57 protein-coding genes and 1 pseudogene (1 of these 58 cut by a window edge) are annotated in these 54,694 nt (G+C 59.3%); 30 read left to right on the top strand and 28 right to left on the bottom strand.

Annotated features, from left to right (window positions below; genetic code table 11):
- A protein-coding gene (locus tag AC1RKH_RS10550) for a glutathione S-transferase family protein (RefSeq protein ID WP_493062632.1) crosses the window boundary here: on the bottom strand, positions 1-221 show its 5' portion. 439 nt of this gene lie to the left of the window's left edge; 221 of the gene's 660 nt are visible here — the first part of the coding sequence; it begins with the start codon at positions 219-221; the stop codon falls past the left edge of the window.
- 125 nt (positions 222-346) lie between these two features.
- On the opposite strand from AC1RKH_RS10550, the gene AC1RKH_RS10555 reads away from it, so the two are divergent.
- The 3 genes from AC1RKH_RS10555 to AC1RKH_RS10565 all read left to right on the top strand — a co-directional run bounded on the left by AC1RKH_RS10555 (position 347) and on the right by AC1RKH_RS10565 (position 4,130).
- On the top strand, positions 347-631 hold the full coding sequence (locus tag AC1RKH_RS10555; protein ID WP_123426210.1) for a hypothetical protein: 285 nt from the start codon (positions 347-349) through the stop codon (positions 629-631).
- A 216-nt stretch (positions 632-847) separates the two neighbouring features.
- Entirely contained in the window at positions 848-1,093 is a 246-nt protein-coding gene (locus AC1RKH_RS10560) for a TIGR02647 family protein (RefSeq protein WP_030129110.1), read from the top strand.
- 187 nt (positions 1,094-1,280) lie between these two features.
- On the top strand, positions 1,281-4,130 hold the full coding sequence (locus tag AC1RKH_RS10565) for a class I adenylate cyclase (RefSeq protein WP_493062633.1): 2,850 nt from the start codon (positions 1,281-1,283) through the stop codon (positions 4,128-4,130).
- Positions 4,131-4,137: 7 nt separating this feature from the next.
- Here the strand turns inward: AC1RKH_RS10565 and rnk are convergent, their stop codons facing one another.
- The 3 genes from rnk to cyaY form a co-directional block, all read right to left on the bottom strand.
- Entirely contained in the window at positions 4,138-4,548 is a 411-nt protein-coding gene (gene rnk / locus AC1RKH_RS10570; RefSeq protein ID WP_123426208.1) for a nucleoside diphosphate kinase regulator, read from the bottom strand.
- Between the two features lie 251 nt (positions 4,549-4,799).
- Positions 4,800-5,024 carry a DUF1289 domain-containing protein gene (locus AC1RKH_RS10575; protein WP_493062634.1) on the bottom strand — a complete coding sequence of 75 codons (225 nt, stop codon included), beginning with the start codon at positions 5,022-5,024 and terminating at the stop codon, positions 4,800-4,802.
- A gap of 4 nt (positions 5,025-5,028) precedes the next feature.
- Entirely contained in the window at positions 5,029-5,361 is a 333-nt protein-coding gene (cyaY, locus tag AC1RKH_RS10580) for an iron donor protein CyaY (protein ID WP_019694235.1), read from the bottom strand.
- Positions 5,362-5,599: 238 nt separating this feature from the next.
- Here cyaY and lptM point away from each other — a divergent pair, with 238 nt between their 5' ends.
- From lptM to AC1RKH_RS10610, 6 genes are read left to right on the top strand one after another with little or no spacing between them, the layout of a single operon-like run.
- Complete coding sequence (gene lptM, locus AC1RKH_RS10585) at positions 5,600-5,773, top strand: LPS translocon maturation chaperone LptM (protein ID WP_123426206.1); 174 nt, start codon at positions 5,600-5,602, stop codon at positions 5,771-5,773.
- A 9-nt stretch (positions 5,774-5,782) separates the two neighbouring features.
- Positions 5,783-7,030: a diaminopimelate decarboxylase gene (lysA, locus tag AC1RKH_RS10590; protein ID WP_493062635.1), complete on the top strand. Its 1,248-nt coding sequence runs from the start codon at positions 5,783-5,785 to the stop codon at positions 7,028-7,030.
- A 4-nt stretch (positions 7,031-7,034) separates the two neighbouring features.
- The gene (gene dapF, locus AC1RKH_RS10595) at positions 7,035-7,865 is read left to right on the top strand and encodes a diaminopimelate epimerase (RefSeq protein ID WP_493062636.1); all 831 of its coding nucleotides are present in this window, start codon (positions 7,035-7,037) and stop codon (positions 7,863-7,865) included.
- A 13-nt stretch (positions 7,866-7,878) separates the two neighbouring features.
- Positions 7,879-8,604: a DUF484 family protein gene (locus AC1RKH_RS10600; protein WP_123426204.1), complete on the top strand. Its 726-nt coding sequence runs from the start codon at positions 7,879-7,881 to the stop codon at positions 8,602-8,604.
- Between the two features lie 2 nt (positions 8,605-8,606).
- Positions 8,607-9,506 carry a tyrosine recombinase XerC gene (gene xerC, locus AC1RKH_RS10605; protein WP_493062637.1) on the top strand — a complete coding sequence of 300 codons (900 nt, stop codon included), beginning with the start codon at positions 8,607-8,609 and terminating at the stop codon, positions 9,504-9,506.
- Positions 9,503-10,207, top strand: a complete 705-nt coding sequence (locus AC1RKH_RS10610) for an HAD family hydrolase (RefSeq protein ID WP_493062638.1) — start codon at positions 9,503-9,505, stop codon at positions 10,205-10,207. The genes xerC and AC1RKH_RS10610 overlap by 4 nt, the downstream gene beginning before the upstream one ends.
- A gap of 200 nt (positions 10,208-10,407) precedes the next feature.
- Here the strand turns inward: AC1RKH_RS10610 and sutA are convergent, their stop codons facing one another.
- The 4 genes from sutA to glnK all read right to left on the bottom strand — a co-directional run bounded on the left by sutA (position 10,408) and on the right by glnK (position 13,185).
- Positions 10,408-10,734, bottom strand: coding sequence for a dormancy-specific transcriptional regulator SutA (gene sutA, locus AC1RKH_RS10615; protein ID WP_019694242.1), 327 nt, complete (start codon positions 10,732-10,734; stop codon positions 10,408-10,410).
- 102 nt (positions 10,735-10,836) lie between these two features.
- Positions 10,837-11,262: a secondary thiamine-phosphate synthase enzyme YjbQ gene (locus tag AC1RKH_RS10620; protein ID WP_123426201.1), complete on the bottom strand. Its 426-nt coding sequence runs from the start codon at positions 11,260-11,262 to the stop codon at positions 10,837-10,839.
- Positions 11,263-11,475: 213 nt separating this feature from the next.
- Complete coding sequence (locus AC1RKH_RS10625) at positions 11,476-12,813, bottom strand: ammonium transporter (protein WP_493062639.1); 1,338 nt, start codon at positions 12,811-12,813, stop codon at positions 11,476-11,478.
- A 33-nt stretch (positions 12,814-12,846) separates the two neighbouring features.
- Positions 12,847-13,185: a P-II family nitrogen regulator gene (gene glnK / locus AC1RKH_RS10630; protein ID WP_002555808.1), complete on the bottom strand. Its 339-nt coding sequence runs from the start codon at positions 13,183-13,185 to the stop codon at positions 12,847-12,849.
- Between the two features lie 414 nt (positions 13,186-13,599).
- On the opposite strand from glnK, the gene AC1RKH_RS10635 reads away from it, so the two are divergent.
- The gene (locus AC1RKH_RS10635; protein WP_259497511.1) at positions 13,600-13,860 is read left to right on the top strand and encodes an accessory factor UbiK family protein; all 261 of its coding nucleotides are present in this window, start codon (positions 13,600-13,602) and stop codon (positions 13,858-13,860) included.
- Positions 13,861-14,245: 385 nt separating this feature from the next.
- On the top strand, positions 14,246-14,773 hold the full coding sequence (locus AC1RKH_RS10640) for a BRO-N domain-containing protein (protein ID WP_493062640.1): 528 nt from the start codon (positions 14,246-14,248) through the stop codon (positions 14,771-14,773).
- 57 nt (positions 14,774-14,830) lie between these two features.
- Here the strand turns inward: AC1RKH_RS10640 and AC1RKH_RS10645 are convergent, their stop codons facing one another.
- Complete coding sequence (locus AC1RKH_RS10645; protein ID WP_493062641.1) at positions 14,831-15,136, bottom strand: HigA family addiction module antitoxin; 306 nt, start codon at positions 15,134-15,136, stop codon at positions 14,831-14,833.
- An 8-nt stretch (positions 15,137-15,144) separates the two neighbouring features.
- On the bottom strand, positions 15,145-15,423 hold the full coding sequence (locus AC1RKH_RS10650; protein WP_145014168.1) for a type II toxin-antitoxin system RelE/ParE family toxin: 279 nt from the start codon (positions 15,421-15,423) through the stop codon (positions 15,145-15,147).
- A gap of 274 nt (positions 15,424-15,697) precedes the next feature.
- Between AC1RKH_RS10650 and AC1RKH_RS10655 the strand changes: the two genes are divergently transcribed.
- From AC1RKH_RS10655 to AC1RKH_RS10665, 3 genes are all read left to right on the top strand, one after another.
- Positions 15,698-16,102: a hypothetical protein gene (locus tag AC1RKH_RS10655; RefSeq protein WP_493062642.1), complete on the top strand. Its 405-nt coding sequence runs from the start codon at positions 15,698-15,700 to the stop codon at positions 16,100-16,102.
- Positions 16,056-18,146, top strand: coding sequence for an acyltransferase family protein (locus AC1RKH_RS10660; RefSeq protein WP_493062643.1), 2,091 nt, complete (start codon positions 16,056-16,058; stop codon positions 18,144-18,146). Before AC1RKH_RS10655 ends, AC1RKH_RS10660 begins: the two co-directional genes overlap by 47 nt.
- 304 nt (positions 18,147-18,450) lie before the next feature.
- The gene (locus AC1RKH_RS10665) at positions 18,451-19,944 is read left to right on the top strand and encodes a YifB family Mg chelatase-like AAA ATPase (protein WP_493062644.1); all 1,494 of its coding nucleotides are present in this window, start codon (positions 18,451-18,453) and stop codon (positions 19,942-19,944) included.
- Between the two features lie 6 nt (positions 19,945-19,950).
- On the opposite strand, the gene AC1RKH_RS10670 is transcribed toward AC1RKH_RS10665, so the two are convergent.
- Positions 19,951-21,165 (bottom strand): aldose 1-epimerase family protein, encoded by a 1,215-nt coding sequence (locus AC1RKH_RS10670; RefSeq protein ID WP_493062645.1) that lies wholly within the window; start codon positions 21,163-21,165, stop codon positions 19,951-19,953.
- A gap of 153 nt (positions 21,166-21,318) precedes the next feature.
- Positions 21,319-22,239, bottom strand: a complete 921-nt coding sequence (locus AC1RKH_RS10675; protein ID WP_123426193.1) for a LysR substrate-binding domain-containing protein — start codon at positions 22,237-22,239, stop codon at positions 21,319-21,321.
- Between the two features lie 158 nt (positions 22,240-22,397).
- On the opposite strand from AC1RKH_RS10675, the gene AC1RKH_RS10680 reads away from it, so the two are divergent.
- Entirely contained in the window at positions 22,398-23,795 is a 1,398-nt protein-coding gene (locus AC1RKH_RS10680) for a NorM family multidrug efflux MATE transporter (protein ID WP_493062646.1), read from the top strand.
- A 121-nt stretch (positions 23,796-23,916) separates the two neighbouring features.
- On the opposite strand, the gene AC1RKH_RS10685 is transcribed toward AC1RKH_RS10680, so the two are convergent.
- On the bottom strand, positions 23,917-25,590 hold the full coding sequence (locus AC1RKH_RS10685) for a putative bifunctional diguanylate cyclase/phosphodiesterase (RefSeq protein WP_493062647.1): 1,674 nt from the start codon (positions 25,588-25,590) through the stop codon (positions 23,917-23,919).
- A 264-nt stretch (positions 25,591-25,854) separates the two neighbouring features.
- Here AC1RKH_RS10685 and rep point away from each other — a divergent pair, with 264 nt between their 5' ends.
- Entirely contained in the window at positions 25,855-27,864 is a 2,010-nt protein-coding gene (gene rep, locus AC1RKH_RS10690; protein WP_493062648.1) for a DNA helicase Rep, read from the top strand.
- Between the two features lie 73 nt (positions 27,865-27,937).
- Positions 27,938-28,510: a xanthine phosphoribosyltransferase gene (locus AC1RKH_RS10695; protein WP_493062649.1), complete on the top strand. Its 573-nt coding sequence runs from the start codon at positions 27,938-27,940 to the stop codon at positions 28,508-28,510.
- Between the two features lie 170 nt (positions 28,511-28,680).
- On the opposite strand, the gene AC1RKH_RS10700 is transcribed toward AC1RKH_RS10695, so the two are convergent.
- From AC1RKH_RS10700 to dadA, 6 genes are all read right to left on the bottom strand, one after another.
- Positions 28,681-30,603 carry an acetyl-CoA hydrolase/transferase C-terminal domain-containing protein gene (locus tag AC1RKH_RS10700; protein WP_493062650.1) on the bottom strand — a complete coding sequence of 641 codons (1,923 nt, stop codon included), beginning with the start codon at positions 30,601-30,603 and terminating at the stop codon, positions 28,681-28,683.
- A 134-nt stretch (positions 30,604-30,737) separates the two neighbouring features.
- Positions 30,738-31,154 carry a c-type cytochrome gene (locus tag AC1RKH_RS10705; protein WP_493062821.1) on the bottom strand — a complete coding sequence of 139 codons (417 nt, stop codon included), beginning with the start codon at positions 31,152-31,154 and terminating at the stop codon, positions 30,738-30,740.
- Between the two features lie 182 nt (positions 31,155-31,336).
- Positions 31,337-31,885, bottom strand: a complete 549-nt coding sequence (locus AC1RKH_RS10710) for a cupin domain-containing protein (protein ID WP_019694258.1) — start codon at positions 31,883-31,885, stop codon at positions 31,337-31,339.
- A gap of 127 nt (positions 31,886-32,012) precedes the next feature.
- A complete protein-coding gene (gene alr / locus AC1RKH_RS10715) occupies positions 32,013-33,086 on the bottom strand; it encodes an alanine racemase (RefSeq protein WP_123426188.1) in 1,074 nt (357 codons plus the stop codon).
- Between the two features lie 88 nt (positions 33,087-33,174).
- Positions 33,175-33,528 carry a RidA family protein gene (locus AC1RKH_RS10720; protein WP_493062651.1) on the bottom strand — a complete coding sequence of 118 codons (354 nt, stop codon included), beginning with the start codon at positions 33,526-33,528 and terminating at the stop codon, positions 33,175-33,177.
- Complete coding sequence (dadA, locus tag AC1RKH_RS10725; protein WP_123426327.1) at positions 33,500-34,804, bottom strand: D-amino acid dehydrogenase; 1,305 nt, start codon at positions 34,802-34,804, stop codon at positions 33,500-33,502. Before dadA ends, AC1RKH_RS10720 begins: the two co-directional genes overlap by 29 nt.
- A gap of 156 nt (positions 34,805-34,960) precedes the next feature.
- Between dadA and AC1RKH_RS10730 the strand changes: the two genes are divergently transcribed.
- On the top strand, positions 34,961-35,449 hold the full coding sequence (locus AC1RKH_RS10730; protein ID WP_003177284.1) for an Lrp/AsnC ligand binding domain-containing protein: 489 nt from the start codon (positions 34,961-34,963) through the stop codon (positions 35,447-35,449).
- Positions 35,450-35,616: 167 nt separating this feature from the next.
- Here AC1RKH_RS10730 and AC1RKH_RS10735 read toward each other — a convergent pair whose 3' ends face one another.
- Complete coding sequence (locus AC1RKH_RS10735; RefSeq protein WP_007947437.1) at positions 35,617-35,970, bottom strand: YkgJ family cysteine cluster protein; 354 nt, start codon at positions 35,968-35,970, stop codon at positions 35,617-35,619.
- A 149-nt stretch (positions 35,971-36,119) separates the two neighbouring features.
- On the opposite strand from AC1RKH_RS10735, the gene AC1RKH_RS10740 reads away from it, so the two are divergent.
- Positions 36,120-37,433, top strand: a complete 1,314-nt coding sequence (locus AC1RKH_RS10740; RefSeq protein WP_493062652.1) for an NAD(P)/FAD-dependent oxidoreductase — start codon at positions 36,120-36,122, stop codon at positions 37,431-37,433.
- Between the two features lie 142 nt (positions 37,434-37,575).
- Here the strand turns inward: AC1RKH_RS10740 and AC1RKH_RS10745 are convergent, their stop codons facing one another.
- Positions 37,576-37,821, bottom strand: a complete 246-nt coding sequence (locus AC1RKH_RS10745) for a DUF1127 domain-containing protein (protein WP_493062653.1) — start codon at positions 37,819-37,821, stop codon at positions 37,576-37,578.
- 178 nt (positions 37,822-37,999) lie between these two features.
- Here AC1RKH_RS10745 and AC1RKH_RS10750 point away from each other — a divergent pair, with 178 nt between their 5' ends.
- The gene (locus AC1RKH_RS10750; RefSeq protein ID WP_493062654.1) at positions 38,000-39,442 is read left to right on the top strand and encodes an aminotransferase-like domain-containing protein; all 1,443 of its coding nucleotides are present in this window, start codon (positions 38,000-38,002) and stop codon (positions 39,440-39,442) included.
- Between the two features lie 220 nt (positions 39,443-39,662).
- Here AC1RKH_RS10750 and AC1RKH_RS10755 read toward each other — a convergent pair whose 3' ends face one another.
- Positions 39,663-41,156 carry an aldehyde dehydrogenase gene (locus AC1RKH_RS10755; protein ID WP_493062655.1) on the bottom strand — a complete coding sequence of 498 codons (1,494 nt, stop codon included), beginning with the start codon at positions 41,154-41,156 and terminating at the stop codon, positions 39,663-39,665.
- Between the two features lie 235 nt (positions 41,157-41,391).
- On the opposite strand from AC1RKH_RS10755, the gene AC1RKH_RS10760 reads away from it, so the two are divergent.
- On the top strand, positions 41,392-41,754 hold the full coding sequence (locus tag AC1RKH_RS10760; RefSeq protein WP_493062656.1) for a cupin domain-containing protein: 363 nt from the start codon (positions 41,392-41,394) through the stop codon (positions 41,752-41,754).
- Between the two features lie 73 nt (positions 41,755-41,827).
- Here AC1RKH_RS10760 and rpmG read toward each other — a convergent pair whose 3' ends face one another.
- Together rpmG and rpmB are read right to left on the bottom strand one after the other, a co-directional pair.
- Entirely contained in the window at positions 41,828-41,983 is a 156-nt protein-coding gene (gene rpmG, locus AC1RKH_RS10765) for a 50S ribosomal protein L33 (protein WP_007894709.1), read from the bottom strand.
- An 11-nt stretch (positions 41,984-41,994) separates the two neighbouring features.
- Positions 41,995-42,228, bottom strand: a complete 234-nt coding sequence (gene rpmB / locus AC1RKH_RS10770; protein ID WP_007894701.1) for a 50S ribosomal protein L28 — start codon at positions 42,226-42,228, stop codon at positions 41,995-41,997.
- Between the two features lie 447 nt (positions 42,229-42,675).
- Between rpmB and AC1RKH_RS10775 the strand changes: the two genes are divergently transcribed.
- Complete coding sequence (locus AC1RKH_RS10775; protein WP_493062657.1) at positions 42,676-44,262, top strand: ABC transporter substrate-binding protein; 1,587 nt, start codon at positions 42,676-42,678, stop codon at positions 44,260-44,262.
- A 135-nt stretch (positions 44,263-44,397) separates the two neighbouring features.
- On the opposite strand, the gene radC is transcribed toward AC1RKH_RS10775, so the two are convergent.
- Positions 44,398-45,072: a RadC family protein gene (gene radC / locus AC1RKH_RS10780; protein ID WP_493062658.1), complete on the bottom strand. Its 675-nt coding sequence runs from the start codon at positions 45,070-45,072 to the stop codon at positions 44,398-44,400.
- Between the two features lie 134 nt (positions 45,073-45,206).
- Between radC and coaBC the strand changes: the two genes are divergently transcribed.
- The 4 genes and pseudogenes from coaBC to argB all read left to right on the top strand — a co-directional run bounded on the left by coaBC (position 45,207) and on the right by argB (position 49,441).
- The gene (gene coaBC, locus AC1RKH_RS10785) at positions 45,207-46,415 is read left to right on the top strand and encodes a bifunctional phosphopantothenoylcysteine decarboxylase/phosphopantothenate--cysteine ligase CoaBC (RefSeq protein ID WP_071552794.1); all 1,209 of its coding nucleotides are present in this window, start codon (positions 45,207-45,209) and stop codon (positions 46,413-46,415) included.
- Positions 46,416-46,420: 5 nt separating this feature from the next.
- A complete protein-coding gene (gene dut / locus AC1RKH_RS10790; RefSeq protein ID WP_123426176.1) occupies positions 46,421-46,876 on the top strand; it encodes a dUTP diphosphatase in 456 nt (151 codons plus the stop codon).
- Between the two features lie 243 nt (positions 46,877-47,119).
- Positions 47,120-48,496 (top strand): annotated as a pseudogene (locus tag AC1RKH_RS10795) (phosphomannomutase/phosphoglucomutase); the annotation flags it as partial.
- Between the two features lie 39 nt (positions 48,497-48,535).
- Positions 48,536-49,441 carry an acetylglutamate kinase gene (argB, locus tag AC1RKH_RS10800; protein ID WP_123426174.1) on the top strand — a complete coding sequence of 302 codons (906 nt, stop codon included), beginning with the start codon at positions 48,536-48,538 and terminating at the stop codon, positions 49,439-49,441.
- Positions 49,442-49,626: 185 nt separating this feature from the next.
- On the opposite strand, the gene pyrE is transcribed toward argB, so the two are convergent.
- Positions 49,627-50,271, bottom strand: coding sequence for an orotate phosphoribosyltransferase (gene pyrE / locus AC1RKH_RS10805; protein ID WP_493062659.1), 645 nt, complete (start codon positions 50,269-50,271; stop codon positions 49,627-49,629).
- Positions 50,272-50,353: 82 nt separating this feature from the next.
- On the opposite strand from pyrE, the gene crc reads away from it, so the two are divergent.
- Positions 50,354-51,133 (top strand): catabolite repression control protein Crc, encoded by a 780-nt coding sequence (gene crc / locus AC1RKH_RS10810; RefSeq protein WP_003176915.1) that lies wholly within the window; start codon positions 50,354-50,356, stop codon positions 51,131-51,133.
- 176 nt (positions 51,134-51,309) lie between these two features.
- Here the strand turns inward: crc and AC1RKH_RS10815 are convergent, their stop codons facing one another.
- Both AC1RKH_RS10815 and rph read right to left on the bottom strand, forming a co-directional pair.
- Entirely contained in the window at positions 51,310-51,678 is a 369-nt protein-coding gene (locus AC1RKH_RS10815) for a DUF4870 domain-containing protein (protein ID WP_123426171.1), read from the bottom strand.
- Positions 51,679-51,721: 43 nt separating this feature from the next.
- Positions 51,722-52,444: a ribonuclease PH gene (rph, locus tag AC1RKH_RS10820; protein WP_493062660.1), complete on the bottom strand. Its 723-nt coding sequence runs from the start codon at positions 52,442-52,444 to the stop codon at positions 51,722-51,724.
- Between the two features lie 270 nt (positions 52,445-52,714).
- Here rph and AC1RKH_RS10825 point away from each other — a divergent pair, with 270 nt between their 5' ends.
- The 3 genes from AC1RKH_RS10825 to rpoZ all read left to right on the top strand — a co-directional run bounded on the left by AC1RKH_RS10825 (position 52,715) and on the right by rpoZ (position 54,642).
- Positions 52,715-53,578 carry a YicC/YloC family endoribonuclease gene (locus AC1RKH_RS10825; RefSeq protein WP_216744364.1) on the top strand — a complete coding sequence of 288 codons (864 nt, stop codon included), beginning with the start codon at positions 52,715-52,717 and terminating at the stop codon, positions 53,576-53,578.
- 12 nt (positions 53,579-53,590) lie between these two features.
- On the top strand, positions 53,591-54,211 hold the full coding sequence (gmk, locus tag AC1RKH_RS10830) for a guanylate kinase (protein ID WP_123426168.1): 621 nt from the start codon (positions 53,591-53,593) through the stop codon (positions 54,209-54,211).
- Positions 54,212-54,378: 167 nt separating this feature from the next.
- Complete coding sequence (gene rpoZ, locus AC1RKH_RS10835) at positions 54,379-54,642, top strand: DNA-directed RNA polymerase subunit omega (protein ID WP_003177259.1); 264 nt, start codon at positions 54,379-54,381, stop codon at positions 54,640-54,642.
- The last annotated feature ends 52 nt before the right edge of the window (positions 54,643-54,694 follow it).

Consider the following 54,694-nt stretch of genomic DNA (forward strand, 5'->3'; position numbering starts at 1 on the left):
GATTGCGTGTCTTCGAGGTACTGAAGAATCACGCTGGTCTCGTTGATGAAACCCTGTTCGACACCCAGCACCGGAACCTTGCCGCGCGGGCTGATGGCCAGCGCTTCAGGGCTTTGCCCGGCGTAAAACGCTACTTCCTCAAAGGGCAGGCCCTTCTCCAGCAACGCGTGTTTGACCATGTTGTAGTAGTTGCTGACGGAAAATCCATAAAGTTTGAGCATCACATGGCCTCCAGGCCGTGCAGGGGGTTGGCAGCGACTGTTATAGAACGTCGGGAGCACTCTCGCCAGCAGCATCACACGGCTGAATGCAGGTAAACTGGCGACCTATTCTTGAGGAGCCTGCCATGAGCGAGCCAGCCGATATCGATAACGACGAAGAAGAGTTCGCCGAAACCACCCTGATCGAAGCGATCGAAAACCAGATCGAAAGCGACAACCCGCCAGCAGCCAAGGCGACGTTCAACAAACTGACCCTGGTCGGTTACGAGCGTGAAGAAATCCTGCAATTGATGGCCCACGTTTTGGCCGTTGAAATCGACGCAATCCTCGAAGAAGACCGCGCATTCAATACCGAATGGTATGAAACTGCGTTGCGCGCACTGCCAGAGCTGCCGCCAGAAAAGAAATAACATCAAAAGATCGTCCGAACGCGGCCCGAACCTTCGGCAGCTCCTACGGAGTACACCGCTCGTCGTAGGAGCTGCCGAAGGCTGCGATCTTTCCAGCCCCCGACTACACGCCATAGCCACTGTGGCGAAAAGCTCTAAGCCAACACTGGACAGCTCGCCCGAGTGCGTTCACCTTAGGGACGCTATCGTCTAATTCCTAGAAAGTCTGGAGTCCTTATGTCGCTTACCCCTGAGCTGGTTGCCGAACTGGAAATCCTTGCACTCTTCAACCTGGACAGTTCCCAGGAAGGTTTGAAAATCCATCAGACCGCTGCCCCGAAAGCCATTGCCGCCGCACAACGTCTGTTCGACAAAGAGCTGATCACCCAGCCCGATGGCGGTTATCTGACCAGCCTGGGCCGTGACGCCGCACAGAATGTTCAGACAGTTCTGACCATTTTGTCTGTCCAAGAAACCGCCTGACCGTTGCCGCCCTATCGCCCACGGAAACCCCTGCTACGGGATTTCCGCGGGCAGACTGTCGCCCATCGAAAGAAATTTGACGCCAGAAACCAAAAATCAGCTTAAAAGTCCTGAGCGTCAGGCTGTAAACTGCCCACCGCCCTGAGACTTTCCCTCGTTCGAGCACTGCGAGCCGGTTTGAGCTGACATGACCCGCACCCATGAAATTCGCCCCGATCTGGACGAAGGAATCGATCGCAAGGTTCTCAGCCAGTTGCGCGCGCGCTTTCTGAAGCTCAACGACGGTCGGTTGGCCCGCGCCATGGAAGGGTTGTCACCCCGCCAGCAAGGGGTTTTGACCTTGTTGCCACTGTTCTTCCACGTCAATCACCCGCTATTGCCGGGTTACGTCTCGGGCAGCACGCCGGCCGGGCTGTCATATTTCGAGCCTGACGCCACGGCGCTTGCCGAAGCGCAACGCCTGACACGCTCATTCTCCTACAAGCCCCGCCACGGCAATCCGCCGCGACCGATTCATGGTTTGTTCCTGATGGGCAGCCTTGGCACCCTCGCTCAGGCCGATCAGAGCGACATGGACGTGTGGGTCTGTCATGCCTCGGACTTGAGTGAAAGCGAACTCACCGAGCTGCGTAAAAAGTGCCAGTTGCTGGAAGTCTGGGCCGCCAGTCAGGGCGCCGAGGCGCATTTCTTTCTGATCGACCCGCAACGTTTCGTCCGCGGCGAACGCGACAGCCAATTGAGCTCCGACAACTGCGGCACTACGCAGCATTATTTGCTGCTGGACGAGTTCTATCGCACGGCCATCTGGCTCGCCGGACGCACGCCGATCTGGTGGCTGGTGCCGGTGTACGAAGAGTCCGGTTACGATCAGTACACCCATACGCTGCTGTCCAAACGCTTTATCCGCGCCGACGAAACCCTCGATCTCGGCCACCTGGCACACATTCCGCCCGGCGAATTCATCGGGGCCGGGCTCTGGCAGTTGTTCAAAGGCATCGAGTCACCCTACAAATCGGTACTCAAACTGCTGCTGACCGAGGTCTACGCCAGCGAACACCCGAAGGTCGAATGCCTGAGCCTGCGCTTCAAGCACGCGGTGTTCGCCAACCGCCTTGATCTGGATGAGCTCGACCCGTACATCGTGGTCTACCGGCGCATCGAGGAGTACCTCACGACCCGAGGCGAGCCAGAACGGCTGGAGCTGGTTCGGCGCGCCTTGTACCTCAAGGTCAATCGCAAGCTGACCGGCAACAGCGGCCAGCGCAGCAAAAGCTGGCAGCGGTTGCTGCTGGAGCGGCTGGCTCAAGAATGGGGCTGGGATCATCGGCAATTGGCGATGCTCGACAGCCGTAGTCAATGGAAGGTCCGCCAGGTCAGCGCCGAACGCCGGGCACTGGTGAACGAGCTTAACTACAGCTATCGCTTCCTGACCCAATTCGCCCGTACCGAGCAGAGCGTCAGCCTGATCAACAAGCGCGACCTCAATGTGCTGGGTCGCAGGCTGTATGCCGCTTTCGAACGCAAGGCCGACAAGATCGAGTTCATCAACCCGGGCATTGCGCCAGACCTGGCTGAAGACACACTGACCCTCGTCCAGTCAGCGAACAAGAAAGAATCCGGGCAGACCCGCTGGGGTTTGTATAACGGCAACCTGGCCGCGCAGGAATGGGAGCATTTCGCGCCGATCAAGCGCAGCCGCGAACTGCTGGAACTCCTGACCTGGTGCCACCGCAACGGCGTTATCGACAGCAGCACGCGCCTGGCCTTACACCCCGGCAGCAGCGACCTGAGTGAGTTCGAGCTGTTCAACCTGCTGGGCAGTCTGCAACAGACCATCGCCCTGCCCCTGACCAGCGTCAGCGAAGAACAGCTGCTGCGCGCCAGCGTGCCGAGCGAGGTGCTGATTCTGGTGAACGTTGGCGTCGACCCGCTCAAGCACCACCGTGACCTGAACATCCTGATGACCACCGAACGCACAGACTCGCTGAGCTACGCCGGGGTGCGCGAAAATCTGGTGCTGACCCTTGACCAGGTCACGCTCAACAGCTGGAACGAAGTGCTGGTCAGCCGCTATGACGGCGCCCACGCCCTGCTCGATTGCCTGCGCGATTACCTCAACAACCTGCCGGGCGGCCCGCAGCAACCTCGACTGCGCGTGCGCTGTTTCTGCCATAACCGTGCGCAATTCATCGCCCAACGTGTCGAAGAAGTCCTCGATACCGCGCAGAACCTGCTGCTCAGCCAGCTCAATCATCGCTACCTGATTCAGGTTCAGCGGCATTACCACGTACTGGAACTGGTGCCCGGCCAGGTCAATCATGTCGCGCTGGCCAGCCTGCCGGCACTGCTCGATTACCTGAACCAGGACCTGACCCGTTACAGCCCTCTGCAACTGGACTCGATGGCGCTGGCGGATCACGACCTGGCGTTGATCCTGCCGATGGGCCAGCCCGACTGCATTCAGGTGTTTTACCGCATCAACGATGCCCACGCCGAGTTGTACGTGCTGGATGAATTCAATGCCCTGTGGCAACAGCGCCAGCCGTATCACGACGAACAAAGCCTGCTGGTGCCACTGCAACGTTTCCTGCAATCGATCCTGTATCGCCGTGACGCGCTGCTGCCGATGGACGCAGCCCAACCGGCGACGGTGCTGGAAACCCTGTACTACCAACTGCTGCCGTCGGGCACCAACCGTGCACGCCGGGTCGAACCACGGCCAGCGCCGCAGACACCGGTGAACAAGCCGTTCTACGACGTCCAGGCGATTATCGGCAAAGCCGTACCGGGCCAAGGACAGGTCACCTTGTATTGCAATCAGCGAGAGTTTTCCGAGCTGGAGCATGGCGACCAGCTATTTGCCGTGGTTGCGCAGGAGATCGTCGGGCAGCGTCGCGAGGCGCAACACTATCGCTGCTACATCACCGACCTTGACCTGTCCGGCCTGCTCGGTGATGGTCAGAGCTCAAGCAATCTTTACCTGCGCTACAAGGCAGACCTGGAGCGCGCATTGAACAAGGCGCTCGAACAGGTCTGAGGTGTTGTCAGAATGAGCAGTCACCGCCATTCTTTGGCTGCGACTCAACCTCAAGCAGTGTGAGCTTCAGGGTCTTGCCGCCGGGTGCCGGCCAATCGATGTGCTGGCCAACCTTCAAACCGAGCAATGCGCTGCCTACCGGCGCAAGAATGGAAATCCTGCCTTCGTCGGCATTGGCGTCCTGTGGATAAACCAGGGTCAGGTGATAGTCCTTGCCGCTGCTTTCCTCACGGCAATGCACACGCGAGTTCATGGTCACGACATCGGCTGGCACTTCATCGTGACCGACCAGCGTATCGGCGCGATCCAGTTCGGTTTGCAGCGCGATAACACCTGGCAGCGAGTCATCCAGGCTGTCGATCAAACGCTCCAGACGTTGCACGTCCAGGCGGGTAAGGATGATGGAAGGTGCGGTCATGATTGAGGCAGACTCCTTTTTTCTGCACGACAAAAGCAAAACCCCGCCAGAAATAGGCGGGGTTTTCACGGGCCTCGATGAGTTGAGGTGTATCCGGACACTATCACAGCTCAAAAAATATACAAGCCAGCACCGGACAGCCCGCACGATCCCTGTAGGAGCTGCCGAAGGCTGCGATCTTTCCGGCGCGTCGCGATTGGTGCAGAAGTCTGTAAAGGGCAAGATCAAAAGATCGCAGCCTGCGGCAGCTCCTACGGGTGGCTTGCGGCCTTACGCTGTTGAGCCCGGGCGCAAATCACCCGGCGTCGATCATCGTCGGCCGAGCGCCATTCGCGGATATCTTCGACATGGCGAAAACAACCCAGGCAGACTTTCTGCTCGTCCAGCCGACAGACACTGGTGCACGGCGACGGCACCGCCGTGCTGACGTTGCTGTACAGCGGCTTCGGCGGACGGGCGGGCGCTGCATCGGTCACAAGATCACAGCCCTTCGAAATCAAGCTTGGCGCCGGCCTGCTCGCCGACAATGCGCTCAAGCATCTCGCCGAGCTGCTCTTCGCTCTTGTCACACATCCAGCGTTCGCTTTCTTCGTCATAGTCGAAGTGGAAGCCGCCAGACACGGCCGCCAGCCACAGCTGACGCAGCGGCTCCTGGCGACTGAAGATCAACTGGCTGCCGCTTTCGAACTTGACGGTGAGCACACCGGCCGAGCTTTCCAGATCAACATCCAGGCCACTCTCATCGAAAATATCCTCCAGCGTTTGCTGGGTGGCATCGACCAGGTCGTGGAAACGGGCTTCAGTCAAACTCATTGCAGGAACCTCAAAAAGTGTCTACTCACGCTCAAGCGCCGCAAGATACGGCCGAGCCCCAGCGATTGCAAAGGATACCGACCAGGCATCGGACAAGAGTAGAAAATATCGGCACGCCTTGCGCCGCTTGATCGCTCGCCCGGGCAAGGGCCCGCCAGACGGGTGGTCCGTCGCATAGGCAAGCTGCCGGGTGGCCGGTATACTCCGGCGCAATTAACGCATTTTCAAGGATTTCGCCATGAAGCGCCTGATCTCTTCCCTTGCTGCGCTCGTCGCGGTTGCCTGCCTTGTCACTGCCTGTGGTCAAAAAGGTCCGCTGTATCTGCCCGATGACAGCAAATCCCCTGAAGAACAGGCGAAGTCGTCGCAGTCCAAAGCGCACCAGCACAGCACCGGTACCAGCACTTACTAAGGGAACATCATGGACGCTTTTAACTACCGTGACGGGGAGCTGTTCGCGGAAGGTGTTGCCCTGTCTGCCATCGCCGAGCGCTTTGGCACACCCACCTACGTCTACTCCCGCGCACACATCGAAGCCCAGTACCTGGCGTTCGCCGACGCCCTGGCCGGCACGCCGCACCTGGTCTGCTTTGCGGTCAAGGCCAACTCCAACCTGGGCGTACTGAATGTCCTGGCGCGCTTGGGCGCTGGTTTCGACATCGTCTCCCGTGGTGAGCTGGAACGTGTTCTGGCCGCCGGTGGCCAGCCCGACAAGATCGTTTTCTCCGGTGTCGGCAAGACCCGTGACGACATGCGTCGCGCCCTGGAAGTCGGTGTGCACTGCTTCAACGTCGAGTCCACCGACGAACTCGAACGCCTGCAAGTCGTCGCTGCCGAACTCGGTGTTCGCGCGCCGATCTCGCTTCGGGTCAACCCGGACGTCGATGCCGGCACACACCCATACATTTCTACCGGTCTTAAAGAAAACAAGTTCGGCATCGCTATTGCCGACGCCGAAGACGTGTACATCCGCGCCGCACAGTTGCCGAACCTGGAAGTGGTCGGTGTCGACTGCCACATTGGTTCGCAACTGACCACCCTGCCGCCCTTCATCGATGCGCTCGACCGCCTGCTGGCGCTGATCGATCGCCTGAGCGATTGCGGGATCTACCTGCGCCACATCGACCTCGGTGGTGGTTTGGGCGTGCGTTATCGCGATGAAGAGCCGCCATTGGCTGCCGATTACATCAAAGCCGTACGCGAACGCATCGACGGCCGCGACCTGACGCTGGTGTTCGAACCGGGCCGTTTCATCGTCGCCAACGCCGGTGTGTTGCTGACTCAGGTCGAATACCTCAAGCACACCGAACACAAAGACTTCGCCATCGTCGACGCGGCCATGAATGACTTGATCCGCCCAGCGCTGTATCAGGCCTGGATGGACGTCACGGCCGTGCGCCCGCGTGCAACCCCGGCGCGCGCCTACGACATCGTCGGGCCGATCTGCGAAACCGGCGACTTCCTCGCCAAGGATCGTCAGCTGGCGCTGGAAGAAGGCGACTTGCTGGCCGTGCATTCGGCCGGTGCCTACGGGTTTGTCATGAGCTCCAACTACAACACTCGCGGGCGTTGCGCCGAAGTGCTGGTGGACGGTGATCAGGCCGTTGAAGTGCGTCGCCGCGAGACGGTAGCCGAGTTGTTTGCTGGCGAAAGCCTGCTGCCGGAGTAAACCCATGCTGCTGCGTTTTACCAAGATGCATGGCCTGGGCAACGACTTCATGGTCCTCGACCTGGTCAGCCAGCACGCGCACATCCTGCCCAAGCATGCCAAACAATGGGGCGACCGGCACACCGGTATCGGTTTCGACCAGTTGCTGATCGTCGAAGCGCCGAGCAATCCGGACGTGGATTTCCGTTACCGGATCTTCAACGCCGACGGTTCTGAAGTCGAGCAATGCGGCAACGGTGCGCGCTGCTTCGCGCGCTTCGTTCTGGACAAGCGCCTGACCGCCAAGCGGCAGATTCGTGTCGAGACCAAAAGCGGCATTATTGAACTGGATATCCGCAGCGACGGCCAGATCGGCGTCAACATGGGCGCACCGCGCCTGGTGCCGGCTGACATTCCGTTCCAGGCGCCGGCTCAGGCCTTGAGTTATCAGGTCGAAGTCGATGGTCAAACTGTCGAGCTCGCCGCAGTATCCATGGGTAACCCCCACGCCGTAGTGCGGGTCAGTGACATCAACAACGCACCGGTGCATGAGCTGGGACCGAAGATCGAAAACCACCCGCGCTTCCCGGCACGGGTCAATGTCGGTTTTCTCCAGGTCATCGACCGGAGCCGTGCGCAGTTGCGCGTCTGGGAACGCGGCGCCGGGGAAACCCAGGCCTGCGGGACCGGTGCCTGCGCTGCCGCAGTGGCCGCGATCAGCCAGGGGTGGATGGATTCGCCGCTATTGATCGACCTGCCCGGCGGGCGCTTGTCCATTGAGTGGGCAGGCCCTGGCCAACCGGTGATGATGACCGGCCCGGCAGTACGCGTATACGAAGGACAAGTGCGTCTTTGAGTGAGCGAAATACATGACTGATCAGCCTCAGGTTCCAGCCCCACAGCCCGACGAATCCCCTTCCGAAAGCCTGGAGGCGGCGGCGATTGCCGCGTACCTGGAGGCTCATCCGGATTTCTTCGTCGAGCACGAAGAACTGCTCCCGGCGTTGCGCATTCCGCACCAACGCGGCGACACCATTTCGCTGGTCGAACGCCAGATGAAAATCCTGCGCGAACGCAACATCGAGATGCGCCATCGCCTCTCGCAACTGATGGATGTCGCCCGCGACAACGATCGGCTGTTCGACAAGACCCGCCGCCTGACACTCGCCTTGATGGACGCCAGCAGCCTGGACGACGTGGTCATCAGCGTCGAAGACAGCCTGCGCCAGGACTTCCAAGTGCCCTTTGTCAGCCTGATCCTGTTCAGCGACGAGCCCTTGCCGGTCGGCCGCTGGGTGACCGGCGCCGAAGCGCAAAAGGCGATTGGTGGCTTGTTGTCGGAAAACAAATGCGTCAGCGGCAGCCTGCGCGAACACGAGCTGGACTTCCTGTTTGGCGAAGAACAGCGCAAGCAGATCGGTTCCACTGCGGTGGTCACCATCAGTCATCAAGGCCTGCATGGCGTCCTGGCGATCGCCAGTCGCGATCCGCAGCACTACAAAAGTTCGGTGGGCACGTTGTTCCTCAGCTACATCGCTGAAGTCATGGGCCGCGTGCTGCCACGGGTCAACACCTCGCTACGCTCGGTACGCTGACCATGGAACGACAACTGGACGCCTACTGCGAGCACCTGCGCAGTGAGCGTCAGGTGTCGCCTCACACCCTGGAAGCCTACCGCCGGGACTTGAACAAAGTCCTGGCGCACTGCAAGAAACAGAACATCGACAGCTGGAGCGCGCTGGACATCCAGCGCCTGCGCAGCCTGATCGCCCGCTTGCACTCGCAAGGGCAATCCTCGCGCAGCCTGGCGCGGCTGCTCTCGGCGGTACGTGGGCTTTATAACTACCTGAACCGCGAAGGCCTTTGCGACCACGACCCGGCCAACGGCCTGGCGCCCCCCAAAGGCGAGCGCCGACTGCCGAAAACCCTCGACACCGACCGTGCGCTGCAACTGCTCGATGGCGCTGTTGAAGACGACTTCATGGCCCGCCGTGACCAGGCGATTCTTGAGCTGTTTTACTCGTCCGGCTTGCGCCTGTCGGAGCTGACCGGGCTCAACCTTGAACAGCTGGATCTGGCGGATGGTCTGGTGCAAGTGCTCGGCAAGGGCAGCAAGACCCGAGTGCTGCCGGTCGGCAAGAAGGCCCGCGAAGCCCTGGAATTGTGGCTGCCGCTACGGGCTATGGCGAACCCGGTGGACGATGCGGTATTCGTCAGCCAGAAGGGCCGACGCCTCGGCTCACGGGCCGTTCAGGCACGGGTCAAAGCCGTCGGCGAGCGCGAACTGGGGCAAAACCTGCACCCGCACATGTTGCGACATTCCTTCGCCAGCCACTTGCTGGAGTCCTCGCAAGACCTGCGCGCGGTGCAGGAATTGCTCGGCCACGCGGACATCAAAACCACGCAAATCTATACCCACCTGGACTTCCAGCACTTGGCCACGGTCTACGACAGCGCCCATCCACGGGCCAAACGCATCAAAGGCGATGAGCAATGACAATCCAACTGATCACCTTCGACCTCGACGACACCCTGTGGGACACCGCTCCGGTGATCGTCAGTGCTGAAGCGGTGCTGCGCCAGTGGCTGGCCGAGCACACGCCGAACCTCGGTGCCTTGCCGGTCGATCATTTGTGGAGCATTCGTGAGCGGGTGTTGAGTCACGAACCAAACCTCAAGCACCGCATCAGCGCCCTGCGTCGCCGGGTGCTGTTCCATGCCCTGGAAGAAGCCGGTTACGCCCATGAGCACGCTATCGAACTGGCGGATCAAGGCTTCGAAGTGTTTTTGCATGCACGGCATCAGCTGGAAATCTTCCCCGAGGTGCAACCGACCCTGGAGATTCTGGCCAATCATTACGCCTTGGGCGTGGTCACCAACGGCAATGCGGATGTGCGGCGGCTGGGGCTGGCGGATTACTTCAAGTTCATCCTGTGCGCAGAGGATATCGGCATCGCCAAACCCGATGCCCGACTGTTCCACGAAGCCCTGAAACGCGGCGGCGCGACCGCAGAAAGCGCGGTGCATATCGGCGATCATCCGGGCGATGACATTGCCGGCGCTCAGCAGGCAGGGTTGCGGGCGATCTGGTTCAACCCGGCGGGCAAGGTGTGGGAAGCCGACAAGGCGCCAGATGCCGAGATTCGCAGTTTGACCGAGCTGCCGGCGTTGCTGGCGCGGTGGAACACCCAACACTGACCCTGAATGACACACAACCCCTGTGGGAGCGAGCCTGCTCGCGATAGCGGTGGGTCAGCCAACATCAATTTTGAATGTGACGGCCTCATCGCGAGCAGGCTCGCTCCCACAGGGGATTGTGCCTAACCCACGATTTTTGTTTCACCCATGAAAAAGCCCGCAGCGACGGCGGGCTTTTTCAGCAAGCACGTAGTAGGCGCTTAGATAGGCCGGCTGCCGTACTTGTTATCAGGCTTCTTTGGCGGATCCGCCACCACGTTGGCCTCGACTTCCTGAACCTTGCCGCCTTTGGCAAGGAACTCTTCCATCGCGCGCGCCAGAGCATCACGCTCTTTGTTCTTGGCTTCGACACTCGGCAGCTCGTCTACCGACACCGCAGCCTTGGCCTTGCCTTTGGCGGTCGGGACCGGCGTGTCATCACCGCCATCGTCGTCAGCAACGTCTTCCGCCGCTGCTTCCAGGCCTTCTTCGGTCTCGTCTTCGTCGCCTACTTCGAGGTCGTCGTTTTCCAGATCATCGTCGCTCATGTTCTACCTCATGACTTGCGAAAAGCAGATTAGTTATAGCCCAGCTTTGTCGTCTGTCGACGACCGCCGGAAAAAAATCAACATCCACTGGTAACCAGCGGTTTATGCCTCTTCACCGTGCACGGTGGCGAGGACTTTGCGAGCACCGCCATGATCGCGGTGTTCGCCCAGATAAACACCTTGCCAGCTACCTAACGCCAATCGGCCCGCCATTATCGGCAAACTCAATTGACAGCCTAGCAAACTGGCCTTGAAGTGCGCCGGGAGGTCGTCCAGGCCTTCGTCGTTATGCTCATAGCCGGCTGTTCCTTGTGGGATCAGCCGATTGAAAAACCGTTCGAAGTCGCGACGTACCGCCGGATCGGCGTTCTCGTTGATGGTCAACGACGCCGAGGTATGCTGCAGCCACAAATGCAACAGACCGACCCGACATGCCTTGATTTCAGGCAGGCCAGCGAGTAACTCGTCCGTTACCAGATGAAAACCCCGGGGCCGTGCCTGCAGGGTTATCAGCGTCTGTTGCCACATACAGTTCTCCGCACGTTCGGGGCGCATTCTAGCGCGCTCTGGGAAAAAACAAAGGCCCTAATATTCCTTCAATCATGTAAGCCATTGGCCGCGAAAAAACGCTCGCCACAAACACCACTAAACGTGTACGAAAAAACCTTTCAGCCGTACTTTCAGAGACAAAATCCAGACAAAAAAATGCCCGGCAAGCCGGGCAAATTTTTATGCGCTTGCTTACATGTTGTAGCCGCGCTCGTTGTGAAGTGCCAGATCGATACCCACCGACTCTTCTTCCTCGGAAATGCGCAGACCCATGACGGCGTCCAGCACCTTGAGAATGATGAAGGTGGCGATCGCGGTGTAGATCACCGTGAAACCCACGCCTTTGCACTGAATCCAGACTTGTGCCGCGATATCGGTCACGGTGCCGAAGCCACCCAGCGACGGAGCCGCGAATACACCTGTGAGAATCGCGCCGAGGATACCGCCGATACCGTGTACGCCGAAGGCGTCGAGGGAATCGTCGTAACCCAGTTTGCGTTTCAGCGTCGTGGCACAGAAGAAGCACACCACGCCCGCTGCCAGACCGATGATCAGCGAACCCATCGGGCCAACGGTGCCCGCAGCCGGAGTGATCGCAACCAGGCCGGCAACCACGCCCGAAGCAATACCCAATGCGCTAGGTTTGCCGTGGGTCAGCCACTCGGCGAACATCCAGCCCAGGGCCGCTGCGGCGGTAGCGATCTGAGTCACCAGCATGGCCATACCGGCAGTGCCGTTGGCGGCTGAAGCGGAACCGGCGTTGAAGCCGAACCAGCCGACCCACAACATCGCGGCGCCCATCAGGGTGTAACCGAGGTTGTGCGGAGCCATCGGCGTGGTCGGGAAGCCTTTGCGCTTGCCCAGTACCAGGCACGCCACCAGACCTGCGACACCGGCGTTGATGTGGACCACGGTGCCGCCCGCGAAGTCGAGCACGCCCCAGTCGCCCAACAGCGAACCCGGACCGCTCCAGACCATGTGCGCGATCGGCGCGTAAACCACGGTGAACCAGATGCCCATGAACACCATCATTGCGGAGAACTTCATCCGCTCGGCGAAGGCACCGACGATCAGCGCCGGGGTGATGATCGCGAAGGTCATCTGATAGGTGACAAACACTGCCTCGGGAAACAGCGCCGTAGGGCCAGTAATACTGGCGGGCGTGATGCCGGCAAGGAACGCCTTGGCGAAGCTGCCGACAAAGGAATTGAGGTTGACGACGTTTGCTTCCATGCCAGTCGTGTCAAACGCCATGCTGTAGCCATAAAGAAACCACAGGATGGTGACCAGGCCGGTAATGGCGAAGCACTGCATCATCAACGAAAGAACGTTTTTGGAACGAACCATGCCGCCGTAGAACAGCGCGAGACCTGGAATGGTCATGAACAGCACGAGGGCAGTAGAGGTCAACATCCAGGCGGTATCGCCGGAATTGAGGACTGGAGGAGCCACCGGATCTGCCGCCATGGCCAGGCCGGGCATTACGATGGACAACAGGGCTCCTAGCCCTGCGAATTTACGCAGAGTCATTTTGTTTTCTCCTGGGGCGTTGGGTTTGGCGGCTTAGATTGCGTCGGTATCGGTTTCGCCGGTACGGATGCGAATAGCCTGTTCCAGATTGACTACGAAGATCTTGCCGTCACCAATCTTGCCGGTGTTGGCCGCCTTGGTTATCGCCTCGATAACCCGGTCAAGATCCTTGTCGTCAATGGCGACATCAATCTTCACCTTGGGCAGGAAATCGACCACGTACTCCGCGCCGCGATACAGCTCGGTGTGACCCTTCTGCCGACCGAAGCCTTTGACCTCAGTAACGGTAATGCCCTGCACGCCGATTTCGGACAACGACTCGCGTACGTCATCCAGTTTGAACGGCTTGATGATGGCAGTGACTAGCTTCATGAAAACTCTCTCCCGAATTGGTGGACTTGCCCCAGGAAAACAAACCCGACTCAAGTCTAAGCGCAGTGCCTGGCTTTGTAACGCATCGTCGGCCCGACTCTTCCGACTGACGCCAGTTAACCGCTCCTGACGAAACTCCCCGCTCCGCCTGCCACACTGCATTCGTCACAGCGACTGCATCAGTGCATGGGTCACAAGGGACTAAGCAGAAAGCTTGCCATCTCGTGAAAAACCACTGATTTCAATCACTTGGTCGATACCGCGGGCGCCAATGCCCAATCGCCACCACCAATACGCACAACAACGGTGCGACAACGCCCGGCAACATGCGCGAAAAGCGTGCACCCGCGCCCGCGCCATTGACTATAGACACTGCGTGATACACTGCCGGCCATTGTTTCCAGGACATTTCCCATGCTCGCGCCCAAAGACTTCCTCGATGCCCTGAGCGGCACCGCCTCCCGCCTGTTCAGCGGCGAAACCCCGCTGCCAAAAAGCGAAATCGAAAGCCAGTTCAAAGCCCTGCTGCAAAGCGGCTTCAGCAAGCTTGATCTAGTGAGCCGGGAAGAATTCGACAGCCAGATGGTCGTCCTGGCGCGCACCCGGGCACGTCTTGAGAGCCTTGAGACAAAAGTCGCCGAGTTGGAAGCGAAGCTCAATCCACCGGCTGAATGACCCCACAAATCCCCTGTGGGAGCGAGCTTGCTCGCGATTAGGGTCGGCACGACCCTCCTGCTATTTCCGGATTCAGCTCCACTTCCAGGCTGAGTCCTACAAAAACCACCACTGCTTTCCGATTGCGCCGCCAAGCCCCGGTTCCTAAGCTCACCTCAGCTGAATGTTCAGCACTGGGTTTGGCGACCTGGAAAGCTTAAGGTGCACGACGACCATCCGATGGCGGGCTCTTTTTTTCCGTCGACTCGAGTCATGGCGGCTGTGCGTGGGAGATCTTCGGGTCTGCCGGGTTCCTTTTGCTCCGGTTCGCCAACCCGCGTATAGCTGCCACCTAATCGTTTGGCGACGATTGCTGACAGCCCCTTAAGCAAAAGGAGCTGCATCGATGAATAGCAATGACGCCTACCTGATCCCTCACGTCTTCACCCGCCACAAACTCCACCTCCACGCCCTGCTGCTGGAAAACCAGCCTTGGTTCAGCGCCCGCGACCTCGGTCGATTGCTTCGGCTTTTCCTCGACGAACGCGCTCTACGCAAACTCGACCCTGATCAACACCAAACCGTGACAATGCACATCCACGGCTGCATCGAACATACGCTGCTGATCAGCGAGTCCGGCGTCTATGCGCTGCTGGTTTATCACTACTGCCCCGAATACCGAGGCCTACGGGAATGGCTGACCCACGACGTGGTCCCAGCCCTCAGAGATGCCCAACAACCCGCCACAACCGAACGCCCGATACTGAGCCTATTGAATTGGCCGGAAATGTCGCTGAGCTTGCTGCACTGGAACAACCAGCCGTGGATTCGGTTGCAAGATGTTCCACACATGTTGCCGGATGGGGAGCGGCCACGAAATGCGGTCAATGCCCCGTGGTGGAAGCGGGCTTCGAGAATGCTTCAAGCATTCTGAACCTCCAAAAAAGAACCCCACATTCCTGGCGTGGGGTTCGATCAATCCAGACAGCGATCAGGCGCAGTGCGCAAGGCGCTCAACCTGATCACGGATCGCGGCACCCCGTTCAATCTCGGCTTTGCGCAAATCGTAAGTCGATTGCAGATTCAGCCAAAACTCAGGAGTGGTATCCAGGCAGATGGAAAGCCTGAGCGCCATGTCAGCACTGACGCCCCGACGCTGGAGCACGATGTCGTTCACCGTAGGTGTCGAGACATTCAATGCTCTGGCCAAGGCTGCAGCCGTAAGGTTCAAAGGTTCCAGGTATTCCTCTTTGAGGATCTCGCCGGGATGAACCGGGCGCATACCATTCTTAGTCATTACTCACCTCAGTGATAATCGACGATTTCGACATTTTCCGGCCCGTTAGGACCCCAAATAAAGCAAATTCGCCATTGAGCATTGATGCGGACGCTGTGCTGCCCTTTGCGATTTCCCTCCAGCGCCTCCAGACGATTGCCCGGTGGTGATCGAAGGTCCATCAGCACGGCAGCGGCATCAAGCATCGTCAGCTTTCGTTCTATGACGCTCAGAATGGCTGACCACAGACGGGTCCTACCGTTGCGAAACAGGTACTCGGTCTCAGAACATTTAAAGCTAACGATCATAATTTAAAGCTTAACGTTATGCATTAATCTTGAGTGTATAGCCAGCATCCATAAAAGCAAATCCGCTGTGGTGCCACTCGGCTACCTTTCAAAATTATCGGAATTTGACTACCTGAATAGCGTCAAAAGGTCCTTACATCTGGGCCAACTCTCACAAAAATCCGCGTCAATTCCGATTGCTCCAACCCCTTCGTCGCCCTTTCTGCTCACAGGCCCGCAAACCATTCCGCAAAAGGCGCCTATGAAACACAAAAAACAAAAGGCCAAACCATGAATGGTTGCTGAGTTTCATGCCGAGGAACTCCGCTTAGCTGGCAACGTTTCTGCTAGTCAGCGCCACTGTCTGAAAGTAGTAGCAGCTCATGGCAAAGAGCTTGAATCCTCCTTCCTAAGAAACCGCCTGAATCAGGCGGGTTTATTTGCGCCAGCCGGAGTACTCGCCATCGGCAAAGGACAGCTGCTGCATCGAAGGATGCTCCAGATGACAGGGCCTATTTCACCAGATCAGGAAGTGATTCTTAAACCACCCACTAATACCAACACAAAGCGCCTACCCAACCCCAATCATTTTATTGATTTAAAAGTAACAAGGCATTATCTTGCTGCCCTTTTATCTCGAGCAAAGCTGAAACATGAAGTTGATCAGACGCTGGCTGGAAATCCTGAACACCATGTGTAATGGAAGATTTAGTGCAGAGGGCAATGCGTTTCGGCGAGATATAAATGGATTAAGAGCTTTAGCGGTCACTGCGGTTGTACTCTATCACTTCAATATTGGCGGACTGACGGGAGGGTTTATTGGAGTAGATATCTTTTTTGTCATCTCAGGTTTCCTGATGTCAGGTATTATTGCCAGAGGATTGCAACAGGGTAATTTCTCCATATTTGCATTTTACTGGTCGCGGGCAAAACGCATAATACCCGCACTGGTCATTGTTGCCGCCATTTTGCTGGTATTGGGCTGGTTTTTCCTGGCTCCCAATGAATACAAACTGCTCGCAAAACACGTTCGCCAATCCCTATTTTTCCTATCCAATATCAGCTACCTGAGAGAGTCGGGATATTTCGACAGCGCGAGCCATAGTAAATGGCTGCTCCATACATGGTCATTGTCCGTCGAATGGCAGTTCTACCTGGCACTGCCCATTTTGTTGGCCGCCGTATGGAAGTTTTTTCCAGGCAAGAGGGCAATGATCTTTGTTCACTTGATTGTACTGGCTTGCTCATTTTTGACCTGTCTATGGCTGACTAAAACTTCGCAGCAACAAGCATTTTATCTTTTACAGTCACGGGCCTGGGAGATGCTTCTTGGCGGCCTGTGCTTCCTGCTTGTGTCGGAACTGAAGCTGTCGCTGATCGCTCGCAGAGCATTGGAGTCTGGCGGGCTGTTCTTGATTGTAGCCTCGATATTTTCGTTAGAATCTTCTGATGCATGGCCCGGGTTTCTGGCGCTGCTCCCGACAATAGGCGCAGTGATGGTACTGGCGGCCAAGCGTGAGGATTCTCTGTGGAGTAACAATCGGATTACCGAATGGCTGGGTACGCGCTCTTATTCTTTGTACCTATGGCATTGGCCTCTGGTGGCCGGATTATTTTATTTTTATCAGCAGGACAATACCCTCTGGATAGCCGGGGCGATTCTGCTGGCGTTGCTAATGAGCGAACTTTCCTATCGGATAGTGGAGCAGCCGGTAAGGCGTGGGTTGCAGCAATCGAGTCTACCTCGTGCTGTAGCGTCCCTGGCAGGTCTGGTGATATTGAGTGTGGGCGCGGCTCAGTTTGTAGTGAACAAGGACGGCTTATCTGACCGCATGTCTGCGGAAATCATCCAGATGATAGAGAAGGCCCAGATCGTAAATAATCCCCGCGGCGGGGAATGCCTGGCTAAAGGGGTTCCCTGTGTGTATGGGGGGCCGGACATCAAGGCAATCATCATAGGCGATAGTCATGCGTCGGCCCTGGTAACAGTCGCACAAGGCGCTCTGTCCACGCCGGAGCAGGGGATTTACTTTGAAGCTGCTCCCGCTTGCTTGCCAGTTCCCGGCTTGAACATCAGAGAACACCTCAGCAGCGATCATGATGATCCTTGCATCCACATGAAAGAGCTGCTTGCAAAAACGCTGGAAACAGAAATGAGCGAGGTGCCGCTGATTATAATCAACCGAACGTCCATGTATCCACTTGGATACAACGGCATTGATCAAACACAGAAGCGCAAGCCACAGGCCTATGCCTCAACACCCGTTGATGAGCCTTCTTCTGACTCGCTAAAGGAATTCGGTCAACTCTATATTGAGAGTGCGTGTGCCATGGCTAAAAAGCGCCCGGTTTACCTCATGCGTCCGGTACCGGAAATGAAGGTTGAAGTACCGGATGCGGTCGGCAAGGAGATGCTGTTGGGTAGTCCGCGCGATTTCACCCTCAGTCGTGAAGAATATAAAGCGCGCAATGATTTTGTCTGGAGTATCCAAGATCAAGCCCATGAGCAATGCGGTGTGCACATTCTTGATCCGCTGCCCTACCTCTGCGATGAAAAAGTCTGTTACGGAAGCAAAAGTGGGGAACCGCTATATTTAGATGATAATCATCTTAATGCGCATGGCGGTCGCCTGCTGGCACCTATGTTTTCCAAGGCTTTTTCATCCATGCCTTACATGCAAGTTCATGTTGGCGCCGCCGAAGCGAATCAACCAACACCGAGCATCTCTCCGCCAAAAGCTTAACCCTTGTTCCCGTGACGCTTGCTTCATGGTTGCCATACCGATATTGAGGTCACGAACCACCTCGGCTTGAGTCGGTTTTCTGGATTTGAGCACCGCGCGGCTACTATCGTAGCCGTCGTTGCCGCACATCCTGTTCAGCCAGGGCGTGCTTGGGGGCGTGCCTGCTGGACTCGACATTGCGCAGTTACGAGCGATCTCTGCCGATCAAGACACATGCCGTAGAAGTTCTGCCCCCGCCCTCTTCCCGCCCCCGACTATCCTTGATCACGCCGCAGGACGCGGCTGCCGTCATCAAGGAATGATCATGTCTCTGGCCATCGTCCATAGCCGCGCCCAGGTCGGCGTCGAAGCGCCCGCCGTCACCGTAGAAGTCCATCTGGCCAACGGCTTGCCGTCGCTGACGATGGTGGGTTTGCCGGAGGCAGCGGTGAAAGAAAGCAAGGACCGGGTGCGCAGTGCGATCATCAATTCCGGGCTGCAATTTCCGGCGCGGCGCATCACCTTGAATCTCGCCCCGGCCGATTTACCGAAGGACGGTGGGCGCTTTGATCTGGCGATCGCCCTTGGGATTCTGGCTGCCAGTGTGCAGGTGCCGACTCTGACGCTGGATGATGTGGAGTGTCTGGGAGAACTGGCGCTGTCAGGCGCGGTGCGGGCGGTTCGTGGTGTCTTGCCGGCAGCACTCGCGGCGCGCAAGGCCGGCCGATCGTTGATGGTGCCGCGGGCAAATGCCGAGGAAGCGTGCCTGGCGTCAGGATTAAAGGTCATTGCAGTGGATCATCTGCTGGAGGCGGTCGCGCATTTCAATGGCCACACGCCCATAGAACCGTATGTTTCCAATGGTTTGCTCTACGCCAGCAAACCCTACCCCGATTTAAATGAAGTGCAGGGCCAACTCGCCGCCAAACGCGCCTTGCTGATCGCCGCTGCGGGCGCTCACAACCTGCTGTTCAGCGGGCCACCCGGAACGGGGAAAACTCTGCTGGCGAGTCGTTTGCCTGGGCTGTTGCCGCCACTGGCCGAGAGCGAAGCGCTGGAAGTCGCGGCGATTCAATCGGTCACCAGTTGTGTGCCATTGAGCCATTGGCCTCAACGACCGTTCCGCCAGCCACACCATTCGGCGTCCGGCCCGGCACTGGTGGGCGGAGGCTCGAAACCACAGCCCGGTGAAATCACCCTCGCCCACCATGGCGTTCTATTCCTCGACGAGTTGCCGGAGTTTGATCGCAAGGTGCTGGAGGTGCTGAGAGAGCCCTTGGAGTCGGGGTGCATCGTGATATCCCGAGCCCGTGACCGCGTACGTTTCCCCGCGCGCTTTCAACTGGTGGCTGCCATGAATCCGTGCCCCTGTGGATATCTAGGCGAGCCGAGCGGACGCTGCTGCTGTTCTCCGGACCAGATCCAGCGTTATCGCAACAAGCTGTCGGGACCGCTGCTGGACCGAATTGATCTGCACCTGACGGTTGCTCGCGAAGCCACGGCGTTGAATCCGGCACCAAAACCCGGCGATGACACCGTAACCGCCGCAGCCCTGGTCGCGGACGCGAGGGAGCGGCAACACAAACGCCAGGGCTGCGCCAATGCCTTCCTCGATTTGCCGGGCCTGCGCCGACACTGCACGTTATCCACAGCCGACGAAACCTGGCTGGAAACCGCATGCGAGCGATTGACCTTGTCGCTGAGGGCCGCGCACCGCCTGCTCAAAGTGGCCCGCACCCTGGCGGACCTTGAGCAGGTCGATGGCATCACCCGCGAGCACCTGGCCGAGGCGCTGCAGTATCGACCGACCACCCACTAGTCGAGGTTATTCCTTACTGAGATCCACCAACGGCGTTTGCCGTACCTCAGTCTCCCGCGTCCCCTGAATCTCGCTCACCAGCGCCAGCGCTTTATCCACCGCCGCTTTATCCGCCAGCAAGCTGTAGCTGATCTGGAACTGCTTCTGTTCCTTGGCCGCAATCATCGGCACCAGGCTCAGTGGGCGCTGATACCGGCGGTTGTAGGAAAAACTCGTCCCCGGCTCTAGCCCCGTGACATAGCCCTGCCCTTGGGTATCAGTGTTTTTCCACAGGGAGAACACCGGCAATTGCCGGGTATTAAAGCCAACCGACACCCCGAGGCTGCCCGCCTTGTTATGCAGCACCGCCAGCGTGTCGCCCTTGGTATCGGCATACGGCACGACGTTGTAAACCGTCTCGTCGTAGTCCTTGGTCGGCGCACGGTAGGTTTGCCAGTCGGGCAAATCCCCTTTGGCCTTGTCATTGAACGGTGACACCTGTTTCACCGGCGCGGCGAAGCGGGCGCCCTGTTCCAGGAACGGGGTGCTGAAGTTGCTGTGGTAGAGCGCCTGGTATTCCTTCGGATAGTCGCCGTTGTTGGTCAGGGTGTCGTTGAGGGCGAAGCGCACGCTGCCGGGTTCGGTGACCAGTTCAGTCATCACCGAGAAGTCGACTTTCTTGAACGCCTGTTCTTTCAACTCGCCGCGCAGGCTGATGGCATAGGGTGGCTTTTCATCGATGTGCAAAGTGACTTTGCTGGCCGGGATGTTGGCGGCGCGGCCATGAAGAGTCAGCAGTTCGCCGTTGTCCATGCCGGGATGGCCGACCCATTCGTAGCCACAGCGCGCGACCAGTTCGTTGAAGCCTTCCAGCCAGCCCAGTCCACCGCGGCCGTTGAGTTCGATGAAGGATGGATTGACCACATCCTTGACCGGCGAATCCCAACCCATGCGCACATTACCTACTGACGCCTGTAGGACGTTCATCCCACGGGTCGGCACCACCGAGAGCTTCATCGTGCCGTTATCAATGTCGACGATGCTGACGCCCTCCTGCCGACCGCCGTGCAGGGTGCGCAGGGTCACGGAGAAGGGTTTGTCGGTTTTCACACCGAGCTGCTGGCTGGTGATCTGCTGGTTCTGGGCAGCCTTGTCGGTGTCGAGCAGCACGTAATCCCAAGCCATGACGTGGGAGGCAGCAGTCATTGCGCCGAGAGTGACGAGCAGTTTGAGCGGGATCATGAGAAGAGCCTTTCTTGGAGTTGTGCAATTTTTATAGCGCTGATGAAACGTTTCAGCAAGCTTAAAAACGGCATAACTACCGCAAACCATCACTTGGCTCACTCCCACTCGATCAGCAGCGGACAAAGCCGCCATTGCGACGATCACATCGATTCAGCCGAGGCGCTCGACATCCGGCAATTCCATGGCCTGGACCTCGCCCTGGAGGAAATCGCTGAGGCGGCGCAAACGTTCACCGCCAGGGCGGGTTTTCGGCCAGACCAGGTAATAATTCAGACCGCTCGCAACGGCGGTTGGCCACGGCAAACTCAGACGCCCCTGAGCCACATCTTCGGCCACCATCAGCAAGTCGCCCATCGACACCCCGTAACCTCGGGCGGCGGCGATCATCCCCAGTTCCAGCGTATCGAACACCTGCCCGCCCTTGAGCGACACCTGCTCGGACAGGCCCATGCGCTCCAGCCAACTGCGCCAGTCACGCCGATCGGGAGTCGGGTGGAGCAATTCAGTGCTGGCCAGCCGCTCGACATCCCACGGCTGATCATTCAACAGATTCGGCGAACCGACCGGGATCAGCAGCTCCGGGAACAGATAACTGGCTTCCCAGTCCGGTGGAAAGTGCCCGTTGCTCAGCAACACGGCGCAATCGAACGGTTCGTGATTGAAGTCCACCGAATCGACGTCCATCCAGGCGCTGGTCAGCTGCACCTCGTTGCCCGGCTGCAAATGCCGGAAGCGACTGAGTCGCGCCAGAAGCCAGCGCATGGTCAGGGTCGAAGGGGCTTTCATGCGCAAGACGTCATCTTCGGCGCGCAGGGTATTGCAGGCCCGCTCCAGCGCGCCAAAGCCTTCACGCACGCCCGGCAGCAGCAAACGCGCAGCCTCGGTCAGTTGCAGATTGCGCCCGCTGCGCTGAAACAGCCGACAGGCAAAATGCTCCTCCAGCGTACGCACATGTCGGCTGACGGCACTTTGGGTAATCGACAGTTCTTCAGCCGCACGGGTAAACGAACTGTGCCGCGCCGCGGCCTCGAAAGCGCGAAGGGCATAAAGCGGAGGAAGACGACGAGACATCAGGAAAGCTCCTATAGCGCGACCCTGAAACCTTATCAGAAACTCTCCATCATGAGTTTTAATCATGCGAGCAATCGTTTTTATCCCTTTGTGCAAACGCTTGCGAGCGCCGAGAATCAACCCTTCCCACTTTGTCAGACTAAACGAGCGTGATGATCATGCAGCATCCAGCACGTACCGAACTCCGGGCCATCCTGCGGCTGGCGGGGCCGTTGATTGCCTCGCAGTTGGCGCACATGCTGATGATCCTCACCGATACCTTGATGATGGCCAGGCTCAGTCCGGAGGCGTTGGCCGGTGGCGGCCTGGGTGCGGCGAGCTATTCGTTCGTGTCGATTTTCTGCCTCGGCGTGATTGCCGCGGTCGGCACGCTGGTGGCGATCCGTCAGGGTGCCGGCGACATCGAAGGCGCCACACGGCTGACCCAGGCCGGGCTCTGGCTGGCGTGGTTGATGGCCTTGGTGGCGGGTTTGCTGTTGTGGAACCTCAAACCGGTGTTGCTGCTGTTCGGCCAGACCGAAAGCAACGTACACGCGGCCGGCCAGTTCCTGTTGATTCTGCCGTTCGCCCTGCCCGGCTACCTGAGCTTCATGGCCTTGCGCGGTTTTACCAGCGCCATCGGCCGGACGACGCCGGTGATGGTCATCAGCCTTATCGGGACCGTGGCCAACTTCCTGCTCAACTATGCGTTGATCACCGGTATGTTCGGCCTGCCGAAAATGGGTTTGATGGGGATCGGCCTGGTCACGGCCATCGTCGCCAACTGCATGGCACTGGGCCTGGCCTGGCATATTCGCCGGCACCCGGCTTACGACGCGTTTCCGCTGCGCAAAGGCCTGTCACGGCCCAATCGCCAGTACCTGCGCGAACTGTGGCGTCTGGGCCTGCCGATTGGCGGCACCTACGCGGTAGAGGTCGGCCTGTTTGCGTTCGCTGCGTTGTGCATGGGCACCATGGGCAGCACGCAATTGGCGGCGCATCAGATCGCCCTGCAAATCGTCTCGGTGGCGTTCATGATTCCGGCGGGATTGTCGTATGCGATCACCATGCGCATCGGCCAGCATTACGGTGCCGGGCAATTGCTCGATGCACGCTTGGCCGGGCGGGTCGGGATTGCTTTTGGTGGCGCGGCGATGCTCGGGTTTGCCATGGTCTTCTGGCTGCTGCCCAATCAACTGGTGGGGCTATTCCTGGACCAAAACGACCCGGCGTTTCGCGAGGTGATCAACCTTGCGGTGAGCCTGTTGATGGTGGCGGCATGGTTCGAATTTTTCGACGGCACGCAAACCATCGCCATGGGCTGTATTCGTGGGCTTAAGGACGCCAAGACCACTTTCCTGGTCGGCCTCGCCTGCTATTGGCTGATCGGCGCACCGGCTGCGTGGTGGATGGCTTTCCACCTCAATTGGGGGCCTACCGGCGTCTGGTGGGGTCTGGCGCTGGGGCTGGCCTGCTCGGCCGTGAGCCTGACGCTGGCGTTTGAATGGAAGATGAAGCGGATGATTCGGCGCGAGCCTGCGCCACAGGCGAGCTTCGAGATTCCCCAGACAGAATGAGTTCCCTGTGGGAGCGAGCCTGCTCGCGATGAGGACCTGACATTCAACCATGAGGTGACTGTCAGACCGCTATCGCGAGCAGGCTCGCTCCCACAGGTTTCGCGCCAATCGCCAGATTGGGTTAAACCACCACATCCAGCATCGTCTGTTGGCTGCTGCCGAAGGTCAGATACTCAACCAACTCCGCCAACGGCAACGGCTTGCTGATCAGGTAACCCTGCACCTGATCACAACCAAAGCCGCGCAGCAGTTCAAGCTGTTCAGGGGTTTCAACGCCCTCGGCGACCACTTCCAGGTTGAGGTTGTGGGCCAGGTTGATCATTGCGTGGACCAGCTTGCGATTTTCCTCCCGCATCTCCATCCCACCAACGAAGCTCTTGTCGATCTTCAGCAAGGCAATCGGCAGGCTATTGAGGTGCACGAACGATGAAAAACCGGTACCGAAGTCGTCCAGGGAGAAACGCACGCCCAGACGCCCCAAAGCGTCCATGGTCTGTTTGACCAGATCGCTGCGGCGCATCACTGCGGTTTCCGTCAGTTCGAATTCCAGCCACTGCGCTTCGACGCCACGCTCGGCAATCAGCCGACTCAAGGTCGACAGTAGCTGACTGTCCTGAAACTGCCGGAACGACAGGTTCACGGCCATGTGCAATGGCGGCAGACCGCGCTCGCGTAACGCCTGCATGTCACGCAAGGCGCGGGAAATTACCCAGTACCCCAACGGCACGATCAAACCGCTCTGCTCGGCCAGCGGCACGAACTCGCTCGGCGGCAACAACCCGCGCTCGCCATGGCGCCAGCGCACCAGCGCTTCGAGGCCGACAATCTGCCCGTCGTCCAGGTTCAGCCGAGGCTGGTAATGCAGTTCCAGCTCATCGCGACGCAAGGCCCGGCGCAGTTCGCTTTCAAGATCGGCGAGGCTGCGCGCATTGCGGTTGATGCGTTCATTGAAGATGTGAAAGGTGCAGCCCTGAGTGCTTTTGGCTTGCTGCATGGCGATGTGTGCGTGCCACATCAGCGGGTCGGCGCCAGCCTGTGCGCGGGCGTGGGCAATGCCCAGGCTGCAACCGATCAACAGGCTTTCGCCGTCGACCCAGTAGGGCTCGGCCATGACTTCGGTGATGCGCTCGGCCATCCACTCGGCGCGTTGTGGTGCGCGGCGGGTGTCGATGAGCAAGGCAAACTCGTCGCTGCCCAGACGCGCCAGTTGATCGCCGGCCTCAAGCTGGCTCTTGAGCCGCGAGACCACTTGCAGGATCAACCGGTCACCGGCCTGGTGGCCGAGGGCGTCGTTGGCGTGTCGGAAGTTGTCGAGGTCGAGGTGCCCAAGCGCCAGGCCGCGGCCGTCGCTCTCCGCCAGACGCGCCGCCAGCAGGGTCTGAAACCCCTGGCGATTGGCAATGCCGGTCAGCGGGTCCTGCTCGGCGAGGCGCTGCAAGGTGTTTTCGAGCACGCCGCGCTCGCGCACATGGCGCAGGCAGCGGCGCAATGTATCCACATCCAGTGCATCGCGAACCAGCCAGTCGCTGACACCGTCCGGTGGGGTGGACGGTTCATGTTCGAGCAACAGCACCGTCGGCAGGCTGCAACGGCCCGGCTCCGGTTGAAGCGCTGGAATGGTCAACAGGACCGCACTGCGATTGTCAGCAAATAGACTGCTCACCGACTCCCAGGTCGGTGCACTGATCAGCACAGCCGAGCTCCCCATAGGAGCCAGACACTCGCGTAACAACGCTGCCCACGCTGGCTCTTCGGCCAGTAGCAGCAAACGCAAGGGTTCGACAGGCGTAGACAAGCTAGCTCCCTAGACTCTGCAAAAGATGTTGGCGGCGGGCATTATGACGCGCAGATAAACAACGGCCAATGATATTGATTATCAAACACTCTTTTGTACCGCTGTGAATTGAACATTAGTCGCCAATTCAGCACGCATCCTGCGGGAAAGTAACAAAACCGGCAAATTTAGATAGCGTGGTACGTCACAAGTCGGAGAGAGGGGCAGAATCTGTGCATCCTGTTAAAATGCCCGCCCTTTTCGCAAACGACTCCCTTTTCCGTCATGTCCCGACTCAATCCCCGGCAGCAAGAAGCCGTGAGCTACGTCGGCGGCCCTCTTTTGGTGCTCGCCGGTGCTGGCTCCGGCAAGACCAGTGTAATCACCCGCAAGATCGCCCACCTGATCCAGAGCTGCGGCATTCGCGCGCAGTACATCGTCGCCATGACCTTTACCAACAAGGCCGCGCGCGAGATGAAGGAACGGGTCGGTACCTTGCTCAAGGGTGGCGAAGGGCGCGGCCTGACGGTGTGCACGTTCCACAACCTTGGGCTGAACATCATCCGCAAGGAGCATGTGCGGTTGGGCTACAAACCCGGTTTCTCGATTTTCGACGAGGCCGACGTCAAAGCCCTGATGACCGACATCATGCAAAAGGAATACTCGGGCGACGACGGCGTCGACGAGATCAAGAACATGATCGGCGCGTGGAAGAACGACCTGATCCTGCCGCCCGAAGCCCTGGAAAACGCGCGCAACCCCAAGGAACAGACCGCCGCCATCGTCTACACCCACTATCAGCGCACGCTCAAGGCGTTCAATGCGGTGGACTTCGACGACCTGATCCTGCTGCCGGTGAAACTGTTCCAGGAACACGCCGACATCCTCGAAAAGTGGCAGAACAAAGTCCGCTACCTGTTGGTGGACGAATACCAGGACACCAACGCCAGCCAGTATTTGCTGGTGAAATTGCTGATCGGCACACGCAACCAGTTCACCGTGGTCGGCGACGATGACCAGTCGATCTACGCCTGGCGCGGTGCCCGTCCGGAAAACCTGATGCTGCTCAAGGACGACTACCCGTCCTTGAAAGTGGTGATGCTGGAGCAGAACTACCGCTCCACCAGCCGCATCCTGCGCTGCGCCAACGTGCTGATCTCGAACAACCCCCACGAGTTTGAAAAACAGCTGTGGAGCGAGATGGGCCACGGCGACGAGATCCGCGTGATCCGCTGCCGCAACGAAGACGCCGAAGCCGAGCGCGTGGCCGTGGAACTGCTGACCCTGCACTTGCGCACGGATCGGCCGTACAGCGACTTCGCCATTCTGTATCGCGGTAACTACCAGGCCAAGCTGATCGAACTGAAGCTGCAACACCACCAGATTCCGTATCGCCTTTCCGGTGGCAACAGCTTCTTCGGACGTCAGGAAGTCAAGGACCTGATGGCCTACTTCCGCCTGATCGTGAACCCGGATGACGACAACGCCTTCCTGCGAGTGATCAACGTCCCACGCCGGGAAATCGGTTCGACCACGCTGGAAAAACTCGGCAATTATGCGACCGAACGCAAGATCTCGATGTACGCCGCCACCGATGAAATCGGCCTGGGCGAACACCTGGACAACCGCTTCACCGATCGTCTGGCACGCTTCAAGCGTTTCATGGACCGCGTGCGTGAGCAGTGCGCCGGCGAAGACCCGATCTCCGCCCTGCGCAGCATGGTCATGGACATCGACTACGAGAACTGGCTGCGTACCAACAGCTCCAGCGACAAGGCCGCCGACTACCGCATGGGTAACGTCTGGTTCCTGATCGAAGCGCTGAAGAACACCCTGGAAAAAGACGAAGACGGCGAAATGACCGTCGAAGACGCGATTGGCAAGCTGGTCTTGCGCGACATGCTCGAACGTCAGCAGGAAGAGGAAGACGGCGCCGAAGGCGTGCAGATGATGACCTTGCACGCCTCCAAGGGACTGGAATTCCCCTACGTGTTCATCATGGGCATGGAGGAAGAAATCCTCCCGCACCGCTCCAGTATCGAAGCCGACACCATCGAAGAAGAACGCCGATTGGCCTACGTCGGGATTACCCGCGCACGTCAGACCCTGGCCTTCACCTTTGCTGCCAAGCGCAAACAATATGGCGAAATCATCGACTGCGCGCCGAGCCGTTTCCTCGATGAGTTGCCGCCGGACGACCTGGCCTGGGAAGGCAACGACGACACTCCGACCGAAGTCAAAGCCGTGCGTGGCAACACCGCATTGGCGGATATCCGCGCGATGTTAAAGCGCTAGAATCGATTATTTTTTAACCGAATACTTTTAACAGAGCTTAGGGGCGCACAAGGCGCCAAAAGAGGAAAGCTTCATGGAAGCACTGCACAAGAAAATTCGCGAAGAAGGCATCGTGCTTTCCGACCAGGTCCTGAAAGTCGACGCCTTTCTGAACCACCAGATCGACCCGCAATTGATGAAGCTGATCGGCGACGAATTCGCCACGCTGTTCAAGGACTCGGGCGTCACCAAGATCGTCACCATCGAAGCATCGGGCATTGCGCCGGCGATCATGACCGGTCTGAACCTGGGTGTGCCGGTGATCTTCGCCCGCAAGCACCAGTCACTGACCCTGACCGAGAACCTGCTGTCGGCGACGGTGTACTCGTTCACCAAGCAGACCGAAAGCACTGTGGCCATTTCCCCACGTCACCTGACCAGCAGCGACCGCGTGCTGATCATCGACGACTTCCTGGCCAACGGTAAGGCGTCGCAGGCGCTGATCTCGATCATCAAACAGGCCGGCGCCACCGTGGCAGGCCTGGGTATCGTGATCGAGAAATCGTTCCAGGGCGGCCGCGCCGAACTGGACGCGCAAGGCTACCGCGTCGAATCCCTGGCCCGGGTCAAGTCCCTGGCGGGCGGCGTTGTGACCTTTATCGAATAAGAGCAGCTGCCAGTTTTAAGCTTCAAGCTGCAAGCCCGCTCCAACAAGTACACCGCTGTACCTGTGGGAGCGAGCTTGCTCGCGATGAGGCCATAACATTCAGCATCAATGTCGGCTGTTACACCGCCATCGCGAGCAGGCTCGCTCCCACAGTTGTTATGTGTGAACTGTTACTGCGCGGTGGCCTTCAGGCCTGCCAGCAGCAACCGCTGATACACATCCTCCTTCAACCCTTCCGGCTTCGTCAGCTGCATCCGTTCCAGATGCACGGGAAACTCCGACGGCTGCGGCGCATCCAGTGCGGCTTTGCCCAGCTCCAGAATCTCGGAGAGTTTGAACTTGCTCTTGAGCCAGTTCAGCGCCCGCAACAAATCCCGTTCCTCGCTGCTGAAGTCACTGCCCAACGGATACTCCGGAAACAATCGAGAGTGCCGTGCAGCAATCGCCTGCAAGCGCTGTGGGCTGTTGTTGGTGAAACGCGGATCGAGGCGAAAATCCTTCGGCAGCTTGCCGGCCTTCTGCGCCTGTTCGATCAAGCCTGGCTGGAAGCGCGAATCGCTGATGTTGAGCAACGCTTCGATCACCTTCGCGTCGGTCTTGCCGCGTAAATCGGCAATGCCGTATTCGGTGATCACAATGTCGCGCAAGTGCCGTGGGATTGTGCAGTGGCCGTACGCCCAGACCATGTTCGAGCTCACTTCACCGCCCGACTCACGCCAGCTCCGCAGGATCAGAATCGAGCGCGCACCTTCCAGTGCATGGCCCTGGACGACGAAGTTGTATTGCCCGCCGACACCGCTGAGCACCCGCCCGTCCTCCAGCTGATCCGCCACGCCAGCGCCGAGCAGGGTCATGGTGAAAGCGCTGTTGATAAAGCGTGCATCCAGACGCTGCAAGCGTTTGAGTTCTTCATGACCGTACAGCTCGTTGATGTAGCTGATGGCGGTCATGTTGAATTCTGCGAGCTTGCTGTGGGGTAAATCCCGCAGTCGCTGATAAAAGCTGCGCGGTCCAACGAAAAATCCGCCGTGTATCGAGATGCCGCCTACCTGAGCCGACTCATCCAGAGTCCCGGCATTGGCTTGCTGTTGAAGGGCGACGCTCGGATAAACCTTACGCCGCACGATTCCGGCGTCGGACAACGCCAGCAGACCGTTGACGAACATCTCGCTGCAACCATAAAGCCCCTTGGCGAAGGGCTCCACGCCGCCTTCACGGCTGATCAGTGGCGCCCAGTAATGCGCATCAAGGTCCGTCAGCAGTGCACGATAACCGTCGTTATCCGCCTGCCGGGCCAAAAGCGCGGCGGTCAGTGCGTCGCCCATGGCACCGATGCCGATTTGCAGGGTTCCGCCGTCCCGCACCAGGGTACTGGCGTGCAGGCCGATGAAGTGATCCTGAACGCCCACCGGCATATTCGGTGTGGAAAACAGCGTGCTGCCCTCCTCCTCGTCGATCAACAGATCAAACACCTCACGGTAGACTTCCGAGTCTCCCGGCATGTACGGCAGATCCCGGTGAACCTGGCCGAGCAGCAGAATGGTTTCTCCGGCAGCGCGACGCTTGGCGATCATCGGCAGCAGGTCGAGGGTGATATCCGGGTTGCAACTCAGGCTCAGCCGCTCTGGCTGCTGCGGATCATGGGCCAGCAGTTGCGCCACCAGGTTCAATCCGGCGGCGTTGATGTCGCGGGCGGCGTGGCTGTAGTTGCTGCTGATGTAGTCCTGCTGCGCCGAGGCGCTGTGCAGCAAGCTGCCAGGCTGCATGAAGAACTGTTCGATGCGAATGTTCGTCGGGAGGCTGTCACGGTGCAGGTCGGCGAGAAAATCCAGCTCGGGATAGTCGCCAAACACTCGCTCGATGAAGGGTTCCAGAAAGCGCCGCTGCAAACCGTCGCCCAATGCCGGACGTCCAAGACTCAACGCGGTGTACACCGTCAACTTTCGCTCGGGCAGTTGGGCAATGCGCTGATAGAGCGCGTTGACGAAACGGTTGGGCTTGCCCAGCCCCAGCGGCAGGCCGAGGTGAATATGCGCAGGCAAACGTGCGAGCACGTCATCGACTGCCTGTTCGATTGATACCGACTGCACCATCAGACCCTCCCGACCTGTCCATGAATTGAGGTGGGTCCGAGCTTGCCGCGTCCTGATCGTCATGACCAGTCTTGCGCTCAAATCTCAGGCACAAAAAAGCCGCTAACAAGCGGCTTTTTCACTGGAGATGGGGCTTATTTCAGGCCGGACATCTTCTGGATGGCGCCTTCAAGGTCTTTCACTTCGCAGTCGCTGCATGTGCCTTTTGGCGGCATCGCATTGAGACCTGTCAACGCTACTTTCGCCAGGCCAGCAGCAGTGCCGCCTTCTTTGTCGGCGCGTTTTTTCCAGTCTGCAGCATCACCGATTTTCGGTGCGCCCAGCAGACCCGTGCCATGGCAAGCATTGCAATGTTTGGCAATGATTTCATCGGGGGTTTTCGCTGCACCGCCGCCTACCGCAGCGGCGACTTCCATCCCCTTGCACTCTTGACCTTGTACACAGACCTGGCCGACGGGCTCAAGGCGCTTGGCGATGTCGTCAGTGGTCGACGCTTGAGCGCTGACTGCCCAAAGGGCCAATACGGTTGCTGGTGCGGCCAGCATTTTCATAATTAGGTTCACGCGTACACCCTCAATGGTGGCTAGTCACGCCCACGGCCACGGTTTCGCAGGCGGGCGCAAGTATAGCGGTTAGCCCGCCACACTGAAACAACCCTAAAGTCCAAGGGGTATTAAGTCGTGGCGAAATGCAGCTTGGGCGACTCGCAAAACCTTGCCGGACGCCTCTTTTCTTAGAAATTCGCCGGTGTTGCTGCGCTGATTAGTCGCGCTGGCGCATCGAACGGATTTCGGAAACGGTGCGGTTTGGTGCTTTCGAAATAGTAGCTGTCACCGGCCTCGAGCACGAATGTCTCAAGCCCGACCACCAGTTCCAGCCGACCTTCGAGCAGAATCCCGGTTTCTTCGCCCTCATGGGTGAGCATCTCTTCACCGGTATCGGCGCCTGGCGGGTAGATCTCGTTGAGGAACGCGATAGCACGGCTCGGATGGGCCTTGCCGACCAGTTTCATGGTCACGGCACCATCGGAGATATCAATCAGCTCGTTGGCTTTGTAGACGATCTGCGTCGGTTTTTCCTGGAGAATTTCTTCGGAAAAGAACTCGACCATGGACATGGGGATGCCGCCAAGTACCTTCCTCAGCGAACTGATCGAGGGGCTGACGCTGTTTTTCTCGATCATCGAAATGGTGCTATTGGTAACGCCTGCCCGCTTGGCGAGCTCTCGCTGGGATAGACCTTTCAGTTTACGGATCGATTGCAGTCGTTCACCGACGTCCAATGCATTAGCCTCCCAGGATTCAGATTGTGTGGATAGTGAGCGTTATCATGGCGACAGCGTTCAGTATTTACAACACTTGGGTCTGAATCCCGTTCAGCAAAACGACTTCTGGTATCGACCTCCAGCCTCAGCTCCCGGAATAGAGCCGTGGCACGCGACGCAGGTTGCAGAATATCTGGTAGGGAATGGTCCCGGCAGCCATGGCTACGTCGCTGGCCAGGATGTTTTTACCCCACAATTCGACGGTAGAACCGAGGCCGGCCTGCGGCACGTCGGTCAAATCGATACAGAGCATGTCCATCGACACTCGTCCCAGCAGCTGGCTGCGCTGCCCGGCCACCAACACCGGTGTGCCGGTAGGTGCCTGACGCGGATAACCGTCGGCATAGCCCATGGCGACCACGCCGATGCGCATCGGCTTTTGGGTGATGAACTTCGCCCCGTAGCCCACCGGCTCACCGGCCGGTAATTCGCGCACGCTGATGACTTTCGATTCCAGGGTCATCACCGGTTGCAAGCGCGCTGCCACAGCGTTGGCTTCTTCAAAAGGTGTCGCGCCATAGAGCATGATGCCCGGGCGCACCCAATCGCTCGGCACCTGCGGCCAGCCCAGCACCGCTGGCGAGTTACGCAAGCTGACCTGTGCCGACAAGCCCTGACGCGCCGCTTCAAACACCGCAACCTGCTCCGCCGCGCTACTGCTATGCAGCTCATCGGCGCGCGCAAAGTGGCTCATCAGCACGATCTTCGAAACTTTGCCGCTGGCCAGCAGACGTTGGTAGGCCGCCTGATAATCCGCTGGATGCAGACCGACCCGGTGCATGCCCGAATCAAGCTTGAGCCAGACTGTGATCGGCTTGCTCAACGCGGCTTTCTCGATGGCTTCGAGCTGCCACAGCGAATGCACCACGCACCAGAAATCATGCTCAACGATCAGCGACAGCTCATCGGCTTCGAAAAAGCCTTCGAGCAGCAAAACCGGCGCACGAATGCCGGCGGCGCGCAGCTCCAGGGCTTCTTCGATGCAGGCTACGGCAAAACCATCCGCCTCGGCCTCCAGGGCCTGGGCACAGCGCACCGCGCCATGGCCGTAGGCATCGGCCTTGATCACCGCGAGGGCGCGAGCCCCCGAGACTTCTCGGGCCAGTTGGTAGTTATGACGCAGGGCTTGAAGATCGATCAGGGCACGGGCAGGACGCATGGCGGCAGACTTCTAGGCGGTCATGGGGAAGAAAAAACCGGCGCAGACTAACGGCGTGAACCGCCAGTAGCACCGGGAGAGGGATCGTTTAAGGCAGAGCGGCCACTACCGACAGCTCAACCAGAATTTCCGGTTCGCACAGTTTGGCTTCGACCGTCGCACGGGCTGGCGCGACGTTCTTTGGCAGCCAAGTGTCCCAGACACTGTTCATGCCCTCGAAATCGGCATCAATGTCTTTCAGGTAAATCGTCACCGACAGCAGCCTGGTTTTGTCGGTACCAGCCAGATCCAGCAAGCGCTCGATGTTGGCGAGGGTTTCACGGGTCTGCTGTTCAATCCCGGCACTCATATCGTCGCCGACTTGCCCTGCCAGATACACGGTACCGTTGTGGGCAACGATCTGGCTCATGCGCTCATTGGTGAGCTGGCGCTGGATTGACATTTTTTGCGGACTCCTGATTGGTCTTGTCATAACGGGAAATATCGAGGCCTTCGGCACTGATCTGTGGCGCTTTCTTTGCCATCAGGTCCGCCAGCAAGCGACCGGAGCCGCACGCCATCGTCCAGCCGAGTGTGCCGTGACCGGTGTTCAGGAACAGGTTCTTGAACGGTGTGGCGCCGACAATCGGCGTGCCGTCCGGCGTGGTCGGACGCAGACCGGTCCAGAAACTCGCCTGGGCCAGGTCGCCGCCCTGAGGATAAAGATCGTTGACGATCATCTCCAGCGTTTCGCGCCGACGCGGGTTCAGCGACAGGTCAAAACCGGCGATCTCAGCCATGCCGCCGACACGAATGCGGTTGTCGAAACGGGTAATCGCCACCTTGTAGGTTTCATCGAGAATAGTCGACGTCGGGGCCATCGCCGGATTGGTGATCGGCACGGTCAGCGAGTAGCCCTTGAGCGGATACACCGGGGCCTTGATGCCCAGCGGCTTGAGCAACTGCGGCGAGTAGCTGCCGAGCGCCAATACGTAACGGTCAGCGGTTTCCAGCTTGCCGTCGATCCACACGCCGTTGATCCGGTCCCCGGCGTAGTCGAGGCGCTGAATGTCCTGGCCAAAGCGGAATTCCACGCCCAGTTTCACGGCCATTTCGGCCAGGCGCGTGGTGAAGATCTGGCAGTCGCCAGTCTGGTCGTTCGGCAGGCGCAGGGCGCCGGCGAGGATATCGGTCACGCTGGCCAACGCCGGTTCGACGCGGGCAATGCCGGCACGGTCGAGCAGTTCAAACGGCACGCCGGACTCTTGCAGGACGGCGATGTCTTTTGCCGCGCCATCCAGCTGCGCCTGAGTGCGGAACAGTTGAGTGGTCCCCAGGCTGCGGCCTTCGTAGGCAATACCGGTTTCTGCACGCAGTTCATCGAGGCAGTCACGGCTGTACTCGGACAGACGGACCATGCGCTCTTTGTTCACCGCATAACGGCTGGCGGTGCAGTTGCGCAGCATCTGCGCCATCCACAGGTATTGGTCGATATCGGCGGTGGCCTTGATCGCCAGCGGCGCGTGGCGTTGCAGCAGCCATTTGATGGCTTTGAGCGGTACGCCCGGCGCGGCCCACGGCGAGGCATAGCCCGGCGAGACTTGCCCTGCGTTGGCGAAACTGGTTTCCATGGCAGCGGCCGGTTGACGGTCGACGACCGTTACTTCAAAGCCGGCCCGAGCCAGATAATAGGCACTGGCGGTACCGATGACGCCGCTACCCAAGACCAGAACGCGCATTTTCATATCCCTCATCGCGGCTTACCGCTGACGTTTGTTGTTCAGAACACAGATGTGGGCAGTGTAAAAAACAATTGCCAGTGCTTTTCACTATATAAGCGCCTATATTTGGCGACAATTCTCGGCGAAATGGCTTTTTACGGAGGCGCATCCCCTATGCGGACCAACACTCAGACCAAACGCGAGCTGGACAAGATCGACCGTAATATCCTGCGCATCCTGCAAGCGGACGGGCGGATTTCGTTCACCGAGCTTGGGGAGAAAGTCGGGTTGTCGACCACGCCCTGTACTGAGCGGGTGCGACGCCTGGAGCGTGAAGGAATCATCATGGGCTACAACGCCCGCCTCAACCCGCAGCACCTCAAGGGTAGCCTGCTGGTGTTCGTCGAAATCAGCCTCGACTACAAGTCTGGCGATACCTTTGAAGAATTCCGGCGCGCAGTGTTGAAACTGCCGCACGTACTGGAATGCCACCTGGTGTCAGGGGATTTCGACTACCTGGTGAAGGCGCGGATTTCCGAGATGGCCTCGTACCGCAAACTGCTGGGCGACATCCTGCTCAAGCTGCCGCATGTGCGTGAGTCCAAGAGCTATATCGTGATGGAAGAAGTGAAAGAGAGCCTGAGCCTGCCGATTCCGGATTGAAGTCAGCTCTGAGGAAATGGTTGCCTGAGCGGGCGCCATCGCGAGCAAGCTCGCTCCCACAGGAGATCTCCAGCGGATGCACATTTTGTGTCCAACAGAGATCCCGTGTGGGAGCGAGCTTGCTCGCGATGGCAGCGACCCGGTCGATCTGAAATGAGCGTGGCCTGCTAGACCAGCACCTGCCGGGTGCTGGCCATGTATTCATGAATCTGCTTTTCGACCCGTGGATGAATCAACTCCACCGGGCCGCGGCCATTGGGGCATGGCAGGGTCTTCGTGGTGCCGAACAGCCGACAGATCAACGGCCGCTCGTCATACACGGTGCAGCCATTGGGCCCCAGGTGCACACAGTTCAGCTCATCCATTGCGGCGTCCTGTTCAGCCCTGGTCTTACGCGGCAGGCGGGACATCTCTTCCGGCGAAGTGGTCACCGGACCACAGCAGTCATGGCAACCGGGCACACACTCGAATGACGGGATTTGCTGGCGAAGAGTGCGGATTTTCTGGCTGTTGCAGCTCATCGAAGCGCGTACCGGGATAGTGAACGGAATGGGATTTTGCCCTAAAAGCCTCGCTCCAGACAGCACCAGCCGACCAGTGTTGCCCAGGCCGAAAGGTCCGGCTTATGCTCCGTAAAATTTACTCAACACACGAGATCAGGATGACGCACATGAACCCCCGTGTTCAGCAACCTGTCCCGAGCCATCTGCACGCCGCTTCTTACTACGCTGCCAGCAGCCTGCCGCAGCCCGATCATCCGGTGCTCAAAGGCGAACTGCTGGCGGACGTGTGCGTGGTGGGTGGCGGGTTCTCGGGGCTGAACACCGCCATCGAACTGGCCGAACGCGGGCTCAGTGTGGTGCTGCTCGAAGCACACAAGATTGGCTGGGGCGCCAGTGGACGCAATGGCGGGCAACTGATTCGCGGGGTCGGTCATGGCCTCGATCAGTTTGCCAATGTAATCGGTGCGGACGGCATCCGGCAGATGAAGCTGATGGGGCTGGAAGCGGTGGAAATCGTCCGGCAACGGATCGAGCATTTTCAGATCGCCTGCGACCTGACCTGGGGTTACTGCGACCTGGCCAACAAACCTCGCGACCTCGACGGTTTTGCCGAAGACGCGGCCGAATTGCGCAGCCTCGGCTATCGCTACGAAACCCGGTTACTGCAAGCCAATGAAATGCACAGCGTGGTCGGCTCCGACCGCTACGTTGGTGGTTTGATCGACATGGGTTCCGGGCATCTGCACCCGCTGAACCTGGCCTTGGGCGAAGCAGCGGCAGCGCAGCAACTGGGCGTGAAGCTGTTCGAACAATCGGCGGTGACCCGCATCGACTATGGCAGTGAGGTCAAGGTCCACACCGCGCAAGGCTCGGTTCGTGCCAAGACCCTGGTGCTGGGCTGCAACGCCTACCTCAACAACCTGAACCCCGAGCTCAGTGGCAAAGTATTGCCCGCCGGCAGTTACATCATCGCCACCGAGCCCTTGAGCGAAGCACAGGCCCACGCATTGCTGCCGCTGAACATGGCGGTCTGCGATCAGCGAGTGGCGCTGGACTACTACCGGCTCTCGGCGGATCGGCGCTTGCTGTTCGGCGGTGCCTGCCACTATTCCGGCCGTGATCCGTCGGACATCGCCGCGTACATGCGACCGAAGATGCTCGACGTCTTCCCGCAACTGGCCGGGGTGAGGATCGACTATCAATGGGGCGGGATGATTGGCATCGGCGCCAATCGCCTGCCGCAGATTGGCCGACTCAAGGACCAGCCGAATGTGTATTACGCTCAGGCCTATTCCGGTCATGGGGTGAACGCCACTCACTTGGCCGGCAAACTGCTGGCCGAAGCCATCAGCGGTCAGCAAAGCGGCGGTTTCGACCTGTTCGCCAAGGTGCCGCACATTACGTTCCCTGGCGGTAAGCATTTGCGTTCGCCGTTGTTGGCGTTGGGGATGTTGTGGCATCGGCTCAAAGAGCTGGTCTGAAAGCTGGCCTGTGTTCTTACCGGCCTCATCGCGAGCAGGCTCGCTCCCACAATTGATCACTGGTGTTCACAAATGTGTGTTCACTGTAGATACCTGTGGGAGCGAGCCTGCTCGCGATTGGCCTGAGAGAACACCGTAGAACTCAGATCCGCCAAAAGGGTTTGAGCCCCTCCTCCCGCGCCTGCTCACGACTCAACCCCACATCGCGCAACTGCTCAGGCGACAGCTCAAGCAAGGCCTTGCGCGTGTGCAGACGATGCCAGAACAGAGCCCAGCGACCGAGACCGGACGGAGCATTGCGCATCGTTGCCGCGCGCGTGCCCTTCTCCTGCCCTGCCACCAGTTCCTGACTGCGTAACGTCAGCCGCACATCGCTCAAGCCGTTCATTTTGATTGCTCCTGTTTACTTGGGTAGCCAGAGATTCCATGATGCGCGGGCGAGCGAAACCATTACAGATCCAACAGAGCTGTATTACTTCCATACAGATTTTCCGTTTTACCGACTGAATCCTGTATTTTTTCTCAATCTGTACTGGTTACCTGAATCTCCTCACCGAGGCTGCACCATGACCCTTTACGTCAACCTCGCCGAATTGCTCGGCACACGCATCGAACAGGGCTTCTACCGACCCGGTGACCGACTGCCGTCGGTGCGGGCATTAAGCGTCGAGCATGGGGTCAGTCTGAGCACCGTGCAGCAGGCTTATCGGGTGCTGGAAGACAGCGGGCTGGCGATGCCGAAACCGAAATCCGGCTACTTCGTTCCGGTCGGGCGCGAGTTACCGGAGTTGCCGGTCGTTGGCCGCCCGGCCCAGCGTCCAGTGGATATTTCTCAGTGGGATCAGGTGCTGGAACTGATTCGCGCCGTCCCGCGTAAAGATGTCGTGCAGCTCGGTCGCGGCATGCCGGACGTCACCACACCGACCATGAAGCCTCTGCTGCGCGGGCTGGCGCGGATCAGCCGGCAGCAGGACATGCGCGGCCTGTATTACGACAACATCTACGGCGTCCTCGAGCTGCGCGAACAGATTGCCCGCTTGATGCTCGATTCCGGCTGTCAGCTGAGCGCCAACGACCTGGTGATCACCACCGGTTGCCACGAAGCGCTGTCCACCAGCATTCGTGCGATCTGCGAGCCGGGCGACATCGTTGCCGTCGACTCACCGAGCTTTCACGGCGCCATGCAGACCCTCAAAGGGTTGGGTATGAAAGCCCTGGAGATTCCCACCGACCCGATTACCGGGATCAGCCTCGATGCGCTGGAGCTGGCCCTTGAACAGTGGCCGATCAAAGCCATACAGTTGACCCCCAACTGCAACAATCCACTGGGCTACATCATGCCCGAGGCGCGCAAACGGGCGCTGCTGACCCTGGCACAGCGCTTCGACGTGGCAATCATCGAAGACGATGTGTATGGCGAACTGGCCTACACCTACCCGCGCCCCCGCACGATCAAATCCTTCGACGAAGACGGTCGCGTCCTGCTCTGCAGCTCGTTTTCGAAGACCCTGGCGCCGGGGCTGCGCATCGGCTGGGTCGCGCCGGGTCGGTATCTGGAGCGGGTGTTGCACATGAAATACATCAGCACCGGTTCCACGGCGCCGCAACCACAAATCGCCATCGCCGAATTTCTCAAAGGCGGTCACTTCGAGCCGCATTTGCGGCGGATGCGCACACAATACCAGCGTAATCGCGACCTGATGTTCGACTGGGTCAGCCGCTACTTTCCCGCCGGCACCCGCGCCAGCCGTCCGCAAGGCAGCTTCATGCTCTGGGTCGAACTGCCGGAAGGTTTCGATACCTTGAAACTGAATCGTGCGCTGAACGACCAAGGCGTACAGATTGCCGTCGGCAGCATTTTTTCCGCCTCGGGCAAATACCGCAATTGCCTGCGCATGAACTACTCGGCCAAACCGACACCGCAGATTGAAGACGCTGTACGCAAGGTTGGCGCAGCGGCGATCAAGCTGCTGGCCGAGCACAACGACAGTGCTGAATGGGACAAATGACGCCAACACGGCGAAATAAGTCGCCCAACGCATTTCCACGCTTCTGTGGATAATTATTTTTCAGGCACAGCACAAAGCACTGTGGGAGCGAGCTTGCTCGCGATGACGGACCAACATTCAACATTAACGTCGACTGTCATACCGCTATCGCGAGCAAGCTCGCTCCCACAAGGGTTCTACGTTGTCTTGAGCCCCAGATGCGACCGGGGCCCGTAACAATTTACAGCTTGATCCAGGTCGCCTTCAGCTCGGTGTACTTGTCGAACGCGTGCAGCGACTTGTCGCGACCGTTGCCCGACTGTTTGAAACCACCAAACGGTGCGGTCATATCGCCGCCATCGTACTGATTGACCCACACGCTACCGGCGCGCAGGGCCTTGGCAGTCAGATGACCCTTGGAGATATCCGAGGTCCAGACTGCAGCAGCCAGGCCATATGGCGTGTCGTTGGCGATCTGAATCGCTTCCTCGACGCTGTCGAAGGTGATAACCGACAGTACCGGACCAAAAATCTCTTCCTGGGCGATCTTCATCGCGTTGCTCACGCCGTCGAAAATCGTCGGTTCAACGTAGGTGCCACCGGTTTCCTGGAGGATGCGCTTACCGCCAGCCACCAGTTTGGCGCCATCGGTGTGACCGGATTCGATGTAGGACAGCACGGTGTTCATCTGCTGCGTGTCGACCAGCGCGCCGACGTTGGTGGCCGGGTCCAACGGATTGCCCGGCTTCCAGGCTTTCAGGGCTTCGATCACCAGCGGCAGGAACTTGTCCTTGATCGAGCGCTCGACCAGCAGACGCGAACCTGCGGTACACACTTCGCCCTGATTGAACGCGATGGCACTGGCAGCCGATTCGGCCGCCGCTTGCAGGTCCGGCGCATCGGCAAACACGATGTTCGGACTCTTGCCGCCGGCTTCGAGCCAGACGCGCTTCATGTTCGATTCGCCGGAATAAATCATCAGTTGCTTGGCGATTTTGGTCGAACCGGTGAACACCAGCGTGTCGACATCCATGTGCAGGGCCAGCGCCTTGCCAACGGTGTGACCGTAGCCTGGCAGCACGTTCAGCACGCCTTTCGGGATACCGGCTTCAACGGCCAGTGCCGCGATGCGGATGGCGGTCAGCGGGGATTTTTCAGACGGCTTGAGGATCACCGAGTTACCGGTGGAGAGCGCCGGACCGAGCTTCCAGCACGCCATCATCAGCGGGAAGTTCCACGGCACGATAGCGCCAACCACACCCACTGGCTCACGGGTCACCAGACCCAGTTGGTCGTGCGGGGTAGCGGCCACTTCGTCGTAGATCTTGTCGATGGCTTCACCGCTCCAGCTCAGCGCTTGCGCCGCGCCTGGAACGTCGATGTACAGGGAGTCGCTGATCGGCTTGCCCATGTCCAGGGTTTCAAGCAGCGCCAGCTCCTCGGCGTGCTGCTTGAGCAGGCCGGCGAAACGAATCATGGTGGCTTTGCGCTTGGCCGGAGCCAGACGCGACCAGACGCCCGAGTTGAATGTGGCACGGGCGTTGTCGACGGCATGCTTGGCGTCGGCGGCGTCACAGCTGGCAATCTTGCCCAGCAGACGGCCATCGACAGGGCTGATGCAGTCGAAGGTCTCGCCGGAGACGGCTGCGGTGTATTCGCCATTGATGTAGGCACGGCCTTCGATTTTCAGATCGCGGGCGCGTTGCTCCCAGTCGGCACGAGTCAGGGTGGTCATACGAGTGTCCTCCTCTTATTGAATACGAGCGCCACGCGATCTACGCAGGCACTTTCAGGAATTCTGCCCGGCCAGCCTACAAATCGGCCCAAGGCACCTGTCACCCTAAACCAGCGACCCCTCATGTTTCAATATATTTGACACAAGGCTGGTAAACGGCCTTGCGATGTTCATTTTAATAAACATAGACTTTGGCTTTCAGCCACTCGCGCCGCAATCACGGGGGATTACAAGAATGAGCATTCAAGACATCGTCGACTTCAGCCAGGCCACCACAGCCGCCGAACGCTACCGCCCGGACGCTGCAAAAGTCCTCAAGGGCGATCCCGAGCAAGCCGTCTACAACCACTACAACAGCCCTTGTGGTCAATTGAACGCCGGCGTCTGGGAAGGTGAAGTCGGGCAATGGATGGTGAACTTCACTGAACACGAATACTGCGAAATCGTGCAGGGGGTTTCGGTGCTGCGCGACCACGACGGCAATGCCAAAACGCTGCGCGCTGGCGATCGCTTCGTCATCCCGGCCGGCTTCCGGGGCACCTGGGAAGTGCTGGAGCCGTGCCGCAAGATCTACGTGGCGTTTGAACAGAAGGCCTGAGGCTTTTCCGAGCCACAACAAAAAAGGCCCGTATCTTGCGATACGGGCCTTTTTCTCAAGAGGGAAAAATCAATTACTTGATTTTGCCTTCTTTGTAGATCACGTGCTTGCGAACAACCGGATCAAATTTCTTGATCTCGATTTTGTCCGGAGTAGTGCGCTTGTTCTTGTCGGTAGTGTAGAAGTGACCAGTACCGGCGCTCGAAATCAAACGAATCAATTCACGCATGATTAGCTCCCTTAGATCTTGCCAGCTTTGCGGATTTCGGCCAGCACGACAGTGATGCCACGCTTGTCGATGATACGCATGCCTTTGGCAGATACGCGCAGACGCACGAAACGTTTCTCTTCTTCAACCCAGAAGCGGTGATGCTGCAGGTTCGGCAGGAAACGACGACGGGTTTTGTTGTTTGCGTGGGAAATGTTATTCCCAGTCACCGGACCCTTACCGGTAACTTGACAGACTCTCGACATGCCTCAGCCCTCTAAAACCACATGCCCAACCCGGCATGGGTTGGCCGCTTAATCTCTCAGTCATTTGGCGCCAGGCGCCGCGTTTCTTTAGGGGTCTTACCGGCTACACCTACAAACGAAGGAACCGGGCCCCTAGAAAAGAGCGCTGCTTTATACCAGAAAGACTAGAGAGCAACAACAATCGGTGTGCATTGAATTAACAAAACCCCTATTTTTTGGGCTCCGAGTGCCTTGGACAAAGGCTGTCGTCGATGGCGACCGCTCGTCGCAGAGAATCGGCCAACAGGCCAATCCAGGGTTTTCCTCCGGCAGCACTCACCGAAAACAATCGCACATAGTCCCCTTAAAATGAAAAAGGGGATAGTCATTTGTAAAAGAGCCCACTAGGGTAGGCCTTTTCCAGACTGCACTCGCAGATGGGCCTTCGATCTGCACAGGAATCCACACATGCGCCTCGCTGCCCTACCGCTGTTGCTCGCCCCACTTTTGCTGAGCCCATTGGCCCAGGCTGCCGCTTTAAGCGTCTGCACCGAGGCCAGCCCGGAAGGGTTCGATGTCGTTCAATACAACTCGCTGACGACCACCAACGCCTCGGCCGACGTGCTGATGAACCGCCTGGTGGACTTCGACACCACCAGTGGCAAAGTGGTCGCCAGCCTGGCCGACAGCTGGGAAGTCTCGACCGACGGCCTGACTTACGTCTTCAAGCTGCACCCGCAGGTGAAATTTCACCACACCGAGTACTTCAGCCCCACTCGCGACCTGAGTGCAGAAGACGTGAAGTTCAGCTTCGACCGCATGCTCGACCCGGCCAACCCTTGGCACCAAGTTGCCCAAAGCGGCTTCCCGCACGCTCAATCGATGCAGTTGCCCGCGCTGATCAAGAAGATCGATGCGCTGGATCCGCTGACCGTACGCTTCATACTGGACCACCCCGACTCGACCTTCCTTGCCACCCTGACCATGGGTTTTGCCTCGATCTACTCGGCGGAGTATGCCGACCAGTTGCTCAAGGCCGGCACACCCGAGAAGCTCAACAGCCAGCCAATCGGCAGCGGCCCGTTCATCTTCGGGCGCTTCCAGAAAGATGCGTCGATTCGCTACAAGGCCAACCGCGATTATTTTGCCGGCAAACCGGCGGTGGACAGCCTGGTGTTCGCCATCACTCCGGACGCCAACGTGCGCCTGCAAAAACTACGGCGCAACGAGTGCCAGATCGCCCTGTCGCCCAAACCACTGGACGTGCAGGCCGCCGCCCAGGAACCGACTCTGAAGATCGAGAGCACACCGGCGTTCATGACCGCGTTCGTGGCCATCAACAGTCAGCATCCGCCGCTGGATAAACCCGAAGTGCGCCAGGCGATCAACCTCGCCTTCGACAAGGCCAGCTACCTCAAGGCAGTTTTCGAAGACACCGCGCAACCCGCCAACGGTCCGTACCCGCCCACCACCTGGAGCTACGCCAAGGACCTGCCGGGCTATCCAAAAGACATCGCCAAGGCTCGCGCATTGCTGGCCAAGGCCGGGCTCAAGGAGGGTTTTAAAACCACGATCTGGACCCGCCCTTCCGGCAGCCTGCTCAATCCAAACCCAAGCCTTGGCGCCCAGCTGCTGCAGGCTGACCTGGCTGAAGTCGGGATTCAGGCGGAAATCCGCGTGATTGAATGGGGCGAGCTGATCCGCCGCGCCAAGGCCGGCGAACACGATCTGCTGTTCATGGGCTGGGCAGGCGACAACGGCGACCCCGATAACTTCCTCACGCCGCAGTTCTCCTGCGCGGCAGTCAAGTCCGGGACCAACTTCGCCCGCTACTGCGACCAGGGCCTGGACAAGGTCATCAGCGCCGGTAAGACCACCACCGAACAAGGCGTGCGCAGCAAGCTCTACGAACAGGCCCAGGCGCAGATCCAGCAACAGGCACTGTGGCTGCCACTGGCGCACCCGACCGCCTACGCGCTGACGCGCAAGGACGTTCAGGGCTACCAGGTCAGCCCGTTCGGCCGCCAGGACTATTCCAAAGTCAGTTTCAAGTAATAGCGTCACCGCAAAACCTGTGGGAGCGAGCTTGCTCGCGATGACGGACTTTCAGCCAACATCATTGTTGAATGTCAAACCGCTATCGCGAGCAAGCTCGCTCCCACATGGATTTACCTGGCGCCGCTACCCCGCTCACATCCACCCATACTCGGCCATCGATAGCGGATCGCCGTCGCCGACGATGAAATGGTCGAGTACCCGCACATCGATCAAATCCAGCGCCTCTTGCAAGCGCTTGGTCAGCGCTCGATCCGCCTGACTCGGCTCGGCACTCCCTGACGGATGGTTGTGGCAGAGGATCAGCGCAGCGGCGTTGTGCGCCAGTGCACGCTTGACCACCTGGCGCGGGTAGACGCTGGCGCTGTCGATCGAGCCGCGAAACAGTATCTCGAACGCCAGCACCCGATGCCGGGAGTCCAGAAACAGGCAGCCGAATACCTCATGCGGCTCATGGCGCAACATCGCCTTCAGGTAATTGCGCACTTCGATCGGACTCTTGAGCACCGAATCGCGACGCAAGCGTTCCGCCAGATGCCGCCGCGCCATCTCCAGCACTGCCTGCAACTGGGCGAACTTCGCCGGCCCCAGCCCAAGCTGACTGCCGAACGTCTGCTGGTCTGCCTCCAGTAGAGTGCGCAGGCTGCCGAATTGATGCAACAGGTGTCGCGCCAGATCTACCGCGCTTTTGCCGGTCACCCCGGTGCGTAGAAAGATGGCCAGCAATTCGGCATCCGAAAGACTCGCCGCACCCTGCTCCAGTAGCTTCTCCCGCGGGCGCTCCGCCGCCGGCCAATCGCGAATGCTCATAGCACCTCCATGTGTGTGGGCGCCGCTGTTCCGTAGCGGTCGCTGTGATATCGTAGTCCATCTTTTTTGCGGGCGATTTATCCCTGGGGAGGGGGTTTCGCCACGTAGTCATCAATGAATTGAAAGGCAGGCCTATGCAGCGGCTGTATCGGAAACGCATCGTTCTCGGCGTCGGCGGTGGCATTGCCGCCTACAAGAGCGCCGAGCTGGTTCGCCGACTCATCGACCAGGGCGCCGAAGTGCGCGTGGTCATGACCCGCGGCGGCAGCGAGTTCATCACCCCGCTGACCATGCAGGCACTCTCCGGGCACCCGGTCCACCTCGACCTGCTGGACCCGGCGGCCGAAGCCGCGATGGGCCACATCGAACTGGCCAAGTGGGCTGATCTGGTGCTGATCGCCCCGGCCACCGCCGACCTGATCGCGCGCCTGGCCCAAGGCATCGCCAACGACCTGCTGACCACTCTGGTGCTGGCCACTGACGCCACCGTCGCGCTGGCCCCGGCAATGAACCAGGCCATGTGGCGCGACCCGGCCACCCAGGCCAACACCCAACTGCTCGAAAGCCGTGGCTTCAAGGTCTTCGGCCCGGCGTCCGGCAGCCAGGCCTGCGGCGACGTCGGCATGGGCCGCATGCTCGAAGCCAACGATCTGGCGCAGTGCGCCGCCGATTGCTTCCAGCGCCAGGCGCTGACCGGCAAGCACGTGCTGATCACGGCCGGTCCGACCCAGGAAAACATCGACCCGGTGCGCTACATCACCAACCACAGCTCCGGGAAAATGGGCTTTGCCCTGGCCGAAGCCGCGGTCGAAGCCGGCGCCCGGGTGACCTTGATCACCGGCCCCGTGCACCTGCCGACCCCGGATCGCGTCACCCGGATCGACGTAGTCAGTGCCCGCGACATGCTCGCCGCCTGCGAAGCAGCGATCCCTTGCGACCTGTTCATCGCTTCTGCTGCGGTCGCGGACTATCGCCCGGAAGTCGTCGCCCCACAAAAACTCAAGAAAGACCCTACGAACGGCGACGGCTTGTTGCTGCAAATGGTCCGTAACCCAGACATTCTGGCGACCATTGCCACTCGCCCCGACCGTCCGTTCAGTGTCGGTTTCGCCGCCGAAACCGAACACCTGCTCGACTACGCTGCACGCAAACTGAAAGACAAAAACCTCGACCTGATCGTCGCCAACGACGTCGCCAACCCGAGCATTGGCTTCAACAGCGAGGAAAACGCTTGCAGCGTGATCGACCGTGAGTTGCACGCAACGCTCTTCGCCCAGACCAGCAAGGGCAAAATTGCCCGTCAGCTGATCACTTTTATCGCCGAACGTCTGAACCAGGTTTAACTCGCATGCACGCTTTACAAGCCAAGATCCTCGACCCACGCATTGGCCGCGAATTCCCGCTGCCGCAGTACGCCACGCCAGGCTCCGCCGGCCTCGACCTGCGGGCGATGCTGGAACAGGACACCGTCATCAAGCCGGGTGAAACCCTGCTGATCCCGACCGGTCTGTCGGTGTACATCGGCGATCCGGGCCTTGCCGCGCTGATCCTGCCGCGCTCGGGCCTGGGCCATAAACACGGCATCGTGCTGGGCAACCTGGTCGGCCTGATCGACTCCGATTATCAGGGGCCGCTGATGGTCTCCTGCTGGAACCGCGGCCAGACCGACTTCAACATCGTGGTCGGCGAACGTCTTGCCCAATTGGTGCTGGTGCCGGTGGTCCAGGCGCACTTCGAACTCGTCGCGGAGTTCGACGAAACCCAGCGCGGCACCGGCGGTTTCGGTCATTCGGGCAGCCATTGATCCGCTGAAGGCCTGTAGGAGCTGCCGAAGGCTGCTCCTACAGGGAAATTGAGCCAATATCAGCGACAGTTTTTGGCTTCGGGAATCAAGGCATTGGCGGGGCATGGCCTTTTCGCACCACGAACTCTCTGTGGAAAACGCCGTCATACCCTTCAGTTTGAGCCTGTCGACACGCTGTTCGCAGGCAGGTCCCGCCACTTTCGAAATGGAGCATTCCCACAGATGAGCAGTCCAGCCCAAGTTGCACCGAAGTTCCCCGACAGCATCTTCCGCGCCTACGACATTCGCGGCACTGTCCCGGAATTCTTGACCGCTGAAACCGCTTACTGGATCGGTCGCGCCATCGGCTCCCAGACCCTGGCCCAGGACGAACCGAACATCTCTGTCGGCCGTGACGGTCGTTTATCCGGCCCGGAGCTGGTCGAGCAACTGATTCAGGGCCTGCACGACAGCGGCTGCCACGTCAGCGATGTCGGACTGGTGCCAACCCCGGCGCTCTACTATGCGGCCAACGTGCTGGCCGGCAAGTCCGGTGTGATGCTCACCGGCAGCCACAACCCGTCGAACTACAACGGCTTCAAAATCGTCATCGCTGGCGACACTCTGGCCAACGAACAGATCCAGGCCCTGCATGACCGCCTGAAAACCAACAACCTGAGCAGCGGCAAGGGCAGCATCACCAAGGTCGAGATCCTCGACCGCTACACCACCGAAATCGTCCAGGACATCAAACTCGCCCGGCGCCTGAAAGTGGTGGTCGACTGCGGCAACGGTGCCGCCGGTGTTATCGCGCCTCAGCTGATCGAAGCCCTGAACTGCGAAGTCATCCCGCTGTTCTGCGAAGTCGATGGCAACTTCCCGAACCACCACCCGGATCCGGGCAAACCCGAGAACCTGGTGGACCTGATCGCCAAGGTCAAGGAAACCAACGCCGACCTGGGCCTGGCCTTCGACGGTGACGGTGACCGCGTAGGTGTGGTGACCAATACCGGCGACATCGTCTTCCCGGACCGTCTGCTGATGCTGTTCGCCAAAGACGTGGTGGCGCGTAACCCGGACGCGGAGATCATCTTCGACGTCAAATGCACCCGCCGCCTGACGCCGCTGATCAAGGAATACGGCGGTCGCCCACTGATGTGGAAAACCGGTCATTCGTTGATCAAAAAGAAGATGAAGCAAACCGGCGCCCTGCTTGCAGGCGAAATGAGCGGGCACATCTTCTTCAAAGAGCGCTGGTTCGGTTTTGACGACGGCATTTACAGCGCCGCACGTCTGCTGGAGATCCTCAGCAAGGAAAAATCCTGCGCGCAGGAGCTGTTCGAGACCTTCCCGAACGATATTTCTACGCCAGAGATCAATATCCATGTGACCGAAGAGAGCAAATTCAGCATCATTGATGCACTGCACGACGCCCGCTGGGGCATCGGTGCCGAATTGACCACCATCGACGGTGTGCGAGTCGACTACGCCAAAGGCTGGGGCCTGGTGCGCGCGTCCAACACCACACCGGTGCTGGTCCTGCGTTTCGAGGCCGATAACGACGCCGAACTGCAGCGCATCAAGGACGTATTCCACGCCCAGCTGAAACGTGTTGCACCTGATCTCCAACTACCATTTTGATTTTTTGAAACGCCTTTTATTGAAGTGCCGGAGCCCCGAATGACCCTCGAACGCGAAGCCGCCGCCAACACCGCCAAGGTCCTGTCCGAAGCGCTACCTTACATTCGCCGCTATGTCGGCAAGACGCTGGTGATCAAATACGGCGGCAACGCGATGGAAAGCGAGGAGCTGAAAACCGGCTTCGCCCGCGACATCGTACTGATGAAGGCCGTCGGCATTAACCCGGTGGTGGTTCACGGCGGCGGCCCGCAAATCGGCGACCTGCTCAAGCGCCTGTCGATCGAGAGCCACTTCATCGACGGCATGCGCGTCACTGACGCCCAGACCATGGACGTGGTGGAGATGGTTCTCGGCGGCCAGGTGAACAAGGACATCGTCAACCTGATCAACCGCCATGGCGGCAGCGCCATCGGCCTGACCGGGAAAGACGCCGAGCTGATTCGGGCGAAAAAACTCACCGTGACCCGCCAGACGCCAGAGATGACCCAACCGGAAATCATCGACATCGGCCAGGTCGGCGAAGTGGTCGGCATCAACACCGACCTGCTGAACCTGCTGGTCAAAGGCGACTTCATCCCGGTGATCGCGCCCATCGGTGTCGGTGCCAACGGCGAGTCCTACAACATCAACGCCGACCTGGTGGCCGGCAAAGTCGCTGAAGCCCTGAAAGCCGAAAAGCTGATGCTGCTGACCAATATTGCCGGCCTGATGGACAAAACAGGCAAGGTTCTCACTGGCCTGAGCACCCAGCAGGTCGACGAACTGATCGCCGACGGCACCATCTACGGCGGCATGCTGCCGAAGATCCGTTGCGCGCTGGAAGCGGTGCAAGGTGGCGTGGGAAGCTCGCTGATCATCGATGGCCGGGTGCCGAATGCGATTCTGCTGGAAATCTTCACCGACACTGGTGTGGGCACCTTGATCAGTAATCGCAAGCGTCCGTAAGCAACCCACATAAAAAGACCCCGCTCAGCCTGACTGAGCGGGGTCTTTTTTTATACGACGCTCCGAAGCGGAGCCACCCTTGTGGGAGCGAGCTTGCTCGCGATGGCGGCCTGACAGTCAACACAGATGTTGGATGTCATGGCCTCATCGCGAGCAAGCTCGCTCCCACAGTTTTTACAAAACCATCAAACGCCGAACTGGGCGCGGTAGGCTTCAACCGCCGGCAGGTGTTGCTTGAGCTGCGGATCGTCGGCGAGGAATTCCAGCACCTGATTCAGCGAAACGATGCTGACCACCGGGATACCGAAGTCACGCTCCACTTCCTGGATCGCCGACAGCTCACCGTTGCCGCGCTCCTGGCGATTCAGGGCGATCAGCACGCCGGCGGCCTTGGCGCCGTCCTGGGAAGCGATGATTTGCATCACTTCACGGATCGCGGTACCGGCGGTGATCACGTCGTCGATGATCAGCACTTCGCCAGTCAGCGGCGCACCGACCAGGCTGCCGCCTTCGCCGTGAGCCTTGGCTTCCTTGCGGTTGAAGCACCATGGCAGATCGCGGTTATGGTGCTCAGCCAGCGCCACCGCAGTGGTCGCGGCCAAAGGAATGCCTTTGTACGCAGGGCCAAAGAGCACGTCGAACGGAATGCCGCTCTCGACGATGGCCGCCGCATAGAAACGACCCAGCTGCGCCAGTGCAGAACCTGAGTTGAAAAGGCCGGCATTGAAGAAGTAAGGACTGGTACGCCCGGACTTCAGGGTGAACTCACCGAAGCGCAAAACGCCGCGATCGATGGCAAAACGAATGAAGTCGCGCTGATACGCTTGCATGAAAAAAACCCCAAATACCACGGATTTAGCTAATTAGGTAGACGCCGTGTATCATACACGCACGCGATTTTTGGGGCCATTTATGCGGATCATCAGTGTGAACGTCAATGGTATTCAGGCTGCAGTCGAGCGTGGTTTGCTCAGTTGGCTGCAAGCACAGAATGCCGACGTCATCTGCCTGCAGGACACCCGCGCCTCCGCCTTTGAACTGGACGATCCAGCCTTCCAACTGGATGGCTACTTCCTTTATGCCTGCGATGCCGAAGTCCCCGCCCAAGGTGGTGTGGCTTTGTATTCGCGGTTGCAACCGAAGGCCGTCATCAGTGGTCTCGGCTTCGAGACGGCCGACCGCTACGGGCGCTACCTGCAAGCCGATTTCGACAAGGTCAGCATCGCGACCTTGCTGCTCCCTTCGGGGCAGAACGGCGATGAAGACTTGAACCAGAAGTTCAAGCTAATGGACGATTTCGCCCGTTATCTGGATAAACAGCGGCGCAAACGTCGCGAGTACATTTATTGTGGCTCGCTGTACGTGGCGCAACAGAAGCTGGATATCAAGAACTGGCGCGACAGCCAGCAATCCCCGGGTTTCCTGGCGCCAGAGCGTGCCTGGATGGACGAGATTGTCGGCAACATGGGTTATGTCGATGCCCTGCGTGAAGTCAGCCGCGAAGGCGATCAGTACAGCTGGTGGCCAGACAACGAACAGGCTGAGATGCTCAACCTGGGCTGGCGTTTCGACTACCAGCTGCTGACCCCGGGCCTGCGCCGTTTTGTACGCAGCGCTCGCTTGCCACGTCAGCCGCGGTTCTCGCAACACGCGCCGTTGATCGTGGACTACGACTGGACGCTGACGATCTAAGCGTCTTTTCGCAGCCGCAAAAAAGCCGACAGTGATGTCGGCTTTTTTTTTGCGTGCTGATTTATTCAATGTGGGAGCGAGCCTGCTCGCGATGACGGCAGACCAGACACCGACGCGGTGACTGTCAGACCGCTATCGCGAGCAGGCTCGCTCCCACAGGGGATTGGTGTCGTTGCTTACTTGATTAACCGCCAGGTGAAGGGATAGCGATACAGCTGCCCTTCATTGGCTTTTACCCCGGCAATGATCGTCAGCACCAACGCGCCGATGGCCACCAGGCCAAACAGGAAGAAGCCGATCACCACCACCATCAGCAACAGGCAGATCGCCGTAGCAATGGCCACGCTGATCTGAAAGTTCAGCGCCTCCTTGCCCTGGTCATCGATGAACGGATCCATCTCGCGCTTCAGTTGCCAGAGGATCAGCGGCCCGATCAACGAGCCGAACGGCACCCAGATCCCCAGCAAGGCCGAGAGATGGCAGAACATGGCCCACTGACGAACCTCACGGCTAGGCACTGGCTGCGGTAGTTGCTCATCACTCATGACGCTCTCCTTGCTGGACATCGGAACCTGGACTTCAGAACAATCAGTCAGCCAACGCGGCTTTTTGCAGGTCGAAAATTTCGCTCATGCCTTTTTTCGCCAGCTCCAGCATCGCGTTCAGCTCTTCAGGCTGGAACGGCGCGCCTTCAGCGGTGCCCTGAACCTCGATGAAACCACCGGTGCTGGTCATCACTACGTTCAGGTCGGTCTCGGCAGCCGAGTCTTCCAGGTAGTCCAGATCCAGCACTGGCTCGCCCTGGTACATGCCCACCGAAACGGCGGCAATCATTTGCTTGAGCGGGTCACCGCCTTTCAGGCCGCCGCGCTTCTTGATCACTTTCAAGGCATCGACCAGCGCAACCATGGCACCGGTGATCGAGGCAGTACGCGTACCGCCGTCGGCTTGAATCACGTCGCAGTCGACGTACAGGGTGATGTCGCCCAGCTTGGACATGTCCAGCGCAGCGCGCAGGGAACGACCGATCAGACGCTGGATCTCCAGCGTACGGCCGCCTTGCTTGCCACGGCTCGCTTCACGCTGGTTACGCTCGCCAGTGGCGCGCGGCAGCATGCCGTATTCGGCGGTCAGCCAGCCTTGGCCCTGCCCCTTGAGGAAGCGCGGCACACCGTTTTCGACGCTGACGGTGCAAATCACCTTGGTATCACCGAACTCGACCAGTACAGATCCCTCGGCGTGTTTGGTGTAGTTGCGGGTGATGCGGATCGAGCGGAGCTGATCGGCAGCGCGACCACTTGGACGTTTCATAGAGGAACACCTGTACGGAGGACGGAAATCTGCCGAGCATTATAGGGCGACCGGACGCGCCTGGGCACTTCTAAAAAACCCGGGCGACGAGCGAGGGCTCTGAACCGCGCTCTGCGACGACCTGCAGCGCTTTGTCACACGCGCCATTTGGGAGCATCCGCCGCACTGCGCTACAATCCTGCGCCTTTGCAGCCTGTGGGCTTTAATTCATCTAATCAGGTCCGTTGAGCCCGCAGGGTTCGGCGCCGGCCTGAATCGCGAGGTACCTCCATGGTGCACAGCATGACCGCCTTCGCCCGCGTCGAAAAAGCCGGCAGCCAGGGCACCCTGAGCTGGGAGCTGCGCTCGGTCAACAGCCGCTACCTGGAACCGCACCTGCGCCTGCCAGAGTCCTTTCGCGACCTCGAAGGCAATGTGCGCGAAGCGCTGCGTCAGGGCCTTTCGCGTGGAAAGCTCGAATGCACCCTGCGCTTCACCGAAGAAACTACCGGCAAACCGCTGCAAGTCGATCGTGAACGCGCCGCGCAACTGGTCGCTGCCGCTGAAACCGTCGCCAGCCTGATCAAGAACCCGGCCGCCCTCAACCCGCTGGAAGTGCTGGCCTGGCCTGGCGTTCTGGTCGCCGACGCGAGCGACCCGCAAGCGCTCAACGCCGAAGCGCTGGCACTGTTCAATGAAGGCCTCAAAGAGCTCAAGGCTGGCCGCGAGCGCGAAGGTGCGGAGCTGGCCCGGCTGATCAACGAACGCCTGACGTCGATTGAAGAAGACGTGGTGACCCTGCGCGAACTGGTTCCGCAGATGCTCGCCACCCAGCGCCAGAAGGTGCTCGATCGCTTCGCCGACATGAAGGCCGAGCTCGACCCGCAGCGCCTGGAGCAGGAAATGGTCATGCTCGCGCAAAAGAGCGACGTCGCCGAAGAACTGGACCGCCTGAGCACCCACATCATTGAAGTTCGCCGCGTGCTCAAGTCCGGCGGCGCTGCCGGTCGGCGCCTCGACTTCCTGATGCAGGAGCTCAACCGCGAAGCCAATACACTGGGCTCCAAAGCCTTCGACCCGCGCAGCACCCAGGCTGCGGTCAACCTCAAAGTGTTGATCGAGCAGATGCGCGAACAAGTGCAGAACATTGAGTAAGGCTACCCCGACATGACCCACAGCACCGGCACCCTGTACATCATTTCCGCCCCTTCGGGCGCGGGCAAGAGCAGCCTGGTCAAGGCTCTGACCGACGCTGATCAAAAGATCCGCGTCTCGGTCTCCCACACCACCCGTGCCATGCGCCCCGGTGAAGTGAACGGTGTGAACTATCACTTCGTCGAACGCAGCGAGTTCGTGAAGATGATCGAGCACGGGGATTTCCTCGAGCGCGCCGAAGTGTTCGGCAATCTCTACGGCACCTCGCAAAGCCACCTGCAGCAGACCCTGGACGAAGGCCACGACCTGATTCTGGAAATCGACTGGCAGGGTGCCGAGCAAGTGCGTCAACTGATGCCCAAGGCCCGCTCGATCTTCATTCTGCCGCCGTCCCTGCAGGCCTTGCACCAGCGCCTGACCAATCGCGGCCAGGACAGCGACGAGATCATTGAAGGCCGTATGCGTGAAGCCGTCAGCGAGATGAGCCATTACGTCGACTACGACTACCTGATCATCAACGACGATTTCGCCCATGCGCTGCACGATTTGAAGGCGATTTTCCGTGCCAATCAGCTGCACCAGAAGCGTCAGCAGCAGCTTCACGGAAAACTTTTGGCCGAATTGCTCGGCTAAACAGCTCTTCCCAAAACCGCTGCAAGGGCTTTACATTGGTACTTGCAGCGCGTTGAAGGGCTTGGTTAAAAAATCAGCGCTTCCCTAATCGCTGGTGATTTTTTAAACTGTTGAGTCCGCTCGCCCAACCGGGCAGCGCGCATTTTGCATTCGCTCCGAGGAATACCATGGCCCGCGTAACCGTTGAAGACTGCCTAGAACACGTGGAAAACCGCTTTGAGCTGGTCATGCTCTCTACCAAGCGTGCCCGTCAACTGGCCACCGGTGGCAAAGAGCCGCTGGTCCAGTGGGAAAACGACAAGCCTACCGTTGTAGCCCTGCGTGAAATCGCTGAAGGCCTGATGAGCTATGAGTTCATCGCCAATGCTGAAATCGTCGAAGACGAACCGCTGTTCGCAGCGTTCGAGGACGAGTCCAACGAGGCCGTCTAAGTCCATGCCTGGTCGACGTAGCACGGCGCGGGGTCACAGCCATCGGCAGGAG

It is taken from the genome of Pseudomonas sp. GW822-FHT06B12 (genome assembly GCF_058799675.1).

Excerpts from the sequence above, each read along its gene's own strand:
- AC1RKH_RS10555 (WP_123426210.1), top strand. The coding sequence starts at position 347 with ATGAGCGAGCCAGCCGATATCGATAACGACGAAGAAGAGTTCGCCGAA.
- AC1RKH_RS10560 (WP_030129110.1), top strand. The coding sequence starts at position 848 with ATGTCGCTTACCCCTGAGCTGGTTGCCGAACTGGAAATCCTTGCACTC.
- AC1RKH_RS10565 (WP_493062633.1), top strand. The coding sequence starts at position 1,281 with ATGACCCGCACCCATGAAATTCGCCCCGATCTGGACGAAGGAATCGAT.
- rnk (WP_123426208.1), bottom strand. The coding sequence starts at position 4,548 with ATGACCGCACCTTCCATCATCCTTACCCGCCTGGACGTGCAACGTCTG.
- cyaY (WP_019694235.1), bottom strand. The coding sequence starts at position 5,361 with ATGAGTTTGACTGAAGCCCGTTTCCACGACCTGGTCGATGCCACCCAG.
- lptM (WP_123426206.1), top strand. The coding sequence starts at position 5,600 with ATGAAGCGCCTGATCTCTTCCCTTGCTGCGCTCGTCGCGGTTGCCTGC.
- lysA (WP_493062635.1), top strand. The coding sequence starts at position 5,783 with ATGGACGCTTTTAACTACCGTGACGGGGAGCTGTTCGCGGAAGGTGTT.
- dapF (WP_493062636.1), top strand. The coding sequence starts at position 7,035 with ATGCTGCTGCGTTTTACCAAGATGCATGGCCTGGGCAACGACTTCATG.
- AC1RKH_RS10600 (WP_123426204.1), top strand. The coding sequence starts at position 7,879 with ATGACTGATCAGCCTCAGGTTCCAGCCCCACAGCCCGACGAATCCCCT.
- xerC (WP_493062637.1), top strand. The coding sequence starts at position 8,607 with ATGGAACGACAACTGGACGCCTACTGCGAGCACCTGCGCAGTGAGCGT.
- AC1RKH_RS10610 (WP_493062638.1), top strand. The coding sequence starts at position 9,503 with ATGACAATCCAACTGATCACCTTCGACCTCGACGACACCCTGTGGGAC.
- sutA (WP_019694242.1), bottom strand. The coding sequence starts at position 10,734 with ATGAGCGACGATGATCTGGAAAACGACGACCTCGAAGTAGGCGACGAA.
- AC1RKH_RS10620 (WP_123426201.1), bottom strand. The coding sequence starts at position 11,262 with ATGTGGCAACAGACGCTGATAACCCTGCAGGCACGGCCCCGGGGTTTT.
- AC1RKH_RS10625 (WP_493062639.1), bottom strand. The coding sequence starts at position 12,813 with ATGACTCTGCGTAAATTCGCAGGGCTAGGAGCCCTGTTGTCCATCGTA.
- glnK (WP_002555808.1), bottom strand. The coding sequence starts at position 13,185 with ATGAAGCTAGTCACTGCCATCATCAAGCCGTTCAAACTGGATGACGTA.
- AC1RKH_RS10635 (WP_259497511.1), top strand. The coding sequence starts at position 13,600 with ATGCTCGCGCCCAAAGACTTCCTCGATGCCCTGAGCGGCACCGCCTCC.
- AC1RKH_RS10640 (WP_493062640.1), top strand. The coding sequence starts at position 14,246 with ATGAATAGCAATGACGCCTACCTGATCCCTCACGTCTTCACCCGCCAC.
- AC1RKH_RS10645 (WP_493062641.1), bottom strand. The coding sequence starts at position 15,136 with ATGACTAAGAATGGTATGCGCCCGGTTCATCCCGGCGAGATCCTCAAA.
- AC1RKH_RS10650 (WP_145014168.1), bottom strand. The coding sequence starts at position 15,423 with ATGATCGTTAGCTTTAAATGTTCTGAGACCGAGTACCTGTTTCGCAAC.
- AC1RKH_RS10655 (WP_493062642.1), top strand. The coding sequence starts at position 15,698 with ATGGTTGCTGAGTTTCATGCCGAGGAACTCCGCTTAGCTGGCAACGTT.
- AC1RKH_RS10660 (WP_493062643.1), top strand. The coding sequence starts at position 16,056 with ATGAAGTTGATCAGACGCTGGCTGGAAATCCTGAACACCATGTGTAAT.
- AC1RKH_RS10665 (WP_493062644.1), top strand. The coding sequence starts at position 18,451 with ATGTCTCTGGCCATCGTCCATAGCCGCGCCCAGGTCGGCGTCGAAGCG.
- AC1RKH_RS10670 (WP_493062645.1), bottom strand. The coding sequence starts at position 21,165 with ATGATCCCGCTCAAACTGCTCGTCACTCTCGGCGCAATGACTGCTGCC.
- AC1RKH_RS10675 (WP_123426193.1), bottom strand. The coding sequence starts at position 22,239 with ATGTCTCGTCGTCTTCCTCCGCTTTATGCCCTTCGCGCTTTCGAGGCC.
- AC1RKH_RS10680 (WP_493062646.1), top strand. The coding sequence starts at position 22,398 with ATGCAGCATCCAGCACGTACCGAACTCCGGGCCATCCTGCGGCTGGCG.
- rep (WP_493062648.1), top strand. The coding sequence starts at position 25,855 with ATGTCCCGACTCAATCCCCGGCAGCAAGAAGCCGTGAGCTACGTCGGC.
- AC1RKH_RS10695 (WP_493062649.1), top strand. The coding sequence starts at position 27,938 with ATGGAAGCACTGCACAAGAAAATTCGCGAAGAAGGCATCGTGCTTTCC.
- AC1RKH_RS10700 (WP_493062650.1), bottom strand. The coding sequence starts at position 30,603 with ATGGTGCAGTCGGTATCAATCGAACAGGCAGTCGATGACGTGCTCGCA.
- AC1RKH_RS10705 (WP_493062821.1), bottom strand. The coding sequence starts at position 31,154 with ATGAAAATGCTGGCCGCACCAGCAACCGTATTGGCCCTTTGGGCAGTC.
- alr (WP_123426188.1), bottom strand. The coding sequence starts at position 33,086 with ATGCGTCCTGCCCGTGCCCTGATCGATCTTCAAGCCCTGCGTCATAAC.
- AC1RKH_RS10720 (WP_493062651.1), bottom strand. The coding sequence starts at position 33,528 with ATGTCAATCCAGCGCCAGCTCACCAATGAGCGCATGAGCCAGATCGTT.
- dadA (WP_123426327.1), bottom strand. The coding sequence starts at position 34,804 with ATGCGCGTTCTGGTCTTGGGTAGCGGCGTCATCGGTACCGCCAGTGCC.
- AC1RKH_RS10730 (WP_003177284.1), top strand. The coding sequence starts at position 34,961 with ATGCGGACCAACACTCAGACCAAACGCGAGCTGGACAAGATCGACCGT.
- AC1RKH_RS10735 (WP_007947437.1), bottom strand. The coding sequence starts at position 35,970 with ATGAGCTGCAACAGCCAGAAAATCCGCACTCTTCGCCAGCAAATCCCG.
- AC1RKH_RS10740 (WP_493062652.1), top strand. The coding sequence starts at position 36,120 with ATGAACCCCCGTGTTCAGCAACCTGTCCCGAGCCATCTGCACGCCGCT.
- AC1RKH_RS10745 (WP_493062653.1), bottom strand. The coding sequence starts at position 37,821 with ATGAACGGCTTGAGCGATGTGCGGCTGACGTTACGCAGTCAGGAACTG.
- AC1RKH_RS10750 (WP_493062654.1), top strand. The coding sequence starts at position 38,000 with ATGACCCTTTACGTCAACCTCGCCGAATTGCTCGGCACACGCATCGAA.
- AC1RKH_RS10755 (WP_493062655.1), bottom strand. The coding sequence starts at position 41,156 with ATGACCACCCTGACTCGTGCCGACTGGGAGCAACGCGCCCGCGATCTG.
- AC1RKH_RS10760 (WP_493062656.1), top strand. The coding sequence starts at position 41,392 with ATGAGCATTCAAGACATCGTCGACTTCAGCCAGGCCACCACAGCCGCC.
- rpmG (WP_007894709.1), bottom strand. The coding sequence starts at position 41,983 with ATGCGTGAATTGATTCGTTTGATTTCGAGCGCCGGTACTGGTCACTTC.
- rpmB (WP_007894701.1), bottom strand. The coding sequence starts at position 42,228 with ATGTCGAGAGTCTGTCAAGTTACCGGTAAGGGTCCGGTGACTGGGAAT.
- AC1RKH_RS10775 (WP_493062657.1), top strand. The coding sequence starts at position 42,676 with ATGCGCCTCGCTGCCCTACCGCTGTTGCTCGCCCCACTTTTGCTGAGC.
- radC (WP_493062658.1), bottom strand. The coding sequence starts at position 45,072 with ATGAGCATTCGCGATTGGCCGGCGGCGGAGCGCCCGCGGGAGAAGCTA.
- coaBC (WP_071552794.1), top strand. The coding sequence starts at position 45,207 with ATGCAGCGGCTGTATCGGAAACGCATCGTTCTCGGCGTCGGCGGTGGC.
- dut (WP_123426176.1), top strand. The coding sequence starts at position 46,421 with ATGCACGCTTTACAAGCCAAGATCCTCGACCCACGCATTGGCCGCGAA.
- argB (WP_123426174.1), top strand. The coding sequence starts at position 48,536 with ATGACCCTCGAACGCGAAGCCGCCGCCAACACCGCCAAGGTCCTGTCC.
- pyrE (WP_493062659.1), bottom strand. The coding sequence starts at position 50,271 with ATGCAAGCGTATCAGCGCGACTTCATTCGTTTTGCCATCGATCGCGGC.
- crc (WP_003176915.1), top strand. The coding sequence starts at position 50,354 with ATGCGGATCATCAGTGTGAACGTCAATGGTATTCAGGCTGCAGTCGAG.
- AC1RKH_RS10815 (WP_123426171.1), bottom strand. The coding sequence starts at position 51,678 with ATGAGTGATGAGCAACTACCGCAGCCAGTGCCTAGCCGTGAGGTTCGT.
- rph (WP_493062660.1), bottom strand. The coding sequence starts at position 52,444 with ATGAAACGTCCAAGTGGTCGCGCTGCCGATCAGCTCCGCTCGATCCGC.
- AC1RKH_RS10825 (WP_216744364.1), top strand. The coding sequence starts at position 52,715 with ATGGTGCACAGCATGACCGCCTTCGCCCGCGTCGAAAAAGCCGGCAGC.
- gmk (WP_123426168.1), top strand. The coding sequence starts at position 53,591 with ATGACCCACAGCACCGGCACCCTGTACATCATTTCCGCCCCTTCGGGC.
- rpoZ (WP_003177259.1), top strand. The coding sequence starts at position 54,379 with ATGGCCCGCGTAACCGTTGAAGACTGCCTAGAACACGTGGAAAACCGC.